This is a genomic window from Duganella sp. CF458 (genome assembly GCF_900113115.1).
Lineage (GTDB): Bacteria > Pseudomonadota > Gammaproteobacteria > Burkholderiales > Burkholderiaceae_D > Rugamonas.
This window is the reverse complement of sequence record NZ_FOOF01000009.1, coordinates 223,594-280,193: the sequence shown is the minus strand read 5'-3', so window position 1 is coordinate 280,193 and position 56,600 is coordinate 223,594. Positions and strand designations below refer to the sequence as shown.

Below are 56,600 nucleotides of genomic sequence, written 5' to 3'. Positions count from 1 at the left end.
CACGATGTAATCGGAAGTCGGTACCGCGCGCCGGCCGAAACCGCCACCGGCCATCATGGTGTTCAAGGTGACCTTGTCCGGCGCCAGGCCGGCTGCCTTGGCGGCGGCTACCGCGTCCAGCGTCTGGAACTGGCTACCTGCCCAGATGGTGCAGGAGTCGCCCTTCAGGTCCACCACGCAGTTCAGCGGCTCCATTGGAGCGTGGGCCAGGTAGGGGAATTCGTAGGTGGCGCTGATTTTCCTGGGTGCCTTGGCGATGGCCGCGACATCGGCCTTTTTCACCGGCGTGCCGGCCTTCTTCGCCAGCGCCTTGTACTCCGCGATCTGCTTCTTGCTGCTGATTTTCTCCAGTCCCTCGGTGTCCCATTCGACCACCAGGGCTTCGCGCCCCTGCTTGGCAGGCCAGTAGCCGTTCGCCACCACGGCCAGGCCGTTGCCGCCCCGGTCGGTATCGACCTTGATGACATCGATCACGCCCGGGATCGCCTTGGCCTTGGAGGCATCGAACTTCTTCACCTTGCCGCCGAAGACAGGCGGACGCGCCACCACCGCAACCTTGGTGCCTTCCGGCTTGAAGTCCATGCCGAATTGCTGGGTACCGGTCGACTTGGCGCGTGCATCGAGGCGCGGTGTCGGCTTGCCGATGATGGTGAAGTCCTTCTGGTCTTTCAGCTTGACTTCCGTCGGCACCGGTTGCTTCATCGCCGCATCGGCCATGGCACCGTACGTCGCGCTCTGGCCCGATGGACCGGTCAGCATGCCTTTCGCAGCGCGCACCTGCGATGCGGGCACCTTCCACTGCTCGGCCGCCGCAGCAACCAGCATGGCGCGCGCGCGCGCGCCGATTTCGCGATGCTGCTGCCAGGAGTGCTTGACGGCGGTGGAGCCACCCGTCATCTGGATGCCGAAGTTGGGATCTTTATAGGGGTCGCCGGCCGGCGCCAATGAAGAACGCACCTGCGACCAGTCCGCATCCAGTTCTTCGGCAATCAGCATCGGCAGCGCCGTGTGCACGCCCTGGCCGAACTCGAGCCGGTTGACCTGGATGGTGACGGTGTTGTCGGGGGCGATATGCAGGAAGGCGTTGGGCGCCACCGGCGGCTTGGCCGGCGCGTCGGCAGCCAGCGCACGGGCAAAGCGCCCGCCGCCGCTGGCCACGTAGAAGCCGAGAACCAGGCCGCTACCGGCCTTCAGGAAAGTACGGCGCGAAACACCTTCAGTTGCTACGCCGTCCGCTTGAGCTGCCATGAACCATTCTTTGCGCATGGCGGCCTCCCTTAAGCGATGGACTTCGCGGCGTCCTTGATGGCGGCGCGGATCCGTTGATAGGTGCCACAGCGGCAGATATTGCCCGACATGGCGTTGTCGATATCGCTATCAGTCGGCGCCTTGTTCATCCGCAGCAGGGCCGTGGCGCTCATCACCTGGCCGCTTTGGCAGTAGCCACATTGCGGCACATCATGCTTGACCCAGGCATCCTGCACCGCCTTGCCCACCTTGTCGGCGGACATGGCTTCGATGGTGCTGATCTTCTGTCCCACCGCCGCCGAAATCGGCGTCACGCAGGAGCGGATCGCCTGCCCTTCCAGGTGCACCGTGCACGCACCGCACATGGCCATGCCGCAGCCAAACTTGGTGCCGGTCATATTGAGGTTATCGCGCAAGGCCCACAGTATGGGCGTAGAAGGGTCGGCGTCGACTTGCACGTCGCGCCCGTTGATGTTCAATGTGACCATGCCAGCTCCCTAATGAAGTTTTCGGGGTCAGCTCCGACAATCGGACCGGAGGTCCGGCGGTTGGACCTGAACCCGCATTTTTTACTTGATAGTGGCGAACTTTGCTTCCAGCGCACGCTGGTCAACTGCTCCTGCAATGCGGCTGCCATCGGCGAAGAAGATCGCCGGGGTGCCGTTGATGCTCATTTTCTGGCCAAGGGCCAGTACTTTTTCGTTCGGCGAGGTGCAGCCATTCGGTGCCGCCGGCGCTGCTTTGCCGTTCAACATCCAGTCATCCCAGGCCTTGTTGCGATCGGCCGCGCACCAGATATTCTGCGATTTGGTGAACGAATCCTGCGACAGGATGTTGTACAGGAAAGTGTACACGGTCACGTTGTCCGTACTTGCCAGCGTGGTGGCGCGGAAGCGCTTGCAATAGCCGCAGTTCGGATCTTCGAAAATCGCCATGACGCGCTTGCCGTTGCCCTTGACGGTCTTCAGCGCCAGTTCGAACGGCAGGTCGTCGAACTTGATCTTGTTCAGGTCGTCGATGCGCGCCTGGGTCAGGTCGGTCTTGGTCTGCAGGTCCAGGATATGGCCTTCCACCAGGTAGCGGCCGGTCGGGTCGGCATAGCGTACCTCGTTGCCGATGGCGACTTCATACATCCCGGGGATCGGGGACTTCTTGACGGAGTCGATCTTGACGCCGTTCAGGCGTTCCGCCAGGGCTTTGCGCAGTTGCGCTTCTTCTTTTGCGTTCTGCGCATCCGCACAGGACATCAGCATGACCGAAGCCATCGCCAATACCAGCTTACTCATCTTCATAGGGTCTCCGCTTTACAGCTTTCCGAGGGCATGTGAAATCAGCCGGCGCTTTACGCCCGGCAATTTATCCAGCAAGTTTAGCCCGAAATTACGCACTGCGCGCACCGGTTCGAGATCGGTGCCGAACAGGCGCTCCAGGCCATCCGTGGTGGCCAGCATCAGGCTTACTTCTTCCTTGCGTGCACGCGCGTAGCGCGCCAGCACGCGGTCATCGCCGATGGAGCGGTGTTCTTCCCGCTCCGCCACGGCTTTCACCAGTTCCTGGACATCGCCGAAGCCCAGGTTCATGCCATGGCCGGCCAGCGGGTGCACCACGTGGGCGGCATCGCCCACCAGGGCCACGCGCGGCGCCACCATCGAATGGGGCCGCATCAGCCGCAACGGGAAGGCCTTGACCACTTCCGGCTGCAGCGGGGTCAATGCCCCCAGCTTCTCCCGGGCCAAGGCCGCCAGCCGTTCGGCCAGTGCAGTAGCGCCTTCGCGGCACAGGGAATCGGCCAGCATGTCCGGCGCCGACCACACCAGCGAAACCTGCTTGCCCGGCAGCGGCAGCAAGGCCACGATCCCCTGCTCGCCGGTGAACCACTGGTGCGCGACGCCGTGATGCGGCAATTCACAGGCAAAGTTGGACACCACGCCGCTCTGGTTATAAGGACGGTAATCGAGGCCGATATCGCACTGGCCACGCACCCAGGACTGGGCACCGTCGGCGCCCACCACCAGCGAGGCGCCGAGGTGGGAGCCATCGTCCAGGGTGATCACGGCGCCTGGCTCGTCATGCTTCAGCGCGACGGCCTTGCCATGCACGAAATGCACGTTTTGCGCAAAACGCAAGGCGGCATCCAGGGCCTGGTTCAGGTTGCGGTCTTCCACGATCCAGCACAGGGTGCCGGTATGCGCGCCGTAAGCGTCGAAGTTCAGCGCACCGGCCTTGTTGCCGTCGCCGTTCACCAGCATGGCGTCGACCGGGGCAATGCGCGAGTGATCCATCGCGCCCCATACCTTCAGCGAATCGAGCAGGCGCTGGGCAGTGTGGTTGAGGGCGAACACGCGGACATCCCAGCTTGCCTGGTCCGGGCGCGCCGCCGCCGGAGGCGGCCCCAGCAAGGTCACACTCAATCCCGCCTGGGCAAACGCGAGGGCCGCCGTCTTGGCAATGGCGCCATTGCCAACGATGCAGACCGCAGTCTGCATATGGTGATGCGTGGGCTTGTTCATCCGCGCATTATAACTTTCCCTCAATGAAAAAAGGCTATTGCAACCCAAGGATTCCCTGCTATAATGCTGCCTCTTGGCCTGGTAGCTCAGTTGGTAGAGCAGAGGATTGAAAATCCTTGTGTCGGTGGTTCGATTCCGCCCCGGGCCACCAAGAATAAAAAGTGAAAACGCCGATCCTTGCGATCGGCGTTTTCGTTTTGTGCACTTTGGTTTGGTTTGGTGAGATTTGGCGCATTTTGAGTAGGTATCAATCTGATACTATCTCGCGTCGCTGCGGCCCCGCAGCCATTGAAGTGAAACTTTTCCCAACACCCTCCAAGTTAGAAGTCATTAGCATGAAAAAAGCTGTTTTCGCTCTCGCGGCACTGGCAATCGCCGCCTCCGCGCACGCCCAAGATTCCGCAATCCCTGCCAAAACTGTACGCCCCTTCGTCGGCATCGGCGCTACTGCCGGCGGCGACAAACTGGCGACTGCCGAGTACACCAATGGCAACACAGCCAGCATCCGGGCCGGCTCCGGCGTGTACTTCACCGGCGGCATGGAATTCCGCATCAATGAGGAGTTTTCCGCGCAAACCAGCGTGAACTTCCATGTCGACAACCAGAGCGCGCGAAATGGCAACTTGCAGTTCCAACGTTTCCCGATCGAAGCCCTGGCGTTCTATCACATCGACCAGCATTGGAAGATCGGTACCGGCCTGCGCTATGTTACCGGCGCCAAGCTGAGCGGCAGCGGCGTGGGAGAAATCGACGACGTGAAGTTCGACAACACCGTGAGCCCAGTGGTGGAAGCCGAGTACATGTTCACGCCGCAAATCAGCGTTAAAGTGCGCTACGTGAATGAGAAGCTTGAAGTGAAGCGCGAATACGGCCAGGGCGAAGTGAAAGCCAACCATGTCGGCATCTCGGGCAATTTCTATTTCTAAACACAACACGGCAACTCTTGAGCCAACGCCGATCCTTGTGATCGGCGTTGTTGTTTTTGTCGGGAATTTTTACACATTACCATCCTGACAATGAATTTCACTGGTAAAAGAATACATAACTGCTTGTAACTACAAGTGAAACCGGCGGCGTGCTGGCAATGGCACGATACGTGCTAAGTGTGTTGAGTCTTTTTTAACTATTGGGATTCAATATGAAATTTGCTCGCCAGTTCATGGCTACCGTCGCGCTGATTGCCCCTCTGTCCGCCTTTGCCTTCCCGATCGCCACCTCCGGCACCGAAGGCAATCCTGTGTTGGCCGGCAACACCGCCAACATCATTGCCCGTTACGAAGGCAACTCCGCGGCATACAGCAATGACCTTTACCTGGTCACCGATGATGGCATCGCTGGCAACGACATTCTTCTGTTCAACAACCACAGCTCGCCCATCGGCGCCACCGTGGACCTTGGCAGCTTTACCGTCGGCGCTGAACTCGTCTTCCGCCTGCACGTCAACAACACCAATACCGATTACTTCACCGGCTTGGCTGGCCGCAACCCGGACGGTTCCTTCCACGCGCGCGTCCAGGGCAACTGGCAGCCCAACACCACGCTGGTGAGTTTCGAAGACCTGTACAACGGCCCGTTCGACTTCAACGACCTGAGCTTCTCCTTCACCAATACCACCACGCCGAACGACGTACCGGAGCCAGCCAGCATGCTGCTGCTGTCCCTGGGCTTGGCCGGCATCGCCGTTTCGCGCCGCAAGCCGCGCCAGTCCTAAGCTGGGCAAGCCCTGGAAAACGCCGATCCTTGCGATCGGCGTTTTTGCTTTTGAGGCCGGAACGCGCTTGACGGCCGCCCCGGCCCGTCCTATATTTAACCAATAAGTTAATTAAATAATTGGTGAAGTTCGATGCAAGACCCTCTCAGCCAAACCTTTTCCGCATTGGCAGACCCGACCCGGCGCGCCATGCTGGCGCGACTCTCCCAGGGCGAGGCCAACGTCTCCGCCCTGGCCGAGCCTTTCCTGGACGAGATGAGCTTGCCCGCCATCACCAAGCATCTGCAGGTGTTGGAAAGAGCCGGCCTCATCACCAAGACGCGCAAGGCGCAATGGCGCTCGTGCAAGATCAATGGCGATGGACTGAAGCATGCCGCCGACTGGATGGAGCACTACCGCGTGTTCTGGGAAGAGAGTTTCGACCGCCTCGATGCCTACCTGAAAACCGTTACCGCAAAGAATCCACCTCAAGGAGAAGGAGAAGAAAATGCCTGAATTCAGTGCCCCGAATGAAATCCGCATTATTCGCACCTATGATGCGCCGGTGCAGGCGGTCTGGGATGCGTGGATCGATCCGGCCCAAGTGGCGCAATGGTGGGGACCGCGCGGCTTCACGCTGACCACGCACAGCAAGGATTTACGCGTCGGCGGGACGTGGCGCTACACCATGCACGGCCCGGACGGGACCGACTTCCCGAACATGACCACTTATCATGTGGTGGAACCGCTGCGTAAGCTGGTCTACAACCACGGCGCCACGGAAGACACGCCGCCGCTATTCCGCGTCACCGTGCTGTTTGAGGAACTGGACGGCAAGACCCGCATGGACATGACCATGGCCCTGGCCGATGCCGAAGCGGCCGTGCAAACGCGCCAGTTCATCTGGCACGCCAACGGCGACTCGACCTGGGATCGCCTGGCCGAATACCTGGGCAAGCGCCTGGCGGACGAAGACAAGTTCGTCATCAACCGCAGCTTCGAGGCGCCATTGGAAATCGTGTTCGACATGTGGACCAAGCCCGAACACCTGGCCCGCTGGCTTCCTCCTACCGGCATGGAAATGCGCTTCCTGCGCGCAGACATCCGCCCCGGCGGCGAGTCGCTGTACTGCATGAGCAATCCGGCGATCACCATGTATGGCCGGGCCCATTACGAAGAAATCCGCCGTCCTGACCTACTGATCTACACCCAGCAATTCTGCGACGAGAACGAGAATATCGCGCGCCACCCGATGGCGCCGGTGTGGCCGGAAACCATGCGCACCACGGTGCAATTCACAGCCGAAGCTGCGATGCGTACCAGGGTCACCGTGACGTGGGAAGTGGAAGGAAACGCGACGGCGGCGGAACTGGCAGCCTTCCTGGAACACCGCGCCAGCATGACGCAGGGATGGAGCGGGTCGTTCGACAAGCTCGAGGCTGTACTGGACGCCTGAACTGATTTGAAGCCCCCGCCGCGCCAAGCGGCGGGGGCAAGCTCACTTAAGGCTTGGAGGCGGGTGCCGCACCGGCCGCACCGGCAGCCGCTTTGGCAAAGTCACCGGCCTTGATCACCGAAACGGCTTCCGGCTTCAGGTTGGCGCGCAGTGCTTCATTAACCTGCGCCACGGTCAGCGCGCCGACTTTAGCTTCCAGGTCCTTGTCGAAGGCCATGGTACGGTCGAAGCTCAGATAGTTCCCCAGGCGGCCAGCCAGGCCGGCGTCACCGGTACGACCCACTTGTTGCGATTGCAGCCAGGCTTTCTTGGCATCGGCCAGTTCGGCGTCGGTGAAGCCATCCTTCAGCGCCTTGTTCAGCTCTTCACGCAGCGCCGCTTCCACCTTGACGGTGTTTTGCGGTGCGCTGATCGCGAAAGCCAGCCACAGGCCGGCCGGATCACGCGACGGCACGGACAGTTGCGAACCCACGCCGTACGACAGGCCTTCTTTCTGGCGGATGCGATCGGCCAGTCGGCTGCGCAGTGCGCCGCCGCCCAGCATGTAGTTACCCATCAACAGTGCCGGGTAGACCGCAGCGTCATCCTTCATCGGCACCGGCTGGATCGCGAACAGCACCGAGTTGGCCTTGTCCGGGGTTTCCAGCGCAATGTTCTGGCCCGCCACCTGCTTCATTTCGCTGGCGATGCGGACGTAAGGCTGCTCCGCTTTCCAGTTGCCGAACAGCTTGGCAACTTGCGCCTGCACGGCGGCGGCGTCAAAGTCGCCCACCACGGACAGGGTGGCGTTGCCGGCACCATAGTAAGCCTTGTGGAAGGCTTTGACCTGTTCCAGGGTCGCCGCTTTTTGTGCCGCCAGTTGCTCCGGCAGGGTCATGGTGTAATGCGGATGGCCTGGCGGGAAAGTATTGGTCAGGCGCTGCATCGCGTTGCTGGCCAACGGTTGCGGCTCGGTCATTTGCTGCTCGGTACCCGAGATCATGTCGCGCTGTTGTTCGGAGAATTCCTTGGCCGTGAACGCTGGCTTCATCAGCGATTCGCCCAGCAGGTCCAGTGCTGCCGCCAGGTTGGCGCGCGTGGTGGTCACATTGAGGGTGACGCCTTCGGCGCCGCCGTTGATGTTCACGTTTGCTTTCAGCTTATCGAGGGCATCCTTGACTTCCTGGCGCGACAGGCGCTCGGTGCCGGTCAACAGCAGCGACGCGACCAGCTCACCAATGGTGGCCTTGCCCGTCAGGTTCTCGGCAGTGCCCATGCGCAGCTGTATCGATGCGCTGACAGTATTGCCCTTGGTGCTCTTTGGCAGCAGCGCCAGCTTCATGCCGTTGGCGAGGACCGAACGCTGGGTGCGTTTTTCGATGTTGTCCGGGCTTGGGTCGAACACTTCGCCCTGCGCGATCGCGGCACGGCCCTTATAGTCCTTGACCAGTGCAGCCACGTCCGGCGTCGCCGGCACTTCGGTGCGGTCGGCGGCGTCGGTCGGGATGAAGCGCGCCAGGGTACGGTTGGCAGGTTTCAGGTATTTCAGCGCCACGGCCTGCACCGCTGCCACGTCGACTTTCTCGACCTGGTCGCGGCGCTGATGGAACAGGCGCCAGTCGCCGGCGGCTTGCGCCGAGGTCAGGGCGATGGTGAAACGGGCCGTATCGTTGACGGTCTGGTCGACGTCTTTGGCGATGGCGGCCTTGGCGCGCTCCACTTCGGCTCCCGTGACCGGGTTGGACTTGACGTCCTCCAGCGCCTTCAGCATCGCTTCTTCCACCGCAGCGGTCTGGCCATCTTTCGGCACCACGGCAGCGAACAGGCGGTAGCCTGGTTCCATCTGGTTGAAATCGAGGTCCATCACGGACGAGGCCAGCTTGGCATCGACCAGGGCCTTGTGCAGGCGGCCGCTCGGAGCGTCGGTCAGGATCTTGCCCAGCACCTGCAGCGCTGCCGCATCGGTATGGCTGGCCGGGGCAACGTGGTAGCCGGCGGCGACGATCTGGGTACCGCCGGTGCGGCGGATGGTGACCGAACGCTCGCCGTCCTGGGTCGGTTCCGCGGTATACGTCGGCGCCAGCACGCGGGTCGGCTTTGGAATCTTGCCGAACAGCTCGTTGATCTGGGCCAGTACCTTGGCTTCGTCGAAGCGGCCGGCGACCATCAGGATCGCGTTGTCCGGCTGGTAGTAGCGCTGGTAGAACGCGCGCAGGCGGTCGATGCTCACGCCTTCGATGTCGGAGCGGGCACCGATGGTCGACTTGCCGTAGTTGTGCCAGTCGAAGGCCACCGACATGGTGCGCTCGAGCGTGACGCGGAACGGATCGCTCTCGCCGCGTTCGAACTCGTTACGCACCACCGTCATTTCCCCTTTCTGGGTCTTGTTGTTCCACAGGTCGTCCTGGCTGATCGGCGAGTTGACCATGCGGTCGGCTTCCAGCTCCAGCATCAGCTTCAGGTTGTCGTCGTTGGCCGGGAAAGTCGAAAAGTAATTGGTACGGTCATACCAGGTGGTGCCGTTGAAGCGGCCGCCGGTCTGGTTCAGTACTTCCACCGGCGTCTTGCTGCCTTTCTTGATGCCGAAGTTGGCGGTCGGCTTGAACAGCAGGTGCTCCAGCAAGTGGGCCATGCCGGTCTCGCCATAGTTCTCGTGGCGCGAACCCACCATGTAGACGATGTTGGTGGTCAGGGTCGGCTTGCTCGCGTCCGGGAACAGCAACACGCGCAGGCCGTTGGCCAGGCGGTATTCGGTGATTCCCTCGACCGAGGTGACTTTAACAGCGGCGGCCTTGTTGGCGGCGGCTTTGGCCGGTACGGCTGGGGCGGCGGCGAATGCCGGCGACAGGATCCCTGCGCTGAGCATGATGGCGGTAAGAAGCTTCACTCTGGGTAGTTCCTATATAAAAATAAAGGTTATAAATTATATAACCAGGAACTTGCCGACGTGAAAATTCTTTATGGCCGCCCCAAAATCACCAAAGATGCTTGCCGTCGATCACGGTGACCGCGGCAGTGGCGGCATCGAAGTCATTGAACAGGCGCGCATTGACCGTGACGCGGCGGGTGTGCCCGTCCCAGCTTCCGTCGGTTTGAAAAGCTGGCGAGTCGGAATAGGTGGCGCAGCCGCACAGCGGGCAAAAGTGATGCGCCACCTGCCGGGTCTGCCAGCGGTAAGCACTGTCGCCGCTGGGTGGCGGCACCAGGCGGAATTGCTCGGGCGCGAAGGCCGCCGTGACGGCGCCGCGCTTGGCGCAGAACGAGCAGGTACAACGCGTGAGCTGAGCGGGAATCTCGCCATCGATCTCGAACGCGACGGCGCCACAATGGCAACTTCCTTTGATAGTCATAGCCGGCCTCCTGGTGGAAACCGCCAATGTAGCGCCATCGACGCTGCGCGGGCGCGCCGCAAAACTATTACCAACAATATAATGCTGCCCTATGAAAACACAGCTGCAACTCGCCATCGCGGCGCTCACACTTTCCAACGCCGCACTGGCCAATGACGGCATTGCCGCAGTGGGCGTTGGGGGCATCGTGTTCGGCAAGACCGACGCCATTGCCATGAAAAAGGAAGTGCTGAACATCAGCCATGACCTGATCAGCGTCGATTATGAATTCCTGAACGAGTCGACCAATGACGTCGAGGAAACCATTGTGTTCCCGCTACCGCCCTATCCGGCCGCACTGCAGGGCAGCGATACCTACTACGGCCAGCCCAACGGCTTTTCCATCCGGGTCGACGGCAAGCCGGTCGCGTTCCAGAGCAGGCTGGTGGCCCGCTCGCCGGAAGGCGAGGACGTCACCGCGCAATTGCGGAAACTCGGTTTCAGCAACAAGGAGATCGCCTACACGCCCGCGTTTGCCGACAAGTCCGGCAAAGTTGCCGCCTTCACCGAACAGCAAGCCAAACGAATGATCCAACTGGGACTGCTGGAGAAGGAAACCCGTGAGCCGACCTGGATGGTGGAGGTCAACTATGTCTGGACCCAGAAATTCCCTGCCAATAAAATCGTTCGCGTCCACCACGACTACCGTCCCTTCGTCGCAGGCGGCCCCGGCGAATCGGGCATGCACGAAGATTTCGCGAAAATCTATTGCACCGACAACAGCTACCTGAATGCACGCGCCAAAGTTGCGGCGCGCAAGGACGGCTACATCAACACGCATAACGTGTCCTACATCCTCACCACCGGCAACACCTGGAAACGCGGCATCGAAGACTTCACGCTCAATATCATCAAGCGCAAGCCCGATGAACTGATCAGCCTGTGCTTCCCCGGCACCTTCAAGAAGATCGATGCACGCACCTACCAGGTACGCCTGCTGAACTTCGCGCCGACGCAAGACCTCGAGGTCCACTTCGGCAACGTCGACAGCGATGAAGACCAGAGCGGCGTCCTGCCGGCCCTGCCCAAATGATTCCGGCTGGATGCGTAGCCGACACCGCTCCCCGCCAGCATTTCACAATACGAAATCTCAATCTCATATTGTAGAAAATTGCTTGGCGGCGCATCATACCGAACAGTTCATTTCGCGAAAAGCCATTTCATATCATGGCAAATAGAAAATAACTAATTGAATCTAAACAAAAAAATATAGCTTATATGTCTTATATAAGACATGGTGCATCGCAAAAGAACGGCCTATCATTATTCCAAGTGCTTCGCCTTTTTTAATCCGCTTTTTTGCTAGGAAAAGACCATGTCCCACTACCAAGACGACATCCAAGCCATCGCAGCCCTGAAGGAACGCAACGGCAGCGCCTGGAACGCCATCAGCCCTGAAGCGGCCGCCCGCATGCGCGCCCAGAACAAATTCAAGACCGGCCTGGACATTGCCCGCTACACCGCCAAGATCATGCGCGCCGACATGGCCCGCTACGATGCCGACCCATCCCAGTACACCCAGTCCCTGGGTTGCTGGCACGGTTTCATCGGCCAGCAAAAAATGATCTCCATTAAGAAGCACTTCAACAGCACCGACCGCCGCTACCTCTACCTGTCGGGCTGGATGGTGGCCGCCCTGCGTTCCGAGTTCGGCCCGCTGCCAGACCAGTCGATGCATGAAAAGACCGCCGTGTCGGCCCTGATCAAGGAGCTGTACACCTTCCTGCGCCAGGCCGATGCCCGTGAACTGGGCGGCCTGTTCCGCCAGCTGGACGCCGCCAGCGGCGACGCCAAGAAAGCCATCCAGGACAAGATCGACAACCACGTGACCCACGTCGTGCCGATCATTGCCGACATCGACGCCGGCTTCGGCAACGCGGAGGCGACCTACCTGCTGGCCAAGCAATTCATCGAAGCCGGTGCCTGCTGCATCCAGATCGAAAACCAGGTGTCGGACGAGAAGCAGTGCGGCCACCAGGATGGCAAGGTCACCGTGCCGCATGAAGACTTCCTGGCCAAGATCCGCGCGGTACGTTACGCCTTCCTGGAGCTGGGCGTGGACGACGGCATCATCGTCGCCCGTACCGACTCGCTGGGCGCCGGCCTGACCAAGCAGATCGCCGTCACCAACCAGCCTGGCGACCTTGGCGACCAGTACAATGCCTTCCTGGACTGCGACGAAATCTCGGCCGATGCCCTGGGCAATGGCGACGTGATCATCAAGCGCGACGGCAAGCTGCTGCGTCCTAAGCGCCTGCCTTCCAACCTGTTCCAGTTCCGCTCCGGCACCGGCGAAGCGCGTTGCGTGCTCGACAGCATCACCTCGCTGCAAAACGGCGCCGACCTGCTGTGGATCGAAACCGAGAAACCGCACATCGGCCAGATCGGCGGCATGGTCAAGGAAATCCGCAAAGTCATCCCGAACGCCAAGCTGGTGTACAACAACAGCCCATCGTTCAACTGGACCCTGAACTTCCGCCAGCAAGTCTACGACCGCATGAAGGCCGAAGGCCAGGACGTGTCGGCTTACGACCGCGCCGCGCTGATGAACGTCGAGTACGACAGCACCGCGCTGGCCGCCGAGGCAGACGAGAAGATCCGCACCTTCCAGGCTGACGCAGCCCGCGAAGCAGGCATCTTCCATCACCTGATCACCCTGCCGACCTACCACACCGCGGCCCTGTCCACCGACAACCTGGCCAAGGAATACTTCGGCGACCAAGGCATGCTGGGCTATGTGGCCGGCGTGCAGCGCAAGGAAATCCGCCAGGGCATTGCCTGCGTCAAGCACCAGAACATGTCCGGTTCCGACATCGGCGACGACCACAAGGAATACTTCAGCGGCGAAGCTGCGCTGAAGGCAGCCGGCAAAGACAACACCATGAACCAGTTCTAAGCCTGCCCTCCAAAGCAAGCAACGCCACCTTCGGGTGGCGTTTTTTTTCGCCCTTCGGGTTAGGCGTCTTTCAGGGCGAGGCTGGCCATGGCGCGGATGCCCTCGTAAGATTTGGCGGAGGCGATGAACCTGCCGTTGTGGCAAAAGCCGGCGTCCGGCACGCCGGTGACCGCCGCCAGATCGGCGTCGCGCAATCCAGCCCAGGCCTCCGGCAAGTCGGCCCGCGCGTCGAAACTCTCGGTGCTGACCGGGACCGTATGCAGCAGGTGGCGTTGCTCGGCAATGCTGTAGCTGATCACGAACAGCACTTTCGGCATTTCCTTGCGCACCACCTGGCTCCACGGCAGCGCGCCATTCTTCAGGAACAGGACCTTGCCGCCTTCCAGCACTTCGGCCTGGCGCACCTGCTCCAATGCCAGCAAGGCCCCGACCCGATACTTGACGGCGTTGACCATCACATCGGTCAGCACGGCCATCGCACGGCGGAATTGCGACAGCCGGAACGCTTCGGTCGGCTCGCCGTAGCCCAGCCTTTGCTCATCGAGCCAGTTGGTGTTGTAGCCGGAAATCACGGCCGACAGGCCATAGCCGCCCGGTGCGCTCTTCGCCGCGCCCACGTCCGACAGGTCGAGGTACTGCACCACGTCCGCATCGATGCCGTACGCGATCTCACGCCCCTGCGCTTCCGACAGCTGCTGCCCGGCATGGGCCAAAGCCAGTGCCATCACGCAGCGCGCGCCATATTCGCGCCACACCAACCCAGCGCTGGCGTACGGCACGCCGCTCTGGCGCGCGACGTCAAAGCCTTTCTGATGGTGGTCGAAGCGGCCTGCGGCCGGGTCCCATACGCCACCGACATCCACCGCAAAGTCAGCGGTATCGATGATGGCCTGGTCGCGCGTGCGGACGAGGTCGGCGCCGGGATACAAAACATTCAGGACAGCGACCGCCCACGCATCGTCTGCGTGGAACTTGCCGCTGTGAGTCACTATGAGCATGCCAAATCCAATCGTTGAAACTACCGTCATGATATACCGTGACGCGATCCGGACTCGTTTCGCCCCGAATGTCGCCGGCTTGGTTATACTTGCATTTTTTTTAACCGCAAGAGATATGCAACGACTGACACTGGCCATTGCCGCGCTGGCCCTGAGCGCGTGCGCCACCAAGGACCAAAATCGCATTCAGGAAATCGGCGCCACGCCGCTGCGGGACTTGAATATCGCCAAAGTGGACATTCCGGACGTGCTGCGCGACGCCATTGGAAATCCGTACAAGGCACCTGCCGACAAGAGCTGCCCGGCCTTGCTGGCGCAAGTAGCGGATCTCGATGAGGAGCTGGGGCCGGACCTCGACGTTCCGGAAGAAAAGCAGAGCCATATGGACGCCTCGAAAGAAGCCTTGGGCAACGCGGCTACCGGCGCCCTGGCGCGCACGGTGGAAGGCGCGATTCCTTTCCGCGGCTGGCTGCGCAAGCTTAGCGGCGCAGAGCGCCAATCGAAGAAAGCGCAAACCGCGATCCTGGCGGGCAAGGTCCGCCGCGGCTACCTGCGCGGCATCATGGAGTCGAATTCCTGCCAAAAGGTTCAAACCGCATAAACGCTTGCTTTTGCTGCGCCGCATCATGCTAGAATCGTTGCAATCTTAGCCACAGCGAGGGCCAGCAAATGAAGCGCGTCATCTTCAACCAGAAGGGCGGCGTCGGTAAATCGACCATTGCGGTAAACCTGGCGGCCATTGCGGCGCACCATGGCAAACGCACGCTTTTGATCGATATCGACCCGCAGTGCAACAGCAGCCGCTACCTGCTCGGGGCGGCAACCGCAGGACTGGCGCCCACCCTTGGCGCCTATTTCGAGCAAATGCTTAGTTACAGCATATTTGCCAAGCCGGCCGGCGACTATGTGCACGCCACGCCGTTCGACAACCTGTCCATCATGCTGGCCCATCCCGAACTGGGCGACCTGCAATCGAAGCTGGAATCGCGCCACAAGATCTACAAGCTGCGCGACACGCTGAGCGAGCTGGAAAAGGCCTACGACGAAATCTATGTCGACACGCCGCCGGCCTACAACTTCTTCACCCAATCTGCCCTGATCGCGGCCGATAGCTGCCTGATCCCCTTCGACTGCGACGACTTCTCGCGCCAGGCGCTGTACACCCTGGTCAACAACGTCAAGGAGATCAAGGCCGACCACAATCCCAAGCTGCAGATCGAAGGCATCGTGGTCAACCAGTTCCAGCCGCGCGCCCTGCTGCCGCAACGCATGGTGGACCAGCTCAAGGAAGAAGGCTTGCCGGTGTTCGAGAACAAGCTTTCAAGCTCAATCCGCATCCGCGAATCCCACGAGCGCAACCTACCGATGATCCACCTCGATCGCAGCCACAAGCTGAGCCAGGAATACCTCGCCCTGTACGGCGAACTGCAGCCGGCCTGATGCGCCAAACTTGATCCAGGTCATGGCCGGGCGGCGGCGGCATGGCTAGGCTGGCGGATTTTGCCTGCCATGCTGACCGCCCCCGAACTCCTCCTGCCCGCCGGCTCCCTGGCCAAGATGAATGCCGCTTTCGACTACGGCGCCGACGCTGTCTATGCGGGCCAGCCGCGCTACAGCCTGCGCGTGCGGAACAACGACTTCTCCACCCTGCAAGCGCTGCAGGAAGGCATCGATGGCGCCCACGCACGCGGCAAGCAGTTTTTCGTCGCCAGTAATATCTTCGCCCACAACGCCAAGCTCAAGACCTACCTGCGCGATATGGCACCCGTCATCGCCATGCAGCCCGATGCGCTGATCATGGCCGACCCGGGCCTGATCATGATGGTGCGCGAAGAGTGGCCCGACATGCCGGTCCACCTGTCGGTGCAGGCCAACGCCGTCAACTGGGCCGATGTGAAGTTCTGGCAGCGCATGGGGCTGACGCGCGTGATCCTGTCGCGCGAACTGTCGCTCGACGAAATCGAGGAGATCCGCCAGCGCTGCCCGGACATGGAACTGGAAGTGTTCGTGCACGGCGCCCTGTGCATGGCATATTCAGGCCGTTGCCTGCTGTCCGGCTATTTCAATCACCGCGACGCCAACCAGGGCACCTGCACCAATGCCTGCCGCTGGGACTACAAGGTGGGGGAAGGCTGCCAGGAGGCGACCGGCGATATCTCGGCGCTGCACCAGCAGCCGCGCCATCCGCTGGCAAACCAGACCTACCTGCTGGAAGAAGCCGGGCGTGCCGGCCAACTGATGCCGATCTTCGAGGACGAACACGGCACCTACATCATGAACTCGAAAGACTTGCGCGCGGTGGAACACGTCGAGCGGCTGGTAAAGATCGGCATCACTTCGCTGAAGGTGGAAGGCCGCACCAAGTCCGCCTATTACGCGGCGCGCACGGCGCAGGTGTACCGTCAAGCCATCGACGATGCGGTAGCCGGCCGCCCCTTCGACGAGGGCCTGCTCGGCCAGCTCCAGGGCCTGGCCAACCGCGGCTACACCGACGGCTTTTACCAGCGCCATCACACGCAGGAGCACCAGAACTACCTGCGCGGCGTATCGGAAACCGATCGCAGCCAGTATGTGGGAGATGTATTGGAGATTGACGGCGGCTGGGCGCGCGTCGATGTGAAGAATCATTTCGCGGTGGGCGACCGCATTGAAGTCATGCACCCGGGCGGCAACCGCGATATCACCATCGCCCGCATGCTGGCGGACGATGGCAGCGAGATCGCGATCGCGCCAGGTAGCGGCCACATCGTGCGCATCCAGCTCGATGCCGGGCTGGAGGGCGCAATGTTGTCGCGCTACTTGTAGCAACATAAAAGTCGGGGTCAGCTCTGGCAATCGGACATTTTCGCTAGCGAAAATGTCCGATTGCCAGAGCTGACCCCGACTTTTCAACCAGGAGCTACTACCAAAAGATCACGCGCTGCGCCGGCGGCAGGTACATCTTGTCGCCTTCCTTCACACCGAAGGCGTCGTAGAAGCCCGGGTGGTTCTTCAGGCTGCCGTTCACGCGGAATTCGGATGGCGAGTGCGGGTCGGACTTCACCTGCTGGATCAGGAAAGCGTCGCGGCCCTTGCCGCGGCGCGCCTGTGCCATGCCCATGAAGATGCGCTGCTCGGCGGTATAGCCGTCGATCACCGGGCCAGGCTGTCCTTTCATGTGGATCTTGTAGGCGCGGGTGGCCATGATCAGGCCGGCGTTGTCTGCGATGTTCTCACCCAGGGTCAATTCGCCGTTCACCTGATAGCCCGCCACCGGGCTGTAGCCGTTGTACTGCGCCACCAGCATCTTGCCGCGCGCGGCGAACTGCTCGCCATCTTCCTTGGTCCACCAGTTGCGCAGGTTGCCGTCGCCATCGTACTGCGAGCCTTTGTCGTCGAAGGCGTGGCTGATCTCATGGCCGATGGAAATGCCGACCGCGCCATAGTTGACCGCCGGTTCAGCCTTGGCGTCGTACAGCGGATACTGCAGGCGCGCCGCCGGGAACACTACTTCGTTCAGCGATGGGCTGTAGTAGGCGTTGACGGTTTGCGGCGTCATGCTCCATGCCGTCCGGTCCACCGGCTTGCCCAGCTTGCCGATGCTGAAGCTGTGCGCGAACTCGCGCGAGCGCAGCACGTTGCCAACCAAGTCGTTGCGCGCCACTATCAGCTTCGCGTAATCGCGCCATTTGTCCGGATACCCAATCTTGACGTTGATCTTGGCCAGCTTCGCTTGCGCCTGCAGCCTGGTTTCAGGGCTCATCCACTCCAGCTTATCGATGCCTTCGCGGAAAGCGGCGACGAAATTCTGCGCCATCTCGGCCACCTGCTGCTTACGCTCGGCCGGGAAATACTCCTTGACATAAGCCTTGCCCACCATCTCGCCCAGTGCGCGGTTCACTTCCGCGATGGCGCGCTTGTGCAGCGGACGGTTTTCCTTGGTGCCCGCCAGGACCGCGCCGCGGAACGCGAAGTTCTCGTCGACCAAAGGCTGCGACAGGTAAGGCGCGAAAGAGCTGATCATGTGGAATTCAAAGTAGGCCTTCCACACCGGAAGCGGCGTTGCCTCGATCAGTTTGTCCAGCGCCGCCAGGTAGCTTGGCTGGCTGACGATTACAGAATCGACCTTGCCCGCCACGCCAACACCCTTCAGGTAAGCATCCCAGTCGAAGCCCGGCATCAGCGCTTTCAGTTCGCCCAGCGACAGCTTGTTGTAGGTTTTTACCGGATCGCGGTTTTCCACGGCGGACCAATGGGCGCGGGCGATTTCGGTTTCCAACGCGACGATCTGCGTAGCTTCCTGGGCGGCTTGCGCGTGCCCTGCCAAGGCCAGCATCTTTTCCACGTGCTGCTGGTACTTGGCGCGGATATCACTCAAGCGCGTGTCCTTATCGGAAAGGAAGTAGTCCCGGTTCGGCAAGCCCAGGCCGGACTGGCGAACGCCCACTACATAGCGCGTCGAATCTTTCGCATCCTGGCGCACGCTCATATCGAGCGGGCCGCCGGCGTCGATGCGGTTCAGGTGTGCTACCAACGCGGCGATGCCCCGCTTGCCGGACAAGGCGGCAATGCGCGCCTGCTCCGGCTTGAGCGGCTTCAGGCCCAGCGCATCGCGGCGCGCTTGATCCATGAAGCTGGCGTAGTAGTCGCCGATCTTCTGCGCATCCGAACCCGCCTTGCGCGCCCTGTCCTGTTCGGCCTTTTCGACGATGGACTTCACCTGCCCTTCCACGTTTTCCTGCGCCACGTTGAACGCACCCCAGCTCGATCGATCGGCCGGGATCTCGACACCGCTCAGCCACTTGCCTTGGGAGTAGCGGAAAAAATCATCCTGCGCGCGGACCTGCTGGTCGATGCCGGCGGCGTCGATGCCCGAGCTCAGCTCCGCCGCCCATGCATGCGAACATGCCAGGCCAACAACCAGGCTGCCGAGAATAGTGCGTTTCATGTAATGACTCCGGTGAAAAATGCTTCCGGCAGTATGCCGCAGCCTGCCCCGCGCGTGGCCGTTGCAGCGTGTGGAGCAACACTAAGTTACATAAGGAGTCCACATTTGACCTGCGGCGCTCCAAGGCCGATACTTGCCGGGTTTTAGATCCATTCACCCCAACCAGGAGGTAAGCAGTGAAACATTCCATGCTGGCCACCGTACTGCTGGCTGCAGTCGCAGCACAAGCGCAGGACGTGCCGAAGATCGATCCGCAGCGCCTGTCGCAGGACGTTGAAACTTTGGCATCCGACGCATTCGAAGGCCGCGGCCCGAACACCGCCGGCGAAGTAAAGACCGTTGAATTCATCGCCAAGCAGTTCGAGGCGGCCGGCCTGAAGCCGGGCGGCGACCTGGTGAAGGGCAAGCGCAGCTGGTACCAGGAAGTGCCGCTGGGCCGCTTTGAAATCAAGGGCCCGGTGGTGCTGAACGCGCACGCCGGCAAGAACGACATCCCGTTCGCGCAAGGCGAGCAACTGGCGGTGCGCGCCGCGATGAATGGCGCCAAGCGCGTCGATTTCGACAAGGCCCCGCTGGTGTTCGTCGGTTACGGCGTGACCGCGCCAGAGCGCAAGTGGAGCGACTTCAAGGGCGTGAACCTGAAGGGCAAGCTGGCCGTGGTGCTGATCAACGATCCGGACTTCGAAACCGGCGCAGGCGAATTCGGCGGCAAGGCCATGACCTACTACGGCCGCTGGACCTACAAATACGAAGAGATGGCACGCCAGGGCGCAATCGGCACCCTGATCGTGCACGAAACCGCGCCTGCATCCTATGGCTGGGCAACGGTGAAGAACTCCAACACCAATGTGATGTACGACATCGTGCGCAAGGAGCCGGGCAAGTCGCACGCGCCGATGGAAGCATGGATCCAGCGCGACGTGGCGGCCGACCTGTTCAAGCGCGCCGGCCTCGATTTCGACGCGCTCAAGAAGCAGGCGCAAACGCGCGAGTTCAAGCCGGTGGAATTGAAAGGCGTCAGCCTGTCGGCCCACTACGCGGTGGACGCCCAAGTGATCAAGTCCAAGAACGTGGTGGCGGTGCGCGAAGGCACCGCGGCGCCGCAGGAGACCGTGATTTACAGCGGCCACTGGGACCACCTCGGGGTCGGCCTGCCTGATGCGAAGGGCGACAAGATCTACAACGGCGCCATCGACAACGGCACCGGCATCGCTGCCTTGCTGGAATTGGGCCGCGCCTACGGCAAGGCACCGGCGCCCAAGCGCAGCGTGGTGTTCCTGGCCGTGACGGCTGAAGAAAAAGGCTTGCTCGGTTCCGAGTACTACGCATCGAACCCGGTCTACCCGCTGGCCACCACGGTCGGCATGATCAATATGGATGCACTGAGCCCATACGGTCCGGCGCGCAACTTCACCATTTCCGGCAGCGCCAAGCTGGACCTGCTCGATATGCTGGTCGCCAGGTTCAAGGCCATCAACGTCAGCTACATGCCTGACCCGCACACCGAAGCGGGCTACTTCTTCCGCTCCGACCACTTCCCGATGGCCAAGCGCGGCGTGCCGGCATTCTCGCTTGACTCCGGCGAAGACTGGGAACAAGGCGGCGTGGCGGCAGGCAAGGCAGCACAGGAAGCCTATACCACCAACAACTACCACCAGCCTTCGGACGAATGGGATGCCAAGTGGCCATTCACCGGCATGGCGCGCGACCTGGGCGTGCTGTATAGCCTGGGCCGCGACCTGGCCGAATCGAAGGAATGGCCGAACTGGTCGAGCGACTCCGAGTTCCGCACGATTCGTGACCAGAGCGCGGCAAAACGCTCCAAATAAGAACACCAATCCGGTTCAAGGCCCTCCACGGAGGGCCTTTTCTTTTTCTGCGAGGCGTGCCATGCTGGACTTACAAAAAAGATTGCTTTAGTCGGAGACAAACCATGAACTTCACGCAGTCGATGAGCATTGCCAAGAAACTCGCTGTGCTGAATGCCAGCGCCATCCTCGGCATCATCATCCTTACCGCCATCTTCCTGATTTCCGAGCGCACCCTCATCCTTGAGGAAAGAACCAGCAATGTGCGGCAGGCCGTCGAAACGGCTTATGGTGTGCTCGACTACTACCAAAAGCAGGAAGCCAGCGGCACCCTGCCCCGCGCGGAAGCCCAGAAGAAGGCCATGGATGCGATCAAGGTGTTGCGATATGGCAACAACGAATATTTTTGGCTCAACGACATGCAGCCGAAGATGATCATGCATCCAATCAAGCCTGAGCTCGACAACAAGGACCTCAGCGCCAACAAGGACCCGACCGGCAAGCACCTGTTCGTCGAATTCGTCAACATGGTCAAGAAAGCGGGCGCCGGCCCGGTCGATTACATGTGGCCGAAACCGGGCAGCGACAAGCCGGTGCAAAAGGTCTCCTACGTCAAAGGCTTTGAGCCTTGGGGCTGGATCCTGGGCTCCGGCGTCTACGTCGACACCGTCGACGCCACCGTACGCGGACGCGCCGTCACCTTCGCCGCAGGCGCGGTCGTACTGGCCGCCGTGCTGCTCGGCATCGGCTTATTCATCGCACGCGGCATGCTGCGCCAGTTGGGCGGCGAACCGGATTACGCTTCGTCGATCGCGCGCAGCATTGCCGGCGGCGACCTGACCGTGCCGATCGACGTCAAGCGCGACGACAGCGGCAGCATGCTCAATGCGCTGAAGGGCATGCGCGACGACCTGGCGCGCATCGTCAGTTCGGTGCGCACTGCCACCGATACCATCGCCACCGCGTCGAGCGAGATCGCGGCCGGCAACAGCGACCTGTCGGCCCGCACCGAAAGCCAGGCCAGCTCGCTGGAGGAAACCGCCGCATCGATGGAAGAGCTGACCTCCACCGTGCGCCAGAATGCCGACAATGCGCGCACCGCCAACGAGTTGGCAGCCAACGCCTCGGAAGTGGCGCAGAAAGGCGGCGCCGTGGTGTCCCAGGTGGTTGAAACCATGGCCTCCATCGATAGCTCCTCGCGCAAGATCGTCGACATCATCAGCGTGATCGATGGCATCGCATTCCAGACCAATATCCTGGCGCTGAATGCGGCGGTGGAAGCGGCGCGTGCCGGTGAACAGGGCCGCGGTTTTGCGGTCGTGGCCTCGGAAGTGCGCAACCTGGCGCAGCGCAGCGCGGCCGCGGCCAAGGAAATCAAGGACCTGATCGGCGCCTCCGTGGAAACCGTCGGCGTCGGCAACTCGCTGGTGGCGCAGGCCGGCAGCACCATGCAGGAAGTGGTGGAGAGTGTGCACCGCGTGCGCCAGGTCATCAACGAGATCAGCACCGCCAGCAATGAGCAAAGCGCCGGCATCGCCCAGGTCAACGAAGCGATTTCGCAGATGGATGCGGTGACGCAGCAGAATGCGGCGCTGGTCGAACAGGCTGCCGCTGCTGCGGCCAGCATGCAGCAACAGTCGGCGGCGCTGTTGCAGGCGGTCGGCGTGTTCCGCGTCGACGCCGATGCGCCGGCCGCAGCGGGACGCCGCATGCCGCGCCTTGGCCGCAGCTGATCCCATGATATGATCCGGCCTGTCGAAAAAGGCAGGACCGGTTCAAGGTAAGCCCGGTCCCTCTCCTCCCCGGAGAGCTCTGCTCCATGTGCAGTCTTGCATGAGAACCCACGACGATCCCGGCGCATTGCGTCTCGGGCTCGTCGGGGCGTGGCCGATCGATCCTCAGGCACTCCCGTTGGGCCCACCAACTTTGGAGTCATCATGCAATTGAATCACCTCGACCTGTCCGTGCCCGATGTGGCTGCGGCTTGCGCTTTCCTGACCCGCCATTTCGGCTTCGCCCTGCTGCAGACCAAAGGCAACCACGGCATGGCCATACTGGCCGGCGAAGGCGGTGTGGTACTCGTGCTCACGCGTCACGAGGAGCCCAGCTATCCCAAGACGTTTCATATTGGCTTCCTCGTCGACGATGCCGGCAAAGTCGGCGCCAAGCATGCCGAACTTCAGGCCGCTGGCGTGACGGGGCTTTCCCCGGTGCAGGAGATGCGCGGCGGACCCGGTTTCTACTGCCGCAGCGATTGGGGAATCTTGCTGGAAGTCGCGCAGCGCACGCCGGCGCGGGATACCTAAGACCGGCGTGCTGCGGGCCCCTTGCCGGGGCCCCTCGTTCACTTGACGCGGGTGTAGCTCATCTCCATCCACTTCATGTCCTTGCCATTCGGCCCCGGCCCCCACATTTCCAGCTTGTGGTTGTCGTTGTCGGTGATGGCTACGCTCATCGTATAAGGGACTTCCTTGCCGCTCATCGGGTCGGACATCATGCCCTTGTACTTGATGGTGTTGCCATTCAAGCTGCCATGCGCCAGGGTCATGCCGGTGCTGCCGGAATCGATCCAGCTACCGAAGTACTTCTTCGTCACGTTATCGTAACCCTGCACGCCCATGCCGTCGAAAGGCTGGCCCATGAATTTTCCCTGGTAGTTCTCCTGCAGGTAACGGTTACCCATAATCCACTTGCGCTCCGTGGAGCCATCGCTTTCCTCAGGCGGTTTGGATGGGTCCATCCACATTTTCGTCTTGACCGTGAACCTGCCGGCCAACGCCTCGAGTTTCTTGTGTGCCTCGCCGGGCGTGGCGGCTTTATTCATCGCCTCCATCGCCGCCTTTTCATCAGGCGGCGCAGCGGCCTTCTTCTTATCCGGCGCAGCGCTGACGGCGGCGCCGGCCAGGGTGAATCCCGCAACAACAACCAGGTACTGCGCGACACGACGAAGCTTCATGACTTCCTCCTTATCCAGCAGGGTTGTGGAGAGGCCATTCTCCGCGCCGCCGCGCAGCCCTGTCAACCGCGCCGCTCGGTTTCGCGCAACTTGCGGCGCAAACGCAGGTTATCAGCCACAGCCGCCACCAAGGCAAGCGTCGTCAACGCAACTACCGCGTCCGCATCCAAATAGTGCCAGAATGCCCATGCTCCAAACGCGCAGGCAATACCGGAAAATAAAAGCAAGACCTGATCTTTCATCATCGAATCATCCTCGCTCGGTAAACAATGCGCCCTATCATCCTCGTATCACAGATCACCGGATTACGACGCATGGTCTCCGCCAACCCGGGTCGGTACAAGCCCTTGCATCGGATGTCCCACATGACGTCAGCCAATGAAACCCCTCCGCTCAACGTTCGGCCGGTCGGTTGGCACAACAGGGAGAGTAGCGCCCGCCGATGTGGCGCGTTTTGCGTTGGGGCAAGTGAAGTGTTTAAGCGGCGTAGCTGCTCACGGCTTCGACTATAAAAGGCGCGGGGTCGGGGTGGATGTTGTCGAAGATGGCGGCCAGCGGTCCGTCCATCTCCCGATAGAACAGGACCTCGTCAGGGTCAAGCACTACTTTCAGCCCAGTTCAAACGTCGTGATGCCGTACTGCCGCGCCAGCGGCAATCCTGGGTCGTCGCCCGTGTACATGCGAGCCGTCTCGAAGCAGGCATGCATGCCATGCCGCTCGGCCAGCGCCACCGCAGCGGCATTCGGCTCCGGCACATCGAGGTAAACCGGTTCGCCCGCCGGCACCCGGCCGCACAGGGCCTGCATCAATTCCTCGGCCACCTCCGACGACCCGGTACAGAGCGGGCCAATCTTGAAGCCCGCGCGACAGGGGCGCAGCACCGCATAACCAAGCAGCACGCCGGCAGTATCGCGCACGCCGAATGCCACGCTGCCAGCCTGCTGCAACCAGCAGCGCATGAATTGTTCACGGTTGTCGGGGAAGAAGTCGCGATCATACGCCAACACTTCATCGATATCCTGTTGCCCCAAAGGCAGTACGCGGTCGGCAGTAGGAATGTCGCTGCCCCGGCCTTCATAACGCGCGTTGCGATGCGCCAGTTTGAAGCCGGCGCGAGCGTAGTTGGCCTGCTGCGCCGGCACACCGTCCAGCCCTACATTGCGCCCTGCCAGCCGCGCCACGCCGGCGCGCCAGATTTCCATGCCATAGCCTTGGCCGCGGAACTCGCGCCGCACGATATAGCCGCCTATGAAGCCGAAGCCGGCTCCGTAGCGCACCGCGAAAATACTGGCAACCGGCTCACCGTCGATCGTGCCAAGCAGGAAGCCGCCCGGGTCGGCCGCATAAAAACTGGCCGCATCCTGCAGGCCAGGATTCCATCCTTCCGCCGCAGCCCAATCGAGCACCATTTCCAGCTCGGGCAAGGTCATAGCGCGAATTTGCATTTCAATTTCCATGAGACGAATCATAAGCCGCAAATGCGGCCCGCACCGCATATTCCCAGGCAGCGCAATCCTGCTCGTAAAGATAGCTGGGCGCCGATGGCGCTCCCGCATCCAGCGCACTGCGCCGGCGATACAGGTACACCGAGGTCCACGCCACACTCGGCGGCGCGAACTGCTGCACCAGCTCGAAGGCCGGGTGCGCCATAGGGAACGTGACCGTGGTGACCAAAGCGCCCTCCGGCAGCTCCCTCGCCAACTTGTCGGCCAAGCGGTCCATCATCGGCGCGAAACAGGTGCTGTAGATATAGACCATGCTCGCGTCGGAGACATTGGCATCGAACATATCCTGATGTACCAGGCGCACACGGGCGGCAACCCTGGCCGCGGCCGCGGGATTTTCCGCTACGCCGGCGGCCAGCATCTGCGCCAGCCGCATCTGCGCCATATCATTGCGGTACCCAAGCAGCTCTACGCCGGTGCAGCGCATGCCGGGCAAGGCCAGTGCCGCGCTCAAGACGACCTTACCCAGTCCGCTGCCAAGATCGATGAAGTGGCCGTGCAAGGGCAGCCACGGCGCCACCGCCTCGAAGTAGTGATCGAGCTCCTGCTCTGTGAATTCACCATAGATCAGGCGCCCATCGTCGACCAGCCATTGCGCCAGGTCCGCGTCGGAGATCTCGTCAAGGCCATGGGAAGGAGCGCGCTCCGGCAGCATGCCATGCGCTTGTATGCCGGCCGGTACGCAGCCGGCAATCAGGCGCCGGTGCGGCTTCAGGCGCGCGATGAAACCTTCGCGCAACGCCGGCTGGCGGAACGCTTCGCGCACCGCCAGGCCGATCTCGACGTAACGGGCAAGCACTGCATCGTCAATAACGGGCCTTACGTGCTGCGCACCATTCGTGATCGCCCGCCGCATCGAGAGCATGGTTTCCCCCACCGGTTGGATTACCCACTTTACAATAAAAAACCGCCCCGAGGGGCGGTTTCCGTATCAAACGGGTAGCAGTTTAGAAGCGGTAGTTCAACGACGCCGCGTAGGTGCGGCCCAGCTGGCTGAAGTGCGAACCATCGTAAGTCACCATGTCGTAGCGGCCGTTGAAAGTGATCAGGTTGCGCTGGATGGCTTTCTGGTTCGGATCGTCGATGATCTTCTGGCCATCGGCATTCAGTGCCTTGAATTCCCACTCAGGCGTGGTGTTGAACACGTTGTTGACGTTGAACGACAGCGTCATGTTCGGCATCAGGTTGTAGTTGAGGGCGAAGTCGGTGACGTTCTTGGTCTTGAACTTGGTTTCCAGGTTGGCGTTCAGGCCGGCCTGGCGGAAGCGGGTCGGGCCGAACACAGTGTTGTTGACCGACAGGTTCAACTTCTGGTAGTCCCAGTCTGCACCGAGGATGGTCTTGAACTTCGGACGCGAAGTGAACATCAGCGCTTCCTGCGTTGCATCCAGTACGGACTGGCCGGCGTTAGCCACGATCGGAGGATTCTTGACCGCGCCATCACGCTCGTTCTTGTGCGTGTAGTTGCCGGACAGGTTCAGGGTCAGCTTGCCATCGGCCAGCGGGATGTTCTTGCGCGACAGCACGTAGTCCAGGCCCTCGGTGCGGGTCTTCACCGCATTGACGAAGAAGCTGACGGAAACGATGCCGTTCGCTGCCAGGATCTGGTCCAGCTGCTGGGCAGGATCGCCGGTCGGCACGATTTCCTTGCCCAGCACGATGCGGTCCTTCACCTTGATATTGTAGTAGTCCAGGGTGGCGCTGGTGTTTTCATCCGGCTTCAGGCCCAGGCCCAGGGTGATGTTATCGGACTTTTCAGCCTTCAGCTTCGGCACGCCCAGCGCAGCAGCCTGTGCCGAGACGTTGTTCACCAGGCCCGACACCTGGATACCACCGCCAGGCACGAAGGAATACTGCGCTTTCTGGGTATAGATCTGAGCCAGGGAAGGAGCGCGGAAGCCCTTCGATGCCGATGCGCGCAGCGTCACCCAGTCGTTCGCCTTGTAGCGAGTGGACAGCTTCCACACGAATGCGGAGCCGAAGTCGGTATATTTTTCCCAGCGGCCCGTGCCATCGAGCAGCAAGTCCTTGTTGATGTCCCAGGTCGAACCGGCATACACACCGTAGTTGGAGCGCGAGGATGGGAAGGAGTTGTCCGGGTGGTTGCCCGCAAAGGAGTCGGCGCCGGTGCCCTGCCACGATGCCCGCTCGCCCGCCTTCACTTCGAATTTCTCGTGGCGCAGTTCGGTGCCGGCGTAGAAGTTGACGGTATCGGTCAGCTGTTTGGAGATGTCGCCGTTGAACACGTAATGCTGGAACTCCACGCCGCCGGCATAGAAGTGGGTCGGCGAGTGTTCGGTACTGGTACCGGCGAGAACAGCATCTTCCATGCTGCGATTGACCGAATGGTCCACGTCGTATTTCTGCTTGTTGCCACCGTAGGTCAGGCTGAAGTCCGCATTCCAGCCCGCCAGGTCCATCTTCACGCCGCCGGTCGCATTGTAGTCATCCAGCGTGCCGTCGAAGGTTGGCTGGTAACCCTCGTACGGTGTGCCGGCAGGGTGCAGCAGGCCGTAGTCGGTCGGACGCCAGTAAGGGGTGCGGTAGTTGGCGAAGGAGTTGATCTTCTTGTTCACGTACGCAGCGTTGGCATAGATCGCGACGCCTTCGCCGATATCGTAGCGTGTATTGAACAGACCTTTGTAAGCCTTGGTCTTCGGCGAGCCGTTGACGTTGCGCGCATCGGGATACTTCGACAGGAATGCCTGTACTTCCGACAGCGGTGCACCGAAGTCGCCCGCTTCGCCGGCGGCACTGACCACGCCGGAACGGCTGGACAGGTTCACGCGCGAGGCATCGATGGTGTAGTTAAAGAAGCCACGGTCGCCACCCAGTGCGAAGCCCTGGTTGAGACTCACGCCGCCCATGCCGCCATCGTGTTCGTGGGTGATGCCGGCACGCGCGGTCACGGAACCGCCTGCGGCATTGTCCTTCAGGATGATGTTGACCACGCCGGCAATCGCGTCGGAGCCGTATTGCGCCGACGCGCCGTCGCGCAGCACTTCAATGCGTTTGATGGCGTCGGCCGGGATGGCGGAAATATCGGAACCGGATTCACCGCGGCCTGGCGAGGTCTGGGTGTAGACCAGCGAGCTCATGTTCTTGCGCTTGCCGTTGATCAGGATCAGCACGCGGCTTGGGCCCATATTCCGGATTTCGTAGGGGTCCAGCAGGGAGGTCGCGTCATTGACCGGGGTCTGTACGGTGTTGAAGGAAGGGACGCGGAACTGCATCGACTTGTCGAGGGTGACCTGGCCGGTCTTGGTCAGCTCGCGCGAGCTCAGCACGTCGACCGGCACCGGTGTATCCACCATGGTGCGTTGCGAACCGCGGCTACCGGTCGAAACAATCACCACCTTCTGGATCTCGTCGGTGGTAGTGTCGGCAGCCTGCTGCGCCTGGATAGGGGCAGCGTCCTGTGCTTGTGCGTGGGCTTGGCCCAGCAGCACAAACGGGCTGGCGGACAGCATTAATGCTGCAATCGGAAAATGTTTATTCATGTATTTCTCTCTTCCATACAGATTTTAAAAAAACTAGGGAGAATTTATATGCAACATTTTCATCCGTCTATTATTTCCAGTTATACATGCGCAAATACAACATGTATGGATCTTTTTTATGAAGCCGCACGGAACATAAATGCGCCGTGATAATCTTTATGCCATGAGCTACAAAAGCCTCTGCGTGCTGCTGGCACTGTTGAGCGGCATGGCTGCCCATGCCGCGAAAGCGCCGCCGCTGCGCCTGTGCTTTGAAGACGTCGACCAGCGGCCCTGGAGCACTCCCGACGGCAAAGGCCTGAATTTTGAATTATTGAAGCGAGTTGAATTACTCCTTAATGAACAATTTATTTATTCACCGAAACCATGGAAGCGTTGCTTAAATGAATTAAAACTTGGCCAGGTGGATGCAGTCGTTGGTGCAGCAGATGCAATCGACCGCCGCGCCTGGTCGCGTATTCCCCAATTACCCGATGGGCGCGAAGATCCAGGCCGCGCATTATTTGAAGATGCGGCCCTGGTATTTCTGCGCGTGGGCGGCAACGGGAGCTGGGACGGCCAGGAATTGCTGGCGCCCGGCAAGGTTGTCATCGTGCAGACCGGCTACCTGGTGGCGCAGCAGTTGCGCGAAAAAGGCTATATCCCCCATGACACCGTGAAGTCGGCTGCCGATGCCCTGCGCATGCTGAGCAAAGGCAGCTTTGATGTCGCCATCCTGCAGGGGCTGGAGGCCAGCAAGCTGGCCCACGAAGATCCCCGTTTCAAGGGCAAGGTCCAGCAGGCCGAGCTGCCCTACTCCACCGTCAACCTGTACCTGATGGTCGGGCGCGGCGTCTACCAGCGCGATCCGCAACGGGTCGAAGCGATCTGGCAAGCCATCGGCAGCGTGCGCCAGACACGCGATTACCGGCAAATCGAGGAGGCCGCAGGGGTAAAACATTTCCATTAACATTTCCATTGAGGAAAGTTTTATGGTTAAATAAATGGCATGAATTTCCTCCTCGATGGACGCCTGTCCCTGATCACCCCCGAAGGCGTGCGTTTGCAGCTTGTTCCTGCCGGTCCGGTAGTACGCGCTTACGCATGGGCCATCGATTTTGCGGCCTGGGGCTTTGGCGCCAGCGTCCTGATTTCGGTCCTCGGCGCCATCATCCCCTCCGAAAAACTGTTCAACGGCGTGACGGCCCTGTTGTTTTTCTTCGCCTACTGGGCCTACCCGGTGCTGTGCGAGGTGTACGCCGGCGGCCGCACCCTGGGCAAGCAGGTGCTCGGCCTGCAAGTGCTGCGTGCGGACGGGCTGCCGGTGCGCTGGCGCGAATCGGTGTTGCGCAACCTGCTGATGGTGGCCGACTTCCTGCCGCTGTGCTACGCCTCCGGCCTGCTGTCCATGCTGTGCGACCGCCATTTCCGCCGCCTGGGCGACATTGTGGCAGGCACCCAGGTGGTGTACCGCGACAAGCCGCCCAAGCGCATTGCGGTGGCCGATGCGGCCCCGTTGCCGCTGCCCTTCCCGCTGACGCCGGAGCAGCAGCGCACCCTGGCCGACCTGTTCGCGCGCGAAAGCCGGCTGCCGCACGGGCGCATGCTGGAACTGGCCGATATTGCCGAACCGCTGACCGGGCGACAAGGCGAGGCGTCGCTGGAACGCTTGCGCGGCATGGCCGCAGGATTGGTACGATGAAGCAAGCACAATTCGAAGCCGCCTACGGTCCGCTGTGGAGCGAGATCGACACCCTGCTGGCCAAGCGCGCCGACGGCCGCGAAGCCCTGCCGGCACAATACCGCCGCCTGTGCCAGTGCCTGGCCCTGGCCAGCCAGCGCGGCTACTCGCCGCAACTGGTGTCCTACCTGCACGGCCTGGTGGCGCGCTGCCATCACGCGCTGTATGGCGTGGCGGCGGAACGCCCGACCGTGCTGCTGCAATGGCTGCGCGCCGACCTGCCGCGCCGCGTGCGCGCCGAATGGAAGCTGCTGCTGGTGGTGCTGCTTTGCCTGCTCGGGCCGGCCCTCGCCATTGGCGCGCTGGTATGGCAGGACTCGCACAATGCCTTCATGTTTGCGTCGCCGGAAGAGCTGACGCGCATGCACCAGATGTATTCGCCTTCCAGCGTGAAGACCGGCCGCGGCGGCAGCGAAGGCGACCTGCAGATGTTCGGCCACTATATCTGGAACAACGTCTCGATCGGCTTCCGCACTTTCGCCAGCGGCATCTTCGGCGGCGTGCCGGCCTTGCTGAGCGTACTGTTCAATGGCATGAAGATGGGCGTGGTGGCCGCCTGGCTCAGCCTCGACCCGGCGACCCGCGGCAACTTCTGGTCCTTCGTGGTGACCCATTCCAGCTTTGAGCTGACCGGCCTGGTGCTGTCCGGCGTGGCCGGCGTGCGCCTTGGCATGGCGCTGGTCAAGCCGGGCCGCCTGAGCCGGCGCCGCGCGCTGCAGGAAGCCAGCGTCCAGATGTACCCGGTGGTGGCGGGTGCCGCCCTGCTGACCGTACTGGCGGCCTTCTTCGAAGCGTTCTGGTCGGCCAGCGCCTTCGCGCCAGCCGTCAAGTACAGCGTCGGTGCCGTGTGCTGGGCCCTGGTATTCCTGTTCTTCGGTTTCGCCGGCCGCGAGAAAGGCGTGCATGCAACTCGATAAGCTGCGCCTTGATTTGCGCCCGCGCAGCAACGCGCAAGGCCTGGACCTCGGTTTCGCCCTGCTGCATGCGGGCGGCGCCGACGTATGGCGGGCCTGGCTGGCCCTGTGGCTGCCGCTGTCGGCGCTGGCCGTCCTGATCAGCTGGTACAACCCCGACCTGGCCCTGGGCTGGCTGCTGCCGTGGTGGCTGCGTCCCTTGCTGGAACGCGCGCCGCTGTACGTGCTGGCGCGCCAGGTATTCGGCGAACAGGCCGGCTGGCGCGATGCCTTGCGTGCCTGGCCGCGCGAGCTCGGTGGCGGCTGGTTCCGCATGCTGACCTGGTGGCGGCCCTTCATGGCCGGACGCGGCCTGCACCAGCCGGTGTGGGTGCTGGAACGGGCCCGCGGCAAGACCGCCACCGCGCGCCGCGCCACCATCGCGCGCAACGGCACCGGCGGCGCCGCCCTGCTGTTCGGCAGCACCTGCGCCACCTTCGAAGCCGTGCTGATGTTCGGCATGCTGGCCCTGGCCGGCCTGTTCATGCCGGGCGAATCGCCCAATCCCTTTGCCTTGCTCGGCCTGACCGACCAGGGCGCGTTGCAGGCGGCACTGGGCACCGCCGCGTGGTGCCTGGCCTGCGCCATCATCGGTCCGGTCTACACGGCCTGCACCTTCACGCTCTACCTGAACCGCCGCGCCACGCTGGAAGCCTGGGACATCGAAATCGTGCTGCGCCAGGTGCGCGCCCCGGCGCGTCCAGCGGCGGCGCGCCAGGTTGCCGCCGTGCTGATGGCGGCGCCGCTGTTGGCCATGGCCTTGCTCGGCATGCCGCCGCCGGTGCAGGCTGCCCCGCAGGCCGCCGGCGCAAAGCCGGTGGTGACCGATTGCGAGCCGCCGAAAGGGCTCAAGCAAGAGGACAGCGGCCGCGGGCCCGACCAGTCGCCGCAACAGGCCGCGCTGCGCCGCCAGCTCGAGCAGGTTTTCGCCCACGAAGACTTGCGCGGCTATCGCTGCGGCGAAGTATGGGAACTGCGCACGCCACTGGACCAGGAAAAGGACAAGGAAAAACCGAAATCCGCCCCGCTGATCCCGCGCTGGATGGCTGCCATCCTGGCGGGCCTGTTCAAGGTTGCCCTGATCGGCGGCGCCATCGTGCTGGTGGCCTGGTTGTTGTGGCGCTATGCCGCGCCGTTACGCTTGAATTTCGCGCCAACGCCCGCGCCCAGGCTGGCCACCGAAGTGGGCGGCCTCGATATCCGCGAAGAGAGCTTGCCGGCCGACGTGGCCGGCGCCGTGCGCGCGCTGTGGCAGCAAGGGCAGCAGCGCGCCGCGCTGGCGCTGCTCTACCGCGCCACGCTGTCGCGCCTGGTCAGCCGCCAGTCGCTCACCTTGCACCACGGTGCAACCGAAGGCGAATGCCTGGCCCAGGCGCGCAGTGCGCACGCCGCCGGCGCCCTCGATGGCGACGGCCTGGCGCTGGCCGACCAGGCCACCACGCTGTGGCTGAATGCCGCCTATGGCGCGCGCTGGCCGGCTGCTGAAACCGTGGCTGCGCTGTGCACGCGCTGGCAGGCCCACTTCGATCGCGAGGCAGCATGAAGCGCAGCCATTCGATCATCATCGCCATCGTTGCCGTGCTGTTGGCCGGCGCCGGCTACGAGCTATGGCATCTGTACTTCCACAAGGTATGGCGCGGCCAGTACCACGTTTCCGAGGCGCAGGCCAAGAACCCCATGCTGGCGGCAACCCGGCTGCTGGAAGCGCGCGGGCATACGGTACGGGTCGAGCCCGTGCTCAGCTACCAGCTGCTGAACCAGCTGCCGGACGGCGTGATGCTGCTGTCGCGCTATGCGCGCCCGCCGGACGAGCGTCAGGCCAAGCTGCTGCTGGACTGGGTGCGCCGCGGCAACACCCTGATCATGACGCCCGACTGGGTCGGCGACACCGACGACGACAGCGGCCCGGAAGCCGACTTCGACCAATCGACCGACCCGTTGGGCAAGCACTTCGGCGTGGCGATGTCGGGGCGCAACCGGATCGACGATACCTGCCGCCTCGACCCGCTGGAGTCCAGGCGCCGCGCCAAGCGCGCAGCCGACCGGCTCATGCGGGCCGCCGAGGGCGGCGAGGAGCACGCGGAGCCGGAAGCGCCGCAAGACGAGGAAGACCAGCCCGGCCAGGCCCAGGAGCCCGATAGCCCGCCGCGCCTGGTCTGCCTGAACGCGCCCGGCGCCGCCAACACCATCGAGCTGGCCCGCCCGTCCGACACCTTGCAGCGTTTCGAAGGCAAGGGCCCGCAACCGCTGTGGGGCGACACCTACGAACTGGCCGTGCTGGTGTATGGCGAAGGCCGCGGCAAGGTCGCGATGGTGGCCGTCGATGCCGGCGACAGCTACTTCGACAACGACATGCTGCGCCAGTTCGACCACGGCGAGCTGCTGCTGTTGCTGGCCGGGCAGAGCGGCCCCCATGCACAAGTCATGCTGGTGCAGCACAGCGAGCCGGTGGGCTGGGCCGCCTGGCTGTGGCAGCACGGCCGCCTGGTCGTGCTGGGCCTGGCCGCCCTGCTGCTGCTGTGGACCTGGAGCGTCTCGCGCCGCTTCGGCCCGCTGCTGCCGGAAGCGGCCAGCGCCCGGCGCGCCCTGATCGAGCATATCGAGGCCAGCGGCCGCTGGCTGTGGCGCTTGCCGCAAGGCCGCGCCCTGCTGCTGGAAGCCGTCCGCAAGAGCACCGAGAAGCAGCTGCTGCGCCGCCTGCCGGAGCTGCACGCGCTGGGTCCAGCCGAACGCGCACGCCGCCTGGCACGCCTGGCCAAGCTGCCGGAAGCGCAAGTGAGCGATGCCCTGCTTGGCGCACCGGCCAAGCGCGCCGCCGACTTCACACGGCAAATTTCAATACTCCAACAATTACGAGCCCACCATGAGCGATAGCATGTCCATCCCACCCAATAACGCCATTCCGGCCGACCGCCTGGCGCAGGCGATCGACATCGTGCAGCGCCTGCGCGAGGAAATCGGCCGCGCCATCGTCGGCCAGCAAACCGTGGTCGAACAGGTGCTGGCCTGCTGCCTGGCCGGCGGCCACGTGCTGCTGGAAGGCGTGCCTGGCCTGGGCAAGACCCTGCTGGTCAAGGCGCTGGCCAAGACCTTTGCCGGCGAATTTTCGCGTATCCAGTTCACGCCCGACCTGATGCCGGCCGACGTGATGGGCCACGCCGTGTTCGACCAGCGCCAGCAAACCTTCAGCGTCCGCAAGGGGCCGGTGTTCACCCACCTGCTGCTGGCAGACGAGATCAACCGCGCACCGGCCAAGACCCAGTCCGCCCTGCTGGAAGCCATGCAGGAGCGCCAGGTCACCATCGAAGGCGAGGCGCACACGCTGGAGGCCCCCTTCATGGTGCTGGCCACCCAGAACCCGCTGGAAAGCGAAGGCACCTACCCGCTGCCGGAAGCCCAGCTTGACCGTTTCCTGATCAAGGCGCGCATCGCCTATCCAAGCGAGCAGGAGGAAACCGCGATGCTGCTGGCCGTGACGCAGGACCGCGTCGGCGATGCGCTGGAAGTGGCCCAGGTACGCACCCTGATCAAGCCGGAGATCCTGCTCGCGCTGCAGCAGCTGGTGGCCCGCATCCGCGTCGACGAAGCCGTCGCCAACTATGCGGTGCGCATGGCGCGCGCAACCCGCCAATGGCCCGGCGTGTCGGTCGGCGCCGGCCCGCGCGGCAGCATCGCCCTGATCCGCCTGGCGCGCGCCATGGCCCTGATGGCAGGCCGCGACTACGCCACCCCGGACGACATCAAGCAGGCCAGCCTGCCGGTGCTGCGCCACCGCATCGCCCTGTCGCCGGAAAGCGAACTCGATGGCCTGGGTGCGGACGACATCCTGGCAGCGCTGATCGACTCGGTCGCCGCGCCGCGCAACTGATGAAGCCAACCCGCCGCATGTTCCAGGCCCTGCTGGGCCTGACCGCGCTGGGCGTGCCGGCCAGCGTGTGGCCGGTGCTGCAGGCGCCGTGGCAGGTGCTGGGCGGCGCCCTGCTGCTGGCCGCCGGCGCCGATGCACTGCTGGCGCGCCGCCGCCCGGCCCTGCGCGCGGAGCGCAGCATGGCAGGCGTACTGCCGGTCGGCGCTTGGCAGGACGTGCGCCTGACCCTGCACAACGACGGCCATTCCGCATTGCGGCTCGACGTGTTCGACGATTACCCGACAGCCTGGGAACTGGAAGGCATGCCGCACGCAACGCGGCTGGCGCCCGGCGCCTTTTCCACGCTGACCTACCGCGTGCGCCCGCAGGAACGGGGCGACGGCGCCTTCGGCACGCCATGGCTGCGCGTGGCCGGCCCGCTCGGCTTGTGGCAGGCGACGCACCGCATCGGCCCGCAGCAGACCGCGAAAGTATTCCCCGACGTGGCGCGCCTGCTGGGCCAGGCCCTGCGAGCCACCGACCGCCAGGCGCCAACCGCCGGCTCGCTGGTCAAGCGCCAGCGCGGCGAAGGCACCGACTTCCGCCAACTGCGCGAATACCGGCGCGGCGACAGCCTGCGCTCGATCGACTGGAAAGCCACCGCACGCCACCGCAAGCCGATCAGCCGCGAGTACCAGCTCGAACGCGACCAGCAGGTGGTGTTCCTGCTCGATACCGGCCGCCGCATGCTGGCGCGCGACGACGACACCAGCCATTTCGACCACGCGCTGTACGCCGTGCTGACGCTGGCCTTCGTGGCCGGCAAGCAGGGCGACGCGGTGGGTTTGATGAGTTTTGGGGTGGACAACCGCTGGCTGCAGCCGGCCAAGGGGCGCATCGGGCTGGACCGCATGCTGGCCGGGGTGTACGACCTGCAGCCGGGTGAAGCCGCGCCCGACTACCTGCGCGCGGCCAACGACCTGCTGAACCGCCTGAACCGGCGCGCCTTCGTGGTGCTGGTGACCAACGTGCGCGATGAAGACGACGTGGCCTTGCGCCAGGCCGTCGACCTGCTGTCCTCACGCCACCTGGTGCTGTGCGCCAGCTTGCGCGAGCGCGCGCTGGACGCCGCCAGCACGGCGCCGGTGCAAGGCTTCGACGACGCCCTGCGCCTGGCAGCCAGCGAGCATTACCTGCAACAGCGCCAGGAAGCCATCCGCCGCCTGGGCCTGCGTTCCGGCCACCTGGTCGACGTCGCGCCGGACCAGTTGGCCGGCGCCCTGCTGAACCGCTACCTCGATATCAAAGAAAGCGGAGCGCTGTAAAGCCTGCTTCTGGGCTATACGGCGCTTACTCGCCCATCTGCGCAGCGCGCGCCTTCTCGGTATACGCCTGGTAGGCCGGAATGGCCGTGGCGAAAAGGATACCGAAGAAGAGCACAGGCACCACCCAGGCGACTACTTTCAGGAAGGTCGAGTTCGAAGCTGGCGGTGGGCCGTATTCGTTGGCCTGCGCGTCGCCCGGGCCAAACAGCAGCCAAAGGGCCATGAAAATGTTCACCAGCGGTACCAGCATAAGTAAGCCCAGCCAGCCGGATTTGCCCAGGTCATTCAGGCGACGGCGCGCCAGTACCAAGGTGATTGCAAACGACAGGCCATAGGCGACTACGGCGCCCAGCACCCCGCCGCTGGCGCCGCCCTCGACACCGGCACCGGCCACGGCGCCGGTCAGCGCGCCAAGGCCCATCGTCAGGATCATGATCGGTATCATCAACAGCCCGGCACCCATACTGAAGGCCCAGTAGCGCACACGGCCAATACGGCCACTGAGGGAAAAGAACTTCGGCATATAAGTCTCGTCGCTGACGCGTTCGGTCAGCTCGGATTGCGGCATCGAATATGGATTACTCACGGTTGCTCCTAAAAGGTATTAATTCGTTATTAAAGTTACCACCAAGAAAATCTTACATTACTTTTTTACTAAGGCACAAGGCCGAATTCAATACAACACCTGGCTTGCGGCTTGTTCGCGCGGCTGCGATACTTTCTTTAAAGACTGGACGGTTGCACAATACACAAAACGCCGCCATGCATCCCTCTCTCAAGTGCCAGGGAAAATTTTCCCTGAACTGGACCTACCTGAATGCCATCGCCTCCGGCGTGTCGGCCATCGACCTCGGCGGACTGGCCCTGCGCAACCAGCATGACGCGCACCAGTTCGTGCGCGAATACGGCTTCGACATCGATAACCCGCACGCCCGCGAAGTGATCGCTCACGCCCATGGCGAGGCGCTGGATTTCATCTGCAGCAACTTCCTGGCGCCTGGGCAGGCGGCCTTGGTCCCGCCTGAAGTGCGGGTACCGGACGACCCGCTCGATCTGCTGGTCTTCGCCTCCCTGCACGGCAACGAACAAGTCGAGCTGCGGCGCATGTGGTCCTGCGCCGTGCTGAAAGTCATGCACGGCATCTTCTACATCGATAACAACCTCAAGCTGCGCTATTTCAACACCATCCGCCAGCAAGTCTTCGCCAGCCTGGACGAGGTGATCCACCAGGAAGACGGACAGTTTTATTTGAGCGATGGCGAAATTTGCCTCCCCTTGCTGCATTTTGACCGCAAAAACAACAAAAGCCGCGGCAGTATCCTGCTCAAGCTGCTGCAAAAGGCAGCCTACCTGGCAGCCGACATCTTCGACCACCTCGGCGTGCGGCTGATCTTCAACACCCGATTCGAATGCTTGCTCGCCTTGCGCACACTGCAGCGCGCGCACCTGATCTCGGTCACCAACGTCGATTCCCAGCGCACGCGCAATACCCTGCTCGACATGGAAGCAGCAAAGGAAATCTTCACCCAGTACCGCTGCATGCTGGAAGCGGCCGAGGGCTACCCTGCCGACCTGCTGGAAAAGATGGACGCGGAACTGATGGCGATCTCTTCACCGCAAACCCGTGCCGACAACCCGCACAGCGGCGCCGGCTTCAGCAGCATCCAGGTCACGGTGCGCAAGATGATCCATTTGCCGCCGGACGACCCGGCAGCCAGCGGACCCGACTACGACGTCGGCTTCTTCTTCGAGTACGAAATCCAGTTGATGGACAAGGCCAGCCATAGCCGTACCCTGGAAGGTCCAGCCAGCCATGACGCCTACAAGAAACGCCAGGTCGACACCGCGCGCCTGCGCGTCCTGGGACGCGACCTGCTGCGTTATCTCGACACCCAGCCGGCAACGCGCGCGGCCTAGTGGGTCCGGACGCCTTCCGGCGCACCGCTCGTGGCGCCCGGCGGCATCGCATGCTCAGGCGGCGTTCCCTCGTGGATCATGCCACGGATGGCGCTGCGCAATTCAGGGCTATCCGCATGCTTGTGGACCGAGACTGCGTGCTGGACGGCCACCTCCAGCAATTCGTCTTCATTGTCTGCCGAGATGGCGACGCTGCATTTCGCATCGCTGGGGAATTCGCGGCAGTCGATATATTTGCGGGTCATGGCGACCTCCCTTCCGAAGAGCTACTTACACTATAGGCCGTTTGGTCCGCAATTCCATGCTACATTTCCCAGCCTGGTATTTCCCATCCTGTTAACGAAAAAGCATGGAGGTGCGATGCTGTTCCGCTCAATGGCCCTGGCCTTTGCCCTGTTCGCCAGCAATGCCCAGGCAGCGCCGCTCGATCGCGCGCTGGAACAGAAAATGGCCGCCAATGCCCAGCGCTATGTGATTGCCAGCCAGGCGCTATTGGTGGCGCGCAACGGCGACGTCGTTTTCCGCAACGTCGCCGGCGCACGGCGCGACGAGCTGTTTCCCGTATATTCCCTCAGCAAGCTGTTGGCCAGCGTGCTGGCGATGCAACTGGTGGAAGCCGGCCAACTGGACCTGGACAAACCAGCCAGCGCCTACCTTCCCGCCCTGCCCCTGCGCTGGCAACAGATTCCGGTCCGGCATTTCCTGAACCATAGCTCGGGATTGCCGGAATACTTCGACCTGGGCAGCGCAACCGGGCCGGTGTTCCCGCCGACACTGCAGGCAGTGTTCGCCACCTTGGCCGATAAGCCGCTGGTGTTCGAACCCGGCACCGCCATCCGCTACACCCAAACCAATTTCCTGGTGCTGGAGGCCTTGCTGGAAGCACATTACGGCAGGCCGTACACGCAGATCGCCAACGAACGCATCATCAACAAACTTGGCTTGAAGAACACGTATCTTGGCTTGGGCAACGCCAGCCGCCACGCCATGGTGCGCAGCTTCATTGGCAAGAACGGCAAGCTGCAGGCCGATCCTGCGGTCCCGTGGCCGGAATACGCCAATGTTCATGCCGAGTTGTTCACCACAGTGGACGACCTGGCCGCGTTCCTGCATGCGGTGGCACGCGGCGAACTGGTCGGCAAGGAAACGCTGCGCGTGCTATGGCAGCCGCAAAAGCTGGCCAACGGACAAGAAGGCTGGTTCGCCTCCGGCTGGGAATTCGGCACCAGCGGCGGCTACCAATATGTGGGACACGACGGTGGCACCAAGGTGCGCGTACGCCTGTTGTGGCCCGATAGCAACGGCGACGACCGCTACACCATCATCTACCTCACCAACGGCAGTGCGCAAAACGTCTGGTCGCGCACCCTGGTCGAGAGCGTGCTGCCGGTGATCGATCCGGGCCGCTTCTCCATGGAGGCGGTTTCAGAGCAATTGATCGACTACGCCAGCCGGCCCGCTGTCACACCGGCCCAGGGCGAGGCGCTGGTGCAGCAGTTGCAGACGTTGGCGGCACGCGATGGCGCCGCACTGGAACGGCGTATTAATGAAACCGGCTATGCCATGCTGGAAACGCGCGGCAGCGCTGCCGCGGTCAAGGTTTTCGAATTGAATACGCGCCTGTTCCCGCAATCGGGCAATGCGCGCGACAGCCTGGCGCAGGCCCAGGCAGCGGCCAAGACGCCCTAAAGGGAAGCCCCCAGCAGGTGCTTCCCTGCTGCTGATGCATCAGTTTTTCTTCTTGCCCGGTTTCTTCTCGAGCTCTTTGGACGCCGGCGTCGAACCGCCCTGCACGCCCAGCGCGCCGCCCGTGCCCATGCCGCCGGCAACTTCTTGCGCCTTGTAGTGGCGTACCGCCTTCACCAATTGGTTATACGAATCCATGAAGGAGGCTATCAGGATCTTGCCTTCCGGCGTATTGGAATAGCCGCCGGCCGCGCCGAAACCGCCACCGCCGAACAAGGCGCCGCCGACATTGAAGTCATAATTCTTGGCGCTGCCTTCCGCCGCCGCCAGCTGGATGCCGGAACGGTTATCCACCATCAGCAAGGTGGTGGAAGCCTCGTTCGCCTTCAGCCCGCCGGCGACCACGCCGGCCACACTGCCCAGCAGGCCCAGCCCGCCCAGCGCACCGCCCATGCCTTGCGTGCCTTTCTGGCTGAACGTAATGCTCGGGCTCATGGTGTAGTCGGCTGCCACCATCTGGCCCTTGCCGTAGTTGCTTCCGGAGCGCATTTCCCCGGACGACGCCAAGGCCCGCTCCTGCATCAGCTTGCCCATCGCCGCGCCGCGCTCGACGACGACGAAACAATTCGATTGCTGGATCATCATGCGCAACACAGGCACAGTCGAGCCCAGCTTGTATTGCGACAGGTGGTGGTACCACGGTGCCGCGGTATCTTCCACCACCCCGAGCGTGCCGAGCGGCTTGTCACATTTTTCCAACTGCGTGTTCGCATTCGACGCCGTGGCGCCCCCAGCGGAACCCGTAGCCATGGTTGGCGCACCGCCCAGCTTGGGATCCGTGCCGGCGCAAGCTGACAGCAGCAGCATTGCCAGTCCGGCTAAGGTAGTCCCTGATTTGACGATCTTGTCCATGTTCACTCCCCCAGTAGAAACGACCGTTTGAACTCATCGGCGTTCTTTGAGAATAGGCCACATCGACAAAAAATCTATGTATAGTTATTACCGCAAGACCAACTCAACTGTTAGAAGGAACCCTCATGAATAAGCTGATCATTGCCGCACTGGCCCTGTCTTGTTCCGCCGCTTTCGCCGCGGACCCAGCGCCGGCAAAGAACTCCCAACAATCAAAAATGACTACCTGCAACAAGGAAGCCGAGGGTAAGAAGGGCGACGAACGCAAGGCGTTCATGAAGGAATGCCTGAGCGCAAAGCCTGCCGCGCCAGCAACGCAGCAGGACAAGATGAAGACCTGCAACGCTGATGCGGCAGGCAAGAAAGGCGATGAGCGCAAGGCATTCATGAAAGAATGCCTGAGCGCGAAGAAGGCTGCCTGATCAGCTCAAGCTTACCGTAAGCCGCTGGCCAGGCGTGGCGACGACAGCAATGTCTTGAACGCTTCCCAGCGCTGCTTGCGGGCGGCCGCCGGATCGGTGGCCGTCACATGTTTTTCCACCCAGGCTTTGACCATGTCCTTGCCCTGGTTGTAATTGATGACGTAACCGCGGTTGGCGTCATAGAAAGACAGGCGTTGCGCCGATTTCTCCGGCGGGTACAGGGCCACATTCACCAGCCACTCGATGGTCTGTTCCCGCGTCCACTTCCCTTCCAGGTAAGCCTGCGCCGCATCGTTGTCGGCGTAGCTGAGCTTGCCCAGCAGCTTCATCAGCTTTGCATATTGCGGCGCCAGTGCCGGGTCCAGCCCCGCCAACGGGTACAGCACCTTCTGCTCGAAGGCCAGCCGCTCTTCATCGGTGAACGCCATTTCGATGCCGTAGTTCGCACTGCCCTCGGCGATCAGCGACATCGGCGAATACAGCGGGTATACGCTGAACTCCACCCAGTTGCGCTGCTTGACCAGCGACTGCTCCAGCAAGGCGTTATAGACATGGTGGCCCGGATAGCCCTCGTGGCAACCCAGGTCCACCGCGCGCTCGATGTAGATCGGAAATTCGGTATTGATCTGGATCAGGCTGTGCGCATTGCCCTTGTACCAGTTATAGCCGGACCACGGTTTGTTGCTGACGAATTCCAGCACGAAGCTTTCCTTCTGCGGCAAAGCCATGAAGGCAGCGGTGCGCTCGCGGCAAGCGGCAATGGAAGCGTCGAACACGGGCTTCAGCTTATCCTTCGGGATCGCGAATTTCGCGCGGAAGGCTTTCAGGCGTTCCGGCAGCGTGCCTTCGCCCGGCAGCAGCTGGTCGACCTGCGCCACCAGCGCCAGATAGTAAGCGCGGTCATGGTGCGGCGTCACGGCGTCGTACAACAGCGCCGTCTCTTCGTCGAAAGTGAACTTGCGGCCTTGCATCATCTCGACGCGGGCCTGCATGGCCTTGAGCTGCTTGGACAGGAACTCGATGCGCAGCGCTTCGTCGGCGCCGCCGGCTTTCTGCTGCGCGATATCGCGCTGGGCGGCCATCACGCCAGCCTTGATCGACGCCAGGCTTTGCTTGTTCTTCGCCGCTTGCTGTTCCAGCTCCGGCGGGCCGTAGTAAGCGTCCACGTAACTGGCGTCATGCTGGCCGATGGCCAGCGCCAGCTTGCGGTATTGCTCCGCCGCGTCCTGCACCGACGCTGCCATGGCACTGCCTGCGATCAACATGGCCAATCCTCCCAATACCAGTTTTTTCATGCTCTCTCATCCAATGGGTTGAAGCACATAAGTGTAGCCCAGGACCGCGTGGACATTCGCTTTACGCATGTCCTTATGCCGAAAAACCGCCATTTGCTGCGCGCATAAGCAAGCGCAAATCGATTCGTTCCCGCGCCGGAGTGCCGCCGATAAGATGGGCTCATCAAATCCATCATGACTTGTTATGACAGGTCAGGCAAAGCCCGATGAACTCACGCCCGCTCGCACTGTCGCCGGTTCCACTGTACACACAGGTCAAGGAAAGCCTGCGCGAACGCATCCTCGACGGCAGCTACCCGCCGCATGCGCAGCTGCCGCCCGAAAGCGAAATTGGCAGCATTTTCGATGTCAGCCGCATCACCGTTCGGCAAGCGCTGAACGACCTGCAGAAGGAAGGCCTGATCTTCAAGGTGGCCGGCAAGGGTACCTTTGTCAGCAAGCCCAAGGCCTGCCAGGAGCTGACCCAGCTCGAAGGCTTCGCCGAAGCCATGTCGCGCCAGGGGCATGAGATCTACAACCGCGTGACCGGCATACGCGTGCTTGCCGCCACGCCGAAACTGGCGCAGCAGCTGCAGGTGGCGGAGGGCACGCCGCTGGCGGAAATCCGCCGCATTCGCCTGCTGAACCGGGAGCCGGTGTCGCTGGAGCTGACCTATGTGGCCGAAGCGCTCGGCGAGCGCCTGCGCCGTGAAGACTTGGCCACGCGCGACATTTTCCTGATCCTCGAAAACGATTATGGCATCGAGCTGGGCCACGCCACGCTCACGATCGACGCCGTGGCAGCCGACCTGGAACTGGCTGCCGCGCTGCACATCGGCGCCGGCATGCCCTTGCTGCGCATCGAGCGCCTGACGCACACGGCGGACGGACGCCCGCTTGATTACGAATACCTCTATTTCCGCGGCGACGCCTTCCAGTACCGGCTACAGCTGGCGCGCCGCGCAACAACCCAGGAGTAAGCCATGGAAACCCACATCCAGACTGTCGACGTCCTCGTCATCGGCGGCGGCACCGCCGGCCCGATGGCAGCGGTCAAAGCCAAGGAAGCCGATCCTGCCCTGCGCGTGCTGTTGCTGGAAAAAGCCAACGTCAAGCGCAGCGGCGCGATTTCGATGGGCATGGACGGCTTGAACAATGCCATCGTCCCCGGCTTCGCCACACCCGAACAGTATGTGAAGGAAATCACCACCGCCAACGACGGCATCGTCAACCAGAAGACCGTCATGGCCTACGCCCGCAACAGCTACGCCATGATCGAAGAGCTGAACGACTGGGGCGTGCGCTTTGAAAAGGACGAAACCGGCGACTACGCCATGCGCAAGGTGCACCACATGGGGACCTATGTGCTGCCGATGCCCGAGGGCCACGATATCAAGAAAGTGCTGTACCGCCGCCTGAAACGCACCCGTGTCGAGATCACCAATCGCCTGGTGGCGACCCGGCTGCTGACTGCTGCCGATGGCAGCATCGCCGGCGCCATGGCCTTCGACTGCCGCAGCGGCGATTTCCACGTGATCCGCGCCAAGGCGGTGGTGCTCGCCACCGGGGCCGCCGGCCGCCTGGGACTGCCGGCATCGGGCTACCTGTTCGGCACTTACGAGAATCCGACCAATGCCGGCGACGGCTACAGCATGGCCTACCATGCGGGCGCCGAGCTGTCGGGCATCGAGTGCTTCCAGATCAATCCCCTGATCAAGGACTACAACGGCCCGGCCTGCGCCTACGTCACCGGCCCGTTCGGCGGCTACACCACCAATAACAAGGGCGAGCGCTTCATCGAATGCGATTACTGGAGCGGCCAGATGATGATGGAGTTCTACCGCGAGCTGCAGGGCGGCGACGGCCCGGTATTCCTGAAGCTGGACCACCTGGCGGAAGAGACCATCGGGACCATCGAGACCATCCTGCACACCAACGAGCGTCCCAGCCGCGGGCGCTTCCATGAAGGGCGCGGCACCGATTACCGCCAGCAGATGGTGGAAATGCACATCTCCGAGATCGGCCTGTGCAGCGGTCACTCCGCCTCCGGCGTGTGGGTCAATGAACATGCCGAAACCACGGTGCCGGGCCTGCATGCGGCCGGCGACCTGGCCTGCGTGCCGCACAACTACATGCTCGGCGCCTTCGTCTACGGCAAGCTGGCCGGGGAAAGCGCAGCGCGCTACTGCGCCGGCAACGAGCTGCCCGCAGTCGACCAGGACCAGGTCGAGGCGGAGCGCCAGCGCGTGTGGGCGCCGCTGTCGCGCAGCGACGGCCTGCCGCCCGGCCAGGTCGAATACAAGCTGCGCCGCATGGTGAACGATTACCTGCAACCGCCCAAGGTGACGCGCAAAATGGAAATCGGCTTGCAGCGCTTCGAAGCCATCCGCCAGGACATGGACCGCATGCAGGCGCGCAACCCGCATGAGCTGATGCGCGCCATGGAAGTACACGCGATCCGCGATTGCGCCGAAATGGCGGCGCGCGCCTCGCTATACCGCACCGAAAGCCGCTGGGGCCTGTACCACTACCGCCTGGATCACCCGGCCAGCAACGACGCCGACTGGCTGGTGCACGTTCAGCTGCAAAAGAAGGATGGCGCCATGCACTGCTTCAAGCGTCCGATTGAACCGTACATCGTGGCCCTGGACGAGGATGAGAAAACCGCCTACCAGCGCCTGCGCATCAACAAGGAGGAAGCACACCATGCCAATCAGCTCGCACATCACTAGCGTTCCGGTCAGCGTCGACGAAGACAAATGCATCGCCCACAAAGGCTGTACGGTCTGCGTCGATGTCTGCCCGCTCGACGTACTGGCGATCGACTTCGTCAAAGGCAAGGCCTATATGCAGTTCGACGAGTGCTGGTACTGCATGCCGTGCGAAAAAGACTGCCCCACCGGCGCCATCCACGTCGACATTCCCTATCTGCTGCGTTAACACGAGGAGCATCACAATGAGATTGCCTGTATTCGGGTTTGCCCTTGCACTGCTGGCCGGCACGGCCAACGCTGAAACCATCCGCGTTGCCATCGGCACCCAGGACACCACGATCAACTGCGCCACCGGCGGCATCCTGATCCGCGAACTGAAGCTGCTGGAAAAATACCTGCCGCGCGACGGCAAGTACAAGGACGTGCAATACGACATCCAGTGGAAAAACTTCACCTCCGGCGCGCCGCTGACCAATGAAATGGTCGCGGGCAAGCTGGACCTGGGGTCGATGGCCGACTTCCCCGGCTCCTTCAACGGCGCCGCCTTCGCCAAGGCCGGCCGCCAAAGCCTGTTCATCAACGTGCTGTCGGGCAGCACCACGGGCAGCGGCAACGGCATCGTGGTGCCCAAGGCATCGCCGGTGCAATCGCTGGCCGAGTTGAAGGGCAAGACCATTTCCGTGCCGTTTGCCTCCACCGCGCACGGCATGCTGCTGCGCGCCGTGCGCGCCCAGGGCTGGGACCCGGACAAGGACGTCAACATCACCACGCAGGCGCCGGAAATCGCCGGTTCGGCCCTGCAGAGCAACAAGGTCGACGCCCACGCCGATTTCGTGCCGTTCGCCGAACTGTTCCCGCACCGCGGCTTCGCCCGCAAGATCTATGACGGCTCGCAAGCGAATGCGCCGACCCTGCATGGCAGCCTGGTCGACGCCGCCTATGCCCGCAAGTATCCGGAAATTGTGGTGGCCTTCGTGCGTGCCGCCATCGAAGCCGACCGCCTGTTCGCGGCCGAACCCGAGAAATACAGCGAGCTGGTGGCCCAGGTCACCGGCATCGAGGCCGAAGTGAACTACCTGTTCCACGGGCCGCTCGGCCTGCAGACCCGCGACCTGACCTGGAAGCCCGAATACCGGCAGGCTGTGCGCACCTCGCTCGACACCCTGCGCCTGCTGAAGCGCACCGACAACGACATCGACGCCGAGTCCTTTATCGACGACCGGTACGTACGCGCAGCCTTCCAGCAGTCCGGCCTTGATTACGAGGCCCGGCTGAAGAACTACGCCAGGCTGCCCCTGGTCGGCAAGGATGCCGCGACCGGCAAGCCGATCAAGGAGTTCCAGCGCGTGGCGCAGATCTGGGTCGGCGGTGAAGCGCGGGTACGCCACTATGCCACGCCCGAATCGGCGCTGGCCGACCTGGCAAGACTGGAGAAAGCCGGCAGCAAGGTGCGCGCCGTGTACGCCCAGGACCGCGACAGCGGCATCAAGCTGTTCGCCAGCGACGCCTGGTTCGTCAGCAGCGGCAAGAACGAAATCAATGCCTTCCTGCTGAAGGAGTCGGCCGAAGCGTGGGCGCGCAAGGTCAAGGGCAAGCTGCTGGACTTCAACGGCGCCAAGGCCGCAGTAGCCGGGTGAGCAAAAAATGGCCGCACTGAGCCCCCGCCTGCTGCGCGCCACGCTGCGCAGCGTTTCCCTCGCCGCCTGCGTGCTGGCCTGGCACTGGGCCGCAACCCGCCATATCGACTTCGGCGTGGCCAGCTTCCGCAACGTGCCGTCGCCGCAGGAAACACTGCAGGCTGCCGCAGCACTATTGCAGTCGCCCAAGCTGGCCACCCACCTGTCGGCCAGCATCGGCCGCGTGTTCGCCGGCTACGCCGTCGCCGCGCTGCTTGGCATCGGCCTCGGCCTGGCGATCGGCCGTTCGCGCCTGCTGGGGGCGGCCCTGTTGCCGCCGCTGGAAGTGCTGCGCCCGATCCCCGCAGTGGCCTGGATTCCACTGGCGATCCTGATGTTCCCCTCGTCCGAGCTGTCGATGGTGTTCATTACCTTCATCGGTGCGCTGTTTCCGATCCTGCTCAACACCATCCACGGCGTGGAAGGCATCGACGCCAGGCTGGTCGCCTCGGCCCGCAGCCTGGGCGGGCGCGGCGCGACGGTATTTGCCAACGTGATCCTGCCGGGTGCCGCGCCCAGCATCGTTACCGGCTTGTCAATTGGCATGGGCACCGCCTGGTTCTGCCTGGTGACCGCCGAAATGATCTCCGGCCAGTTCGGCATCGGCTATTACACCTGGTCGTCCTACATCGTGCAGGACTACCCGGACATCATCGTCGGCATGCTGACCATCGGCATTTTCGGCATGGGCAGCAGCCTGCTGGTAAAGCTGGCCGGCAATGCGCTGATGCCGTGGTACTTCATCGGGAGGAAAACCATATGACGCAAGGTTCCATCAACATCGCCGGGCTGCATATCCGGCTCGGCGAAGGCACGGCGGCGCTGGACGCCGTGCGCGGCCTGGCCCTGGCGGCCAGTCCGGGCGAATTCCTGTGCATACTGGGCCCTTCCGGCTGCGGCAAATCGACCCTGCTGGGCGCCTTGGCCGGCCACCTGCAGCCGCATGCCGGCAGCGTGCAGGTGGATGGCGAAACGGTGCGCGGTCCCGGCCCGGAACGCGGGCTGGTATTCCAGCAGCACACGCTGTTCCCCTGGAAGAGCGTGCTGGACAACGTGGCTTTCGGCCTGAAGGTGCGCGGCGTGCCGCGGGCCGAACGGCGCGCCCGGGCGCAGCAGCTGCTGCAATTGGTGGGGCTGGACGGCCATGCCGCCAGTTACCCGACCCAGCTGTCGGGCGGCATGCAGCAGCGCGTCGAGATTGCCCGCGTGCTGATCAACGACCCGCGTGTGCTGCTGATGGACGAGCCGTTTGCCGCGCTGGATGCCCAGACCCGCATGAAGATGCAGCAGCTGTTGCTGGACGTCTGGGCGCGCATCCGCACCACCGTGGTCTTTATCACGCACGACATCGACGAAGCATTGTTCCTGGCCGACCGTATCCTGGTCATGAGTGAACGGCCCGGCCGCATCGTCGAGGAAATCCGGCTCGACTTCCCGCGCCCGCGCCGCACCGACCTGGTGACCACGCTGGACTTCGTGCGCCTGAAACGGCGCTGCCTGGAACTGCTCCACCCGCAGCCCGCCGCGCCGGTGCTGCGCTATGCAACTTGAGGAGGAAGCTTGACTACTATCGCACTACAGGAACGCCTGCGCCACGCCGACAGCACGGTGCGCCGGATTGCCGTGCTGGAGCTGGCGGACGAGGCGGTCGACGACGATGCCCCGCTGCTGCGCGCCGCGCTGGAAGATCGCTGCAGCACAGTACGCGCTGCCGCCGCCCAGGCACTATCGGCTTTCGAGGAGCACGATACAGTGGCGGCACTGGCGTTGCGGCTGGATGACGCCGATGGCGAAGTGCGCGCGGCGGCCGCACAAAGCCTGTCCGAACTGAAGCAGCCGGATTCGGCACGCGCTCTGCTGCCGCACGCCAGCCATGCCAACAGCTTCGTCCGCACGGCCATCCTGCGCGCGCTACGCGAATTGCGTGCACCGGACAGCGCGGCTGCGGCGCTCGCTGCGCTGGATGACGCTACTGCAGCGGTCAGGCGCGAGGCGGTGACGGTGCTTGGCTATCTGAAGCATGCAGCGGCCCTGCCCCGGCTGGCGCGCCTGGCTACCGGCGACAGCGATCGCGAAGTACGGCGTGCGGCCAGCGGCGCGCTAGGCCTGGCCAGCGACGACGGCGTGCTGCCGGCGCTGTTTTCCGCGCTGGCCGATCCGGCATGGCAAGTTCGGGAAGAAGCCGCCACGACATTGGGCAAGTTGCGGCAGCCGGCCGCTGCCGCGGCCCTGGTCGCCGCGCTGCAAGACGGCTACTGGCAAGTGCAATTGCGCGCCGCACGCAGCCTTGGCCGCCTGCGCCAGCGCATCGCCGTGCCGGCCCTGCTGCCCCTGCTGCAGCACGACATTGCCAACCTGCGCCGTGAAACAGCGCTGGCATTGGGCGAGATCGGCGACGCTGCCGCCATTCCCGCGCTGTTGCAGGCGGCGCAGGATCCCGATCCGGAAGTGCGCAAGGCGGTGCGCCTTGCGCTGCAGCAGTTGGAGGAAGCATGACGCCGCTATCGATCGAACATGACGCCGATGCGGCGCACATGATCATCTATTGGCCTGACGCATTGATGCAGCGCCTCGACACGGGACTGCTGCGCCGCAGCTGCCGCTGCGCGGACTGCGCATCCCGCGCGCGCGCCGGCCAGGTGCCGTCGTCCGGCGCCGGCCTGCGGCTCATGAGGATCGTACCGGTCGGCTCTTACGGCGTGCAGCTGGTATTCAGCGATGGGCATGAACGCGGGATCTATCCCTGGCCCTATCTGCGCGGACTTTGAGCGTCAGCTGCGCAATTCGCGCGCCAGGTCGGCCAGGCGATACGGCTTGCCGACGATGGAAAACTCCTGGTCCGCTTGCGGGAAGCCGGAAGACAGGATGATCTTGACGCGCGGGTAGCGCTGGCGCACCTCGCGCGCCAGTTCAAGCCCGGTCATTCCGTTCGGCATCATCACGTCGCTGAACAAAACATCGACTTCGCTATCGCGCTGCAGGCTGCGCAAGGCGGCCGCCCCATCGTTGGCGTGCAAGGTGGCATAGCCCATGGACTGGAACAGCTCGCGCGCCGATTCCATCACCAGTGGGTCATCTTCCACGATCAGCACCCTTTCCTCCCGCATGGGGCGCGGTGCGGGTGCCTCCGGCACCGACACCGCCAGCGCTGGCAGGAACAGGTTGATGGTGGTGCCCCGGCCTTCTTCAGTATCGATGGTCACGGCGCCGCCGGATTGCGCGATAAAGCCGTACACCTGGCTCAAGCCCAGGCCCGAGCCCTTGCCGACTTCCTTGGTGGTGTAGAACGGTTCGAACGCGCGGCGGCGCACTTCTTCGCTCATGCCGGTGCCGGTATCGGCGACGCTGACGCGTACATAGTCGCCAGCGGGCAATGCGCCCGCCTGGTTGGCTTCCAGCGCAACGTTACGCGTGGTGACCTCGAGCGTGCCGCCTTCCGGCATGGCATCGCGCGCATTGACCACCAGGTTGAGCAAGGCAGCCTCGAAGCGCGCTTCGTCGATCGATGCCTGGCGCAGTTTAGGATCGAGGTCCATTTCAAAGCGCATCAGCGGGCCCGCCGCCCGCCGCAGCACGCCTTCGAAGCCAAGCACCAGGCGGTTCAGCTGCTGCACGCTGGGCTCCAGCGGCTGCTGGCGCGCAAAGGCCAGCAGTTGCTGCGTCAACGCGGCGCCACGGTCGACGGCACGGCGCATGCTGTCCAGTACCCGCACGCTGGCGCCTTCCGGCGGCGCGGTGCGCAGGATGTCGATGCCGTTGGAGACCACGGCCAACAGGTTGTTGAAGTCATGCGCCACGCCGCCGGTCAACTGGCCGATCGACTCCATTTTCTGCGCCTGGAACAAGGCCGCACGGGCCTGCTCCAGCGATTCCTGCGCCTCGCGCTGCTCGGTATTGTCGCGCGTGACTTTGGCAAAGCCGAGCAAATCGCCATGCTCGTCGTACAGCGCATCGATCACGGCATGCGCCCAGAAGCGGGTGCCATCCTTGCGCACGCGCCAGCCTTCGCTTTCGTAGCGACCTTCGCGCGCGGCGATCTCCAGCGCCCTTTCCGGCACGCCTGCTGCCTTGTCGTCCTCCGTAAAGAAGCGCCGGTAGTGGGTGCCAAGTACCTCCTCCGGCAGATAGCGTTTGATGCGCTCCGCGCCCTGGTTCCAATTGGTGATCAGGCCTTGCGGCGACAGCATGTAGATCGCATAGTCGATCACACCTTGCACCAGCAGGCGGAAACTCTGCTCGCTTTCGCGCAAGGCTTCCATGACGCGCTTACGCTCAGTGATGTCGCGCGTGACGTTGGCGTAGCCGACGTGTTCGCCTTCGGGCGTAAAGATCGGATCGATCACCACGCTGGCCCAGAACAGCGAGCCATCCTTGCGCACACGCCAACCTTCGCATTCGAAGCGTCCCTCTTCCAGGGCGGTCGCGAGGGCACGCCTGTCCAAGCCGTCCTTCTGGTCTTGCGGGGTATGGAAACGCGAGAAATGCGTGCCCAGCACTTCCGGTTCGCTGAAACCGTTGAAACGCTGCGCGCCCGCATTCCAGCTGCTGATGCGGCCATCGGTGTCCATCATGTAGATCGCATAGTCGCTGATGCCGGATACCAGAAGTTCATATCTGGTTGACAGACTCTCAAGCGCTGGAGCTTCATTGATCATCAGTAGCCGAGCGCACTGCTGCGCCCATTCATTGTGCGAGGATTTCAGCAGAATGCCACAATCTGCAATTATGTGGAAAACGACTTTGTTGCTGGCCCTGGCCTCGGCCATGGCCCTGCCCACGGTGGAAGTCCCCAACACCCGCTCACCGGTGGACAAGTCCTACCGCAAGATGCTGCAAGGCGTGGAGCGGTTCAAGCGCGAGCACGCGCTGGCGCCGCAGGCGTCCTTGCGCTTCCGTCTCCTGCCGCGCCAGCCGGGCACTAATATGCAAGGTATCAAGCTGAAGGTGGTAGGCGATACCACCAGCATGGCGGTCCCGATCGGCGCCGACAACAGCTTCACGCCGGAATACAAGGAAGTGTTGTGGCGCGAAGACGCCGCCGTGCTGGCCAACCGCAAGACTTTGTCCATGACATGGCGCGCCGAAGTGCGCAGCCCCGGTGTGCCGGAGGGCATGCGGCGCCTGGGCGACCTGCGCCTGGAATGCCTGGTCGGCATGGCAGCCGGACTGGTCTCGAACAATGCCCACCTGTTTGCCTGGCTCGATGAATTCCTGCGCAGCCCGGACAAGGTATGCAGCGACCCTCACGGCAACTACCTGTTCTTTGCGGAAAAGCCACTGTTTTCCATCACGCTGCAGGCCGGCGAGCGGCGCGCCACCCTGCCCTTCCACACGCTGTATGCCGGCAACCCGCCTGCCGCCGAAATGCCTTACTGCGATTGCCAGGTGCTGCTGGAGCGCAGCTACTTCGCCCCGGTATGGGACCGAAGCTGGCCCGACGACACCCTGCTGAGCTTTGAGTACATGGACGACCCGCCGCCCGCCAGCCCGGCCGCGCCGCGCGATCGTACAGCGGCGCAGTCAACGCTCGGCGCGCCGCAGCTCAGCAGGCGTTTCGACAGCGGGCGCGAAGTCTGGTTGTATCAGTCCGCCCCTCCTGGCCACTTGGCGCCCGGCCCCGATGGCCGCCCGCGCATGGGCGAGCACGTGCTGCTGTTCGCCCCGGACGGCAGCACATTGAAGTCGCGCCAGCGCGCGCCGTGAACGCCCAAGCCTCCCGGTATATCTCTTGCCCAACTATATGTGGCAGCTGGCACCAACTTCCTTTACCATTTGCACCTCTGACTTGCATCCCATCGCGTCCCTCCCATGATCGACAAACTCCTTTACGCGGCAGCTCATTACTTCGCCTTATTGCTATTTCTAGGCGCCAGCTGGGGTATTGGCCGCACTGTGTTGCGCCGCCTGGACCGGGGCGCGGCCCAAAGCGAAGCCGACGGGGCACTGCCGTGGCATGGCATTGCGGCAGCATTCGGCATCGGCCTGTATATCTATGCCATGCAGTTGCTGGCAGTCGCTGGGCAGCTGCGCTTGATACCGGTAGCGGCTACGCTGGTGCTCGGTCTCTGTCTGTGCGTGCTGGAATGGCGCGCGCTACCGGCACGCAGCGGCCCCTCGATGACTCAGCGCTGGCATGCCGCAAACTGGACTGAACGCGGCACGCTGCTGCTATTCGCCTTGCTGCTCCTGCCGACACTCATCGACCCGCTGGGCCCGCCGCTGGCCTGGGATGAAGTGCAGAGCCACTTGCCACACGCCCTGCAATGGGTCCTGAACGGCAGGCTTGGCGTTAACGACTGGCTGCGCACGCCTTGGCACCCTTTCAACACGAATCTGCTCTTCAGTGCGGCGATGATCGTCTATGACGATGTAATGCCCCACCTGATCAACGCACTGGCTGCATGGCTCTGCGCTGCCTTGGTCTACCTGGCCGGCAAGCGCTATGCCGGCCAAAGCATAGCCACCATCGCCGCCATCATCTTACTCAGCCTGGTGCGCAACGAATTTGATGGCGCGATGCTGGACACCAGCGTCATGCTCTTTGTTTTCGCCGGCTGCCTAGCCTTCCATCAATGGCAACAGCAACCCCAGCGCGGTGTATTGCTGGCTGCGGCAGCCTTCTTGCTGGGCGTTGCTGCAGGCAGCAAATACCAGGCACTGCAGGTACTGCCCCTGATGGCGGTCGCTTTGCTGATACGCACGCGCGCGCCCCGCAACTGGCTCATTGCCACAGTCAGCCTGCTCCTGCCTTGCGCATATTGGTATGTAAGGAACTACGTGATGACAGGCGACCCGTTCAATCCTATTGGGGGCAAAGTATTCGGCTTCAGCGACTGGAACCTGGCGGATTATCAGTTCCAGATTGAAGACGTCAAGCGCAACGCGGGTATGCCAAGCTGGGTTATCTGGCCAGCACTGCTGGCGCCATTGATCGCCAAAGTGCGGCGCCTGCCGGGCGCGCCCGGCGCCATGATCTTTGCCGGCACAGGCTTGGCAGTCTGGTTGCTGACTTCGCGCTACCCGCGCTACCTGATGCCGTTCTATCCCGTGCTGGCGCTATTGGCCGCCGCCGTATGGCACTGCTTATTTGTGACGGTGTGCAGCCGGTTTGGTGGCGGGTCGCAATCCAGGCTGCAAAGCAGGGCAGCAGCGGCCTGCATCATCGTGGCGCTTCTGGCCGTACTGCCTTTTGCGCTGAAGAGGGGCGGCAAGAGCTGGAAAATGGTGGCACCGACTGCGGTCGCCCGAGAGGCGATATTGCAACGGGAAATCACCGGCTACCCGGTGCTGGCCTATTTGCGTGAACATCCGATGGGTCGAACCTATCAGTTTGGCCTGGAAGAATCGCTCTATTACGCGCCACAGCGAACTGGGGGCGACCATTTCGGTCCGGGACGTTATCGGGATTTTGGCGGCTTGGCTCCAGCCGACCTGTCCAAGGCCTTGCGCCATGCCGGTTACTCCAGCCTGCTGATCCATACCGAACGCTGGCCGGGCATCAGTACCCAACCAGGCTTCGCGCAATTTTTTAGGCTGGTACATCAGGCGGGGCCAGTGTCCTTGTACCAAATTGGCGAACCCCTAGCGAAAGAGAGAGTGGACCAGTAATTCTCCGGAAATACTGCTTTTATAACAACCCAGCAGGTTGCCAGGTCGAGTCCTTGGCAAACGGGAATTTCCTCTGCTATAATTGCGCGCCTTGGCCTGGTAGCTCAGTTGGTAGAGCAGAGGATTGAAAATCCTTGTGTCGGTGGTTCGATTCCGCCCCGGGCCACCAAGAATAAAAAGTGAAAACGCCGACTCTTGCAGTCGGCGTTTTCGTTTATGACTCTGTCAACCTCGGATCGCCCCCTACGCCGCTACAGCCTCCTCCCGGATAGAATGACATCTTTGGCAGATGCATATAACTTAAGGCAACCTCATGGGGAAAAATTCAGGAATCGCCGTCGTCATACCGACTTACAAGGCACGCAATCACATTTTGGATGTGATCGACGGCATTGGCCCTGAGGTTAAACGCATCTATGTTATCGATGACTCCTGCCCCGACAAGTCAGGTGAATATGTCGAGAACAACTGCAAGGATCATCGGGTCACTGTAATCAAGCATGCTGAAAACAAGGGGGTAGGCGGGGCGGTCATGACCGGCTATCAGGCTGCGATAGACGATGGCATGGGCATCATGGTCAAGATCGATAGCGACGGCCAGATGGACCCCGCCTTGATTCCGGATTTCGTTGCGCCGATTATTGCTGGAGAGGCGGATTACACCAAGGGAAATCGCTTCTTCGATCTCGAAGACGTTCGCTTGATGCCTAAAATGCGCTTGTTTGGCAATGCGGTGCTCTCGCTGATGTGCAAGCTGTCGTCCGGTTACTGGAATCTGTTCGATCCAACCAACGGTTACACCGCCATCCATGCCGACGTAGCACGTCATTTGCCTTTCCATAAGATCAGCCAACGCTATTTCTTCGAGACAGACATGCTCTTCAGGCTAAATACCCTGCGCGCAGTCGCCGTCGATGTGCCGATGGAGGCCAAATATGGCGATGAAGTCAGCAACCTGAAGATTTCCAAGATCATCGGGGAATTTCTTGTAAAGCACGCGCGGAATCTCTCCAAGCGGATTTTCTATAATTATTATCTGCGCGATATGTCCCTGGCTTCCATTGAACTGCCATGCGGACTCGGGCTGTTGGGTTTCGGCTTTACTTACGGCGTCTATCACTGGGCAAAGTCTGCTCAAACGGGAATCGCCACACCGGCGGGTACCGTCATGCTTGCTGCGATGCCGGCAATGATAGGCTTGCAACTGACGCTGGCCTTTATCTCCTATGACATCGCCTCTGTGCCAAGGCGACGTATCCATCGTGGCTGATCCTGGCGCGGCAAACCGCGGCAGAGGGATGAACCAGTTCCTGGTGTTCGTCCTGGTTGGCGTCACGTGCGCCGTGATCGATGTAGGCCTGATGGAACTGCTGGGCAGGCTCGGCCTGCATTATATGATTGCAGCCTCGGCTGGCTTCGCGGCAGGCTTGGCCGCCAATTTTGCGCTGCATACCTGCCTGACTTTCAAGGCCCGCTATTCCCACGCCACGCTGGTCCGCTTCATGGGTGTCGTGCTGATCAACTATCTCATGACAATGTTGTGCGTGTCGCTGTTCCAATATTGGCTGGAGATGCCGGTATTGGGGAAGGTGATATCCTTGCCGCTCGTTGCAGGGAACGGCTTCCTGTTAAGCAAACACTGGGTATTCAAATAATGGAGTTCACTCCTGTTCGATGCGATGAG

Annotated in this window: 53 protein-coding genes and 2 tRNA genes (2 of these 55 only partly in view); 37 read left to right on the top strand and 18 right to left on the bottom strand. The window is 62.6% G+C overall.

Annotated features, from left to right (window positions below):
- The 4 genes from BM269_RS16055 to BM269_RS16040 form a co-directional block, all read right to left on the bottom strand.
- A protein-coding gene (locus BM269_RS16055; protein ID WP_090438668.1) for a xanthine dehydrogenase family protein molybdopterin-binding subunit crosses the window boundary here: on the bottom strand, positions 1-1,266 show its 5' portion. Its footprint begins 939 nt before the window's first position; the window shows 1,266 of its 2,205 coding nt (coding positions 1-1,266); it begins with the start codon at positions 1,264-1,266; the stop codon falls past the left edge of the window.
- An 11-nt stretch (positions 1,267-1,277) separates the two neighbouring features.
- Entirely contained in the window at positions 1,278-1,736 is a 459-nt protein-coding gene (locus tag BM269_RS16050; RefSeq protein WP_090438665.1) for a (2Fe-2S)-binding protein, read from the bottom strand.
- A gap of 81 nt (positions 1,737-1,817) precedes the next feature.
- On the bottom strand, positions 1,818-2,540 hold the full coding sequence (locus tag BM269_RS16045) for a DsbC family protein (RefSeq protein ID WP_090438662.1): 723 nt from the start codon (positions 2,538-2,540) through the stop codon (positions 1,818-1,820).
- A 12-nt stretch (positions 2,541-2,552) separates the two neighbouring features.
- Positions 2,553-3,758: an FAD-dependent monooxygenase gene (locus tag BM269_RS16040; protein ID WP_090438659.1), complete on the bottom strand. Its 1,206-nt coding sequence runs from the start codon at positions 3,756-3,758 to the stop codon at positions 2,553-2,555.
- A 75-nt stretch (positions 3,759-3,833) separates the two neighbouring features.
- On the opposite strand from BM269_RS16040, the gene BM269_RS16035 reads away from it, so the two are divergent.
- The 5 genes from BM269_RS16035 (at position 3,834) to BM269_RS16015 (ending at position 6,904) form a co-directional block, all read left to right on the top strand.
- Positions 3,834-3,909: transfer RNA gene (locus BM269_RS16035), tRNA-Phe, on the top strand.
- Between the two features lie 184 nt (positions 3,910-4,093).
- Positions 4,094-4,684: an outer membrane beta-barrel protein gene (locus BM269_RS16030; protein WP_090438656.1), complete on the top strand. Its 591-nt coding sequence runs from the start codon at positions 4,094-4,096 to the stop codon at positions 4,682-4,684.
- Between the two features lie 212 nt (positions 4,685-4,896).
- Positions 4,897-5,469 carry a PEP-CTERM sorting domain-containing protein gene (locus BM269_RS16025; protein ID WP_229204673.1) on the top strand — a complete coding sequence of 191 codons (573 nt, stop codon included), beginning with the start codon at positions 4,897-4,899 and terminating at the stop codon, positions 5,467-5,469.
- Between the two features lie 132 nt (positions 5,470-5,601).
- A complete protein-coding gene (locus tag BM269_RS16020; protein WP_090438653.1) occupies positions 5,602-5,964 on the top strand; it encodes an ArsR/SmtB family transcription factor in 363 nt (120 codons plus the stop codon).
- Complete coding sequence (locus tag BM269_RS16015) at positions 5,957-6,904, top strand: SRPBCC family protein (RefSeq protein ID WP_090438650.1); 948 nt, start codon at positions 5,957-5,959, stop codon at positions 6,902-6,904. The genes BM269_RS16020 and BM269_RS16015 overlap by 8 nt, the downstream gene beginning before the upstream one ends.
- 46 nt (positions 6,905-6,950) lie before the next feature.
- On the opposite strand, the gene BM269_RS16010 is transcribed toward BM269_RS16015, so the two are convergent.
- Positions 6,951-9,770 (bottom strand): M16 family metallopeptidase, encoded by a 2,820-nt coding sequence (locus BM269_RS16010; RefSeq protein ID WP_090438647.1) that lies wholly within the window; start codon positions 9,768-9,770, stop codon positions 6,951-6,953.
- Between the two features lie 88 nt (positions 9,771-9,858).
- A complete protein-coding gene (locus tag BM269_RS16005; protein WP_090438644.1) occupies positions 9,859-10,233 on the bottom strand; it encodes a GFA family protein in 375 nt (124 codons plus the stop codon).
- Positions 10,234-10,324: 91 nt separating this feature from the next.
- Between BM269_RS16005 and BM269_RS16000 the strand changes: the two genes are divergently transcribed.
- Together BM269_RS16000 and BM269_RS15995 are read left to right on the top strand one after the other, a co-directional pair.
- Entirely contained in the window at positions 10,325-11,305 is a 981-nt protein-coding gene (locus BM269_RS16000) for a DUF4424 family protein (RefSeq protein WP_090438641.1), read from the top strand.
- Positions 11,306-11,587: 282 nt separating this feature from the next.
- Positions 11,588-13,168, top strand: a complete 1,581-nt coding sequence (locus tag BM269_RS15995) for an isocitrate lyase (RefSeq protein ID WP_090438638.1) — start codon at positions 11,588-11,590, stop codon at positions 13,166-13,168.
- 59 nt (positions 13,169-13,227) lie between these two features.
- Here the strand turns inward: BM269_RS15995 and BM269_RS15990 are convergent, their stop codons facing one another.
- Positions 13,228-14,166 (bottom strand): MYG1 family protein, encoded by a 939-nt coding sequence (locus tag BM269_RS15990; protein WP_090438635.1) that lies wholly within the window; start codon positions 14,164-14,166, stop codon positions 13,228-13,230.
- A 115-nt stretch (positions 14,167-14,281) separates the two neighbouring features.
- Between BM269_RS15990 and BM269_RS15985 the strand changes: the two genes are divergently transcribed.
- The 3 genes from BM269_RS15985 to yegQ all read left to right on the top strand — a co-directional run bounded on the left by BM269_RS15985 (position 14,282) and on the right by yegQ (position 16,971).
- Positions 14,282-14,767, top strand: a complete 486-nt coding sequence (locus BM269_RS15985) for a hypothetical protein (protein WP_090438632.1) — start codon at positions 14,282-14,284, stop codon at positions 14,765-14,767.
- A 68-nt stretch (positions 14,768-14,835) separates the two neighbouring features.
- On the top strand, positions 14,836-15,606 hold the full coding sequence (locus BM269_RS15980) for a ParA family protein (protein ID WP_090438630.1): 771 nt from the start codon (positions 14,836-14,838) through the stop codon (positions 15,604-15,606).
- 69 nt (positions 15,607-15,675) lie between these two features.
- Positions 15,676-16,971, top strand: coding sequence for a prephenate-dependent tRNA uridine(34) hydroxylase TrhP (yegQ, locus tag BM269_RS15975; RefSeq protein WP_170860395.1), 1,296 nt, complete (start codon positions 15,676-15,678; stop codon positions 16,969-16,971).
- Between the two features lie 97 nt (positions 16,972-17,068).
- On the opposite strand, the gene BM269_RS15970 is transcribed toward yegQ, so the two are convergent.
- Positions 17,069-19,093: a M13 family metallopeptidase gene (locus tag BM269_RS15970; RefSeq protein ID WP_090438627.1), complete on the bottom strand. Its 2,025-nt coding sequence runs from the start codon at positions 19,091-19,093 to the stop codon at positions 17,069-17,071.
- Positions 19,094-19,269: 176 nt separating this feature from the next.
- On the opposite strand from BM269_RS15970, the gene BM269_RS15965 reads away from it, so the two are divergent.
- The 3 genes from BM269_RS15965 to BM269_RS15955 all read left to right on the top strand — a co-directional run bounded on the left by BM269_RS15965 (position 19,270) and on the right by BM269_RS15955 (position 23,207).
- Positions 19,270-20,922 carry a M28 family metallopeptidase gene (locus BM269_RS15965; RefSeq protein ID WP_090438623.1) on the top strand — a complete coding sequence of 551 codons (1,653 nt, stop codon included), beginning with the start codon at positions 19,270-19,272 and terminating at the stop codon, positions 20,920-20,922.
- Between the two features lie 104 nt (positions 20,923-21,026).
- Positions 21,027-22,634 carry a methyl-accepting chemotaxis protein gene (locus BM269_RS15960; protein WP_229204672.1) on the top strand — a complete coding sequence of 536 codons (1,608 nt, stop codon included), beginning with the start codon at positions 21,027-21,029 and terminating at the stop codon, positions 22,632-22,634.
- A gap of 204 nt (positions 22,635-22,838) precedes the next feature.
- Positions 22,839-23,207 carry a VOC family protein gene (locus BM269_RS15955; protein WP_090438617.1) on the top strand — a complete coding sequence of 123 codons (369 nt, stop codon included), beginning with the start codon at positions 22,839-22,841 and terminating at the stop codon, positions 23,205-23,207.
- A gap of 38 nt (positions 23,208-23,245) precedes the next feature.
- On the opposite strand, the gene BM269_RS15950 is transcribed toward BM269_RS15955, so the two are convergent.
- The 5 genes from BM269_RS15950 to BM269_RS15930 all read right to left on the bottom strand — a co-directional run bounded on the left by BM269_RS15950 (position 23,246) and on the right by BM269_RS15930 (position 28,862).
- Positions 23,246-23,857 (bottom strand): DUF1579 domain-containing protein, encoded by a 612-nt coding sequence (locus BM269_RS15950; protein WP_139232757.1) that lies wholly within the window; start codon positions 23,855-23,857, stop codon positions 23,246-23,248.
- A gap of 62 nt (positions 23,858-23,919) precedes the next feature.
- Complete coding sequence (locus tag BM269_RS15945) at positions 23,920-24,102, bottom strand: hypothetical protein (protein WP_090438611.1); 183 nt, start codon at positions 24,100-24,102, stop codon at positions 23,920-23,922.
- A gap of 363 nt (positions 24,103-24,465) precedes the next feature.
- Positions 24,466-25,302, bottom strand: coding sequence for a GNAT family N-acetyltransferase (locus tag BM269_RS15940; protein ID WP_229204671.1), 837 nt, complete (start codon positions 25,300-25,302; stop codon positions 24,466-24,468).
- A gap of 1 nt (position 25,303) precedes the next feature.
- On the bottom strand, positions 25,304-26,161 hold the full coding sequence (locus BM269_RS15935; protein ID WP_170860394.1) for a histone methylation protein DOT1-like protein: 858 nt from the start codon (positions 26,159-26,161) through the stop codon (positions 25,304-25,306).
- Positions 26,162-26,309: 148 nt separating this feature from the next.
- Entirely contained in the window at positions 26,310-28,862 is a 2,553-nt protein-coding gene (locus tag BM269_RS15930; protein WP_090438605.1) for a TonB-dependent receptor plug domain-containing protein, read from the bottom strand.
- Between the two features lie 163 nt (positions 28,863-29,025).
- On the opposite strand from BM269_RS15930, the gene BM269_RS15925 reads away from it, so the two are divergent.
- Genes BM269_RS15925 through BM269_RS15895 form a run of 7 tightly spaced genes read left to right on the top strand, consistent with a single transcriptional unit; the run spans position 29,026 to position 36,707 of the window.
- Complete coding sequence (locus BM269_RS15925; protein WP_170860393.1) at positions 29,026-29,811, top strand: substrate-binding periplasmic protein; 786 nt, start codon at positions 29,026-29,028, stop codon at positions 29,809-29,811.
- Between the two features lie 39 nt (positions 29,812-29,850).
- A complete protein-coding gene (locus BM269_RS15920) occupies positions 29,851-30,543 on the top strand; it encodes an RDD family protein (protein ID WP_090438599.1) in 693 nt (230 codons plus the stop codon).
- Complete coding sequence (locus BM269_RS15915) at positions 30,540-31,499, top strand: stage II sporulation protein M (RefSeq protein WP_090438596.1); 960 nt, start codon at positions 30,540-30,542, stop codon at positions 31,497-31,499. The genes BM269_RS15920 and BM269_RS15915 overlap by 4 nt, the downstream gene beginning before the upstream one ends.
- Positions 31,486-33,078 (top strand): DUF4129 domain-containing protein, encoded by a 1,593-nt coding sequence (locus BM269_RS15910; protein WP_090438591.1) that lies wholly within the window; start codon positions 31,486-31,488, stop codon positions 33,076-33,078. The genes BM269_RS15915 and BM269_RS15910 overlap by 14 nt, the downstream gene beginning before the upstream one ends.
- Positions 33,075-34,409 (top strand): DUF4350 domain-containing protein, encoded by a 1,335-nt coding sequence (locus BM269_RS15905; protein WP_090438587.1) that lies wholly within the window; start codon positions 33,075-33,077, stop codon positions 34,407-34,409. The genes BM269_RS15910 and BM269_RS15905 overlap by 4 nt, the downstream gene beginning before the upstream one ends.
- A gap of 1 nt (position 34,410) precedes the next feature.
- Positions 34,411-35,403, top strand: a complete 993-nt coding sequence (locus BM269_RS15900) for an AAA family ATPase (RefSeq protein ID WP_229204670.1) — start codon at positions 34,411-34,413, stop codon at positions 35,401-35,403.
- On the top strand, positions 35,403-36,707 hold the full coding sequence (locus tag BM269_RS15895) for a DUF58 domain-containing protein (RefSeq protein WP_211482703.1): 1,305 nt from the start codon (positions 35,403-35,405) through the stop codon (positions 36,705-36,707). Before BM269_RS15900 ends, BM269_RS15895 begins: the two co-directional genes overlap by 1 nt.
- 25 nt (positions 36,708-36,732) lie before the next feature.
- Here BM269_RS15895 and BM269_RS15890 read toward each other — a convergent pair whose 3' ends face one another.
- Entirely contained in the window at positions 36,733-37,293 is a 561-nt protein-coding gene (locus tag BM269_RS15890; protein ID WP_139232756.1) for a DUF805 domain-containing protein, read from the bottom strand.
- A gap of 176 nt (positions 37,294-37,469) precedes the next feature.
- On the opposite strand from BM269_RS15890, the gene BM269_RS15885 reads away from it, so the two are divergent.
- The gene (locus BM269_RS15885) at positions 37,470-38,624 is read left to right on the top strand and encodes a TIGR04552 family protein (protein ID WP_090438578.1); all 1,155 of its coding nucleotides are present in this window, start codon (positions 37,470-37,472) and stop codon (positions 38,622-38,624) included.
- On the opposite strand, the gene BM269_RS15880 is transcribed toward BM269_RS15885, so the two are convergent.
- Complete coding sequence (locus tag BM269_RS15880) at positions 38,621-38,869, bottom strand: DUF1059 domain-containing protein (protein ID WP_090438576.1); 249 nt, start codon at positions 38,867-38,869, stop codon at positions 38,621-38,623. The genes BM269_RS15885 and BM269_RS15880 overlap by 4 nt on opposite strands.
- A 115-nt stretch (positions 38,870-38,984) precedes the next feature.
- On the opposite strand from BM269_RS15880, the gene BM269_RS15875 reads away from it, so the two are divergent.
- The gene (locus tag BM269_RS15875; protein WP_170860392.1) at positions 38,985-40,313 is read left to right on the top strand and encodes a serine hydrolase domain-containing protein; all 1,329 of its coding nucleotides are present in this window, start codon (positions 38,985-38,987) and stop codon (positions 40,311-40,313) included.
- A 39-nt stretch (positions 40,314-40,352) separates the two neighbouring features.
- Here BM269_RS15875 and BM269_RS15870 read toward each other — a convergent pair whose 3' ends face one another.
- Entirely contained in the window at positions 40,353-41,222 is an 870-nt protein-coding gene (locus tag BM269_RS15870) for a CsgG/HfaB family protein (protein WP_090438570.1), read from the bottom strand.
- Between the two features lie 125 nt (positions 41,223-41,347).
- On the opposite strand from BM269_RS15870, the gene BM269_RS15865 reads away from it, so the two are divergent.
- Positions 41,348-41,644, top strand: coding sequence for a PsiF family protein (locus BM269_RS15865; RefSeq protein ID WP_090438567.1), 297 nt, complete (start codon positions 41,348-41,350; stop codon positions 41,642-41,644).
- An 11-nt stretch (positions 41,645-41,655) separates the two neighbouring features.
- Here the strand turns inward: BM269_RS15865 and BM269_RS15860 are convergent, their stop codons facing one another.
- Entirely contained in the window at positions 41,656-42,939 is a 1,284-nt protein-coding gene (locus BM269_RS15860; protein WP_090438564.1) for a hypothetical protein, read from the bottom strand.
- A gap of 206 nt (positions 42,940-43,145) precedes the next feature.
- Between BM269_RS15860 and BM269_RS15855 the strand changes: the two genes are divergently transcribed.
- The 8 genes from BM269_RS15855 to BM269_RS15820 are packed head-to-tail and all read left to right on the top strand — an operon-like array spanning position 43,146 to position 50,076.
- Positions 43,146-43,898 (top strand): GntR family transcriptional regulator, encoded by a 753-nt coding sequence (locus tag BM269_RS15855; RefSeq protein WP_090438560.1) that lies wholly within the window; start codon positions 43,146-43,148, stop codon positions 43,896-43,898.
- A 3-nt stretch (positions 43,899-43,901) separates the two neighbouring features.
- A complete protein-coding gene (locus BM269_RS15850) occupies positions 43,902-45,650 on the top strand; it encodes a fumarate reductase/succinate dehydrogenase flavoprotein subunit (RefSeq protein ID WP_090438557.1) in 1,749 nt (582 codons plus the stop codon).
- Entirely contained in the window at positions 45,625-45,858 is a 234-nt protein-coding gene (locus BM269_RS15845) for a 4Fe-4S dicluster domain-containing protein (protein WP_090438554.1), read from the top strand. The genes BM269_RS15850 and BM269_RS15845 overlap by 26 nt, the downstream gene beginning before the upstream one ends.
- A 16-nt stretch (positions 45,859-45,874) precedes the next feature.
- Positions 45,875-47,269, top strand: coding sequence for an ABC transporter substrate-binding protein (locus BM269_RS15840; RefSeq protein ID WP_090438551.1), 1,395 nt, complete (start codon positions 45,875-45,877; stop codon positions 47,267-47,269).
- Between the two features lie 7 nt (positions 47,270-47,276).
- Positions 47,277-48,071 (top strand): ABC transporter permease, encoded by a 795-nt coding sequence (locus BM269_RS15835; RefSeq protein WP_090438548.1) that lies wholly within the window; start codon positions 47,277-47,279, stop codon positions 48,069-48,071.
- Positions 48,068-48,859: an ABC transporter ATP-binding protein gene (locus BM269_RS15830; protein ID WP_090438544.1), complete on the top strand. Its 792-nt coding sequence runs from the start codon at positions 48,068-48,070 to the stop codon at positions 48,857-48,859. Before BM269_RS15835 ends, BM269_RS15830 begins: the two co-directional genes overlap by 4 nt.
- A 9-nt stretch (positions 48,860-48,868) precedes the next feature.
- Positions 48,869-49,804: a HEAT repeat domain-containing protein gene (locus BM269_RS15825; RefSeq protein WP_090438540.1), complete on the top strand. Its 936-nt coding sequence runs from the start codon at positions 48,869-48,871 to the stop codon at positions 49,802-49,804.
- Positions 49,801-50,076 carry a DUF971 domain-containing protein gene (locus tag BM269_RS15820; protein WP_090438537.1) on the top strand — a complete coding sequence of 92 codons (276 nt, stop codon included), beginning with the start codon at positions 49,801-49,803 and terminating at the stop codon, positions 50,074-50,076. The genes BM269_RS15825 and BM269_RS15820 overlap by 4 nt, the downstream gene beginning before the upstream one ends.
- Before the next feature lie 3 nt (positions 50,077-50,079).
- Here the strand turns inward: BM269_RS15820 and BM269_RS15815 are convergent, their stop codons facing one another.
- Positions 50,080-51,963: a hybrid sensor histidine kinase/response regulator gene (locus BM269_RS15815; RefSeq protein ID WP_090438534.1), complete on the bottom strand. Its 1,884-nt coding sequence runs from the start codon at positions 51,961-51,963 to the stop codon at positions 50,080-50,082.
- Positions 51,964-52,033: 70 nt separating this feature from the next.
- On the opposite strand from BM269_RS15815, the gene BM269_RS15810 reads away from it, so the two are divergent.
- The 6 genes from BM269_RS15810 to BM269_RS15785 all read left to right on the top strand — a co-directional run.
- A complete protein-coding gene (locus tag BM269_RS15810; protein ID WP_211482702.1) occupies positions 52,034-53,011 on the top strand; it encodes a hypothetical protein in 978 nt (325 codons plus the stop codon).
- A 105-nt stretch (positions 53,012-53,116) separates the two neighbouring features.
- On the top strand, positions 53,117-54,916 hold the full coding sequence (locus BM269_RS15805) for a glycosyltransferase family 39 protein (protein ID WP_090438531.1): 1,800 nt from the start codon (positions 53,117-53,119) through the stop codon (positions 54,914-54,916).
- A gap of 93 nt (positions 54,917-55,009) precedes the next feature.
- A tRNA-Phe gene (locus BM269_RS15800) sits at positions 55,010-55,085 on the top strand.
- 144 nt (positions 55,086-55,229) lie between these two features.
- Positions 55,230-56,186 (top strand): glycosyltransferase family 2 protein, encoded by a 957-nt coding sequence (locus BM269_RS15795; RefSeq protein ID WP_090438527.1) that lies wholly within the window; start codon positions 55,230-55,232, stop codon positions 56,184-56,186.
- 28 nt (positions 56,187-56,214) lie between these two features.
- Entirely contained in the window at positions 56,215-56,571 is a 357-nt protein-coding gene (locus BM269_RS15790) for a GtrA family protein (RefSeq protein ID WP_090438524.1), read from the top strand.
- Positions 56,571-56,600, top strand: partial view of a GNAT family N-acetyltransferase gene (locus tag BM269_RS15785; RefSeq protein WP_090438521.1) — the beginning only. It continues 816 nt past the right edge of the window; only the first 30 of its 846 coding nucleotides appear in the window; it begins with the start codon at positions 56,571-56,573; its stop codon lies off the right edge, out of view. The genes BM269_RS15790 and BM269_RS15785 overlap by 1 nt, the downstream gene beginning before the upstream one ends.

Excerpts from the sequence above, each read along its gene's own strand:
- BM269_RS16050 (WP_090438665.1), bottom strand. The coding sequence starts at position 1,736 with ATGGTCACATTGAACATCAACGGGCGCGACGTGCAAGTCGACGCCGAC.
- BM269_RS16045 (WP_090438662.1), bottom strand. The coding sequence starts at position 2,540 with ATGAAGATGAGTAAGCTGGTATTGGCGATGGCTTCGGTCATGCTGATG.
- BM269_RS16040 (WP_090438659.1), bottom strand. The coding sequence starts at position 3,758 with ATGAACAAGCCCACGCATCACCATATGCAGACTGCGGTCTGCATCGTT.
- BM269_RS16030 (WP_090438656.1), top strand. The coding sequence starts at position 4,094 with ATGAAAAAAGCTGTTTTCGCTCTCGCGGCACTGGCAATCGCCGCCTCC.
- BM269_RS16025 (WP_229204673.1), top strand. The coding sequence starts at position 4,897 with ATGAAATTTGCTCGCCAGTTCATGGCTACCGTCGCGCTGATTGCCCCT.
- BM269_RS16020 (WP_090438653.1), top strand. The coding sequence starts at position 5,602 with ATGCAAGACCCTCTCAGCCAAACCTTTTCCGCATTGGCAGACCCGACC.
- BM269_RS16015 (WP_090438650.1), top strand. The coding sequence starts at position 5,957 with ATGCCTGAATTCAGTGCCCCGAATGAAATCCGCATTATTCGCACCTAT.
- BM269_RS16005 (WP_090438644.1), bottom strand. The coding sequence starts at position 10,233 with ATGACTATCAAAGGAAGTTGCCATTGTGGCGCCGTCGCGTTCGAGATC.
- BM269_RS16000 (WP_090438641.1), top strand. The coding sequence starts at position 10,325 with ATGAAAACACAGCTGCAACTCGCCATCGCGGCGCTCACACTTTCCAAC.
- BM269_RS15995 (WP_090438638.1), top strand. The coding sequence starts at position 11,588 with ATGTCCCACTACCAAGACGACATCCAAGCCATCGCAGCCCTGAAGGAA.
- BM269_RS15990 (WP_090438635.1), bottom strand. The coding sequence starts at position 14,166 with ATGCTCATAGTGACTCACAGCGGCAAGTTCCACGCAGACGATGCGTGG.
- BM269_RS15985 (WP_090438632.1), top strand. The coding sequence starts at position 14,282 with ATGCAACGACTGACACTGGCCATTGCCGCGCTGGCCCTGAGCGCGTGC.
- BM269_RS15980 (WP_090438630.1), top strand. The coding sequence starts at position 14,836 with ATGAAGCGCGTCATCTTCAACCAGAAGGGCGGCGTCGGTAAATCGACC.
- yegQ (WP_170860395.1), top strand. The coding sequence starts at position 15,676 with ATGCTGACCGCCCCCGAACTCCTCCTGCCCGCCGGCTCCCTGGCCAAG.
- BM269_RS15970 (WP_090438627.1), bottom strand. The coding sequence starts at position 19,093 with ATGAAACGCACTATTCTCGGCAGCCTGGTTGTTGGCCTGGCATGTTCG.
- BM269_RS15960 (WP_229204672.1), top strand. The coding sequence starts at position 21,027 with ATGAACTTCACGCAGTCGATGAGCATTGCCAAGAAACTCGCTGTGCTG.
- BM269_RS15955 (WP_090438617.1), top strand. The coding sequence starts at position 22,839 with ATGCAATTGAATCACCTCGACCTGTCCGTGCCCGATGTGGCTGCGGCT.
- BM269_RS15950 (WP_139232757.1), bottom strand. The coding sequence starts at position 23,857 with ATGAAGCTTCGTCGTGTCGCGCAGTACCTGGTTGTTGTTGCGGGATTC.
- BM269_RS15945 (WP_090438611.1), bottom strand. The coding sequence starts at position 24,102 with ATGATGAAAGATCAGGTCTTGCTTTTATTTTCCGGTATTGCCTGCGCG.
- BM269_RS15940 (WP_229204671.1), bottom strand. The coding sequence starts at position 25,302 with ATGCAAATTCGCGCTATGACCTTGCCCGAGCTGGAAATGGTGCTCGAT.
- BM269_RS15930 (WP_090438605.1), bottom strand. The coding sequence starts at position 28,862 with ATGAATAAACATTTTCCGATTGCAGCATTAATGCTGTCCGCCAGCCCG.
- BM269_RS15925 (WP_170860393.1), top strand. The coding sequence starts at position 29,026 with ATGAGCTACAAAAGCCTCTGCGTGCTGCTGGCACTGTTGAGCGGCATG.
- BM269_RS15920 (WP_090438599.1), top strand. The coding sequence starts at position 29,851 with ATGAATTTCCTCCTCGATGGACGCCTGTCCCTGATCACCCCCGAAGGC.
- BM269_RS15915 (WP_090438596.1), top strand. The coding sequence starts at position 30,540 with ATGAAGCAAGCACAATTCGAAGCCGCCTACGGTCCGCTGTGGAGCGAG.
- BM269_RS15910 (WP_090438591.1), top strand. The coding sequence starts at position 31,486 with ATGCAACTCGATAAGCTGCGCCTTGATTTGCGCCCGCGCAGCAACGCG.
- BM269_RS15905 (WP_090438587.1), top strand. The coding sequence starts at position 33,075 with ATGAAGCGCAGCCATTCGATCATCATCGCCATCGTTGCCGTGCTGTTG.
- BM269_RS15900 (WP_229204670.1), top strand. The coding sequence starts at position 34,411 with ATGTCCATCCCACCCAATAACGCCATTCCGGCCGACCGCCTGGCGCAG.
- BM269_RS15895 (WP_211482703.1), top strand. The coding sequence starts at position 35,403 with ATGAAGCCAACCCGCCGCATGTTCCAGGCCCTGCTGGGCCTGACCGCG.
- BM269_RS15885 (WP_090438578.1), top strand. The coding sequence starts at position 37,470 with ATGCATCCCTCTCTCAAGTGCCAGGGAAAATTTTCCCTGAACTGGACC.
- BM269_RS15880 (WP_090438576.1), bottom strand. The coding sequence starts at position 38,869 with ATGACCCGCAAATATATCGACTGCCGCGAATTCCCCAGCGATGCGAAA.
- BM269_RS15875 (WP_170860392.1), top strand. The coding sequence starts at position 38,985 with ATGCTGTTCCGCTCAATGGCCCTGGCCTTTGCCCTGTTCGCCAGCAAT.
- BM269_RS15870 (WP_090438570.1), bottom strand. The coding sequence starts at position 41,222 with ATGGACAAGATCGTCAAATCAGGGACTACCTTAGCCGGACTGGCAATG.
- BM269_RS15865 (WP_090438567.1), top strand. The coding sequence starts at position 41,348 with ATGAATAAGCTGATCATTGCCGCACTGGCCCTGTCTTGTTCCGCCGCT.
- BM269_RS15860 (WP_090438564.1), bottom strand. The coding sequence starts at position 42,939 with ATGAAAAAACTGGTATTGGGAGGATTGGCCATGTTGATCGCAGGCAGT.
- BM269_RS15855 (WP_090438560.1), top strand. The coding sequence starts at position 43,146 with ATGAACTCACGCCCGCTCGCACTGTCGCCGGTTCCACTGTACACACAG.
- BM269_RS15850 (WP_090438557.1), top strand. The coding sequence starts at position 43,902 with ATGGAAACCCACATCCAGACTGTCGACGTCCTCGTCATCGGCGGCGGC.
- BM269_RS15845 (WP_090438554.1), top strand. The coding sequence starts at position 45,625 with ATGCCAATCAGCTCGCACATCACTAGCGTTCCGGTCAGCGTCGACGAA.
- BM269_RS15840 (WP_090438551.1), top strand. The coding sequence starts at position 45,875 with ATGAGATTGCCTGTATTCGGGTTTGCCCTTGCACTGCTGGCCGGCACG.
- BM269_RS15835 (WP_090438548.1), top strand. The coding sequence starts at position 47,277 with ATGGCCGCACTGAGCCCCCGCCTGCTGCGCGCCACGCTGCGCAGCGTT.
- BM269_RS15830 (WP_090438544.1), top strand. The coding sequence starts at position 48,068 with ATGACGCAAGGTTCCATCAACATCGCCGGGCTGCATATCCGGCTCGGC.
- BM269_RS15820 (WP_090438537.1), top strand. The coding sequence starts at position 49,801 with ATGACGCCGCTATCGATCGAACATGACGCCGATGCGGCGCACATGATC.
- BM269_RS15815 (WP_090438534.1), bottom strand. The coding sequence starts at position 51,963 with ATGATCAATGAAGCTCCAGCGCTTGAGAGTCTGTCAACCAGATATGAA.
- BM269_RS15810 (WP_211482702.1), top strand. The coding sequence starts at position 52,034 with ATGTGGAAAACGACTTTGTTGCTGGCCCTGGCCTCGGCCATGGCCCTG.
- BM269_RS15805 (WP_090438531.1), top strand. The coding sequence starts at position 53,117 with ATGATCGACAAACTCCTTTACGCGGCAGCTCATTACTTCGCCTTATTG.
- BM269_RS15795 (WP_090438527.1), top strand. The coding sequence starts at position 55,230 with ATGGGGAAAAATTCAGGAATCGCCGTCGTCATACCGACTTACAAGGCA.
- BM269_RS15790 (WP_090438524.1), top strand. The coding sequence starts at position 56,215 with ATGAACCAGTTCCTGGTGTTCGTCCTGGTTGGCGTCACGTGCGCCGTG.